Origin of the sequence: Nonomuraea harbinensis (assembly GCF_019396385.1) — a bacterium.
GTDB lineage: Bacteria > Actinomycetota > Actinomycetes > Streptosporangiales > Streptosporangiaceae > Nonomuraea > Nonomuraea ferruginea.
In genome coordinates, this window is sequence record NZ_JAHKRN010000016.1 from 55,398 (window position 1) to 111,863 (window position 56,466).

The window sequence follows — 56,466 nt, forward strand, 5'->3', positions numbered from 1 at the left end:
CAGCGTCAGCACGCCGTCGGCGTCGTAGCCCAGCTCGATCTTGGTGTCGGCGACGATGATGCCGCGCTCGCGGGCGATCTCCGCCCCCCGCGCGTAGACCGCGAGCGTGATGCGGCGCAGCTCCGCCGCGGTCTCCTCGCCCACCTCCGCGACCACCCGCTCGTACGGGATCGGCTCGTCGTGCTGACCCGCGGGCGCCTTCGTGGACGGCGTGAAGATCGGCTCGGGCAGCCGCGACCCGTCCACGAGGCCCGGCGGCAGCGGGATGCCCGACACCGCGCCGGTGGCGCGGTATTCGCTGAGCCCGCCACCCGTCAGGTAGCCCCTGGCCACGCACTCGATCTGCACCATCTTCAGCGGCTTCACCAGCACGCTGCGCGTGTCGGGCCCCGCGGACACCACATGGTTGGGCACCACGTCACGCAACTGGTCGAACCACCACAGCGACAGCTGGGTGAGGATGGCGCCCTTGCCGGGGATCTCGGACTCCAGCACGTGGTCGAAGGCCGAGATCCGGTCGGAGGCGACCATCAGCAACGTCCCCTCGCCGGTCTCGTAGAGGTCGCGGACCTTGCCGGAGTGGAGGTGTCTCATCCGGCGATGTCCGTCCGGTAGTGGGCGCCGCGCATGCGGATCCGCTCGACCAGCTCGTAGGCGTTGCGGCGGGCGGTCTCCTGGTCGGGGCCCGTGCCGACGACGTTGAGCACCCGGCCGCCCGCCGAGACCAGCTCGCCGTCCTTCAGCGCCGTGCCGGCGTGGATCACGTACGCGTCGTCCGTCGGCTCCAGCCCGGTGATCGCGTCGCCCTTGACCGGGGCGGCCGGATAGCCCTCGGCCGCGAGCACCACGGTCACCGCCGCGCCCGGCCTGAACACCGGGTCGAGCCCCAGTTCGCCGGTCGCGCACGCCATCAGCAGCCCGCCCAGCGGCGTCTCCAGCCGGTCGAGCAGGACCTGCGTCTCCGGGTCGCCGAACCGGGCGTTGAACTCCACCACCTTCGGGCCCTTGGCGGTCAGCGCCAGCCCCACGTAGAGCACCCCCTGGTAGGGCAGCCCGCGCCGGCCCAGCTCCGCGATCGTCGGGTGCACGACCTCGCGCATCACCTGCTCGGTCAGCCCTTCGGGAAGCCACGGCAGCGGCGTGTAGGCGCCCATGCCGCCCGTGTTGGGGCCCGCGTCGCCGTCGTAGGCGCGCTTGAAGTCCTGGGCCGGCTGGAACGGCACCGCCGTGCTCCCGTCGCAGAGCGCGAAGAGCGACACCTCGGGCCCGTCGAGGAACTCCTCGATCACCACCCGCCCGCACGCCCGCCCGTGGCGCAGCGCCTCCTCCAGGTCGCCGGTGACCACGACGCCCTTGCCGGCGGCCAGGCCGTCGTCCTTGACCACGTACGGGGCGCCGAACTCGGCGCACGCCGCCGCGGCCTCGTCGGGGCTGTCGCACACCCGCGCCTCGGCCGTCGGCACCCCGGCGGCCAGCATGACCTCCTTGGCGAAGGCCTTGGAGCCCTCGATCATCGCCGCCTGCCTGGACGGGCCGAAGCAGGCGATGCCGGCCTCCCGCACGGCGTCGGCGACCCCGGCGACCAGCGGCGCCTCCGGGCCCACGACCACCAGATCCACGCCCAGCCGCTTCGCCAGCCCGGCGACCGCCTCCGGGTCGACGGGATCGACGGCGTGCAGCTCGGCGACCTGCCCGATGCCCGGGTTGCCGGGCGCGCAGTGCACCTCGGTGACCTGCGGATCCAGCCTGAGCGAACGGCAGAGGGCGTGCTCCCGCCCTCCGGAACCAATAACGAGTACGCGCACCCGCCCATTCTCGCAGCCCCGGCGCCCCGCGCCCCCCTCAGCCCCTCGGGGGCTGGATTGGAAGGCTGCGGCGGGGGCAGAAGCAAGCTGCCGGGACATGCCAGAAGGGTCCCGGCTTCTTCGGCAGCTTCTACCGGATCCGGCGGCCGTCAGGCTAGTACAGTCAGGTGCGTTCCCCGCCCCGTGGTAAATTAGGGCGGCTTTATGGCTTCTCGTGTGATTGGAGGTGGTCCGGGATGAATCCTGGTGATCCCAGCAGTACGTGCTCGTTCACGTACATCTCGAATACCCCCGACCACTCCAATCCGGCAGCCTGATCGTGCCTCCACGCATTCCCGCTTTTAAGAGGTGATGTCGCATCACGCGCGTGGAGCGTGCCAGGTCGGGCGGAAAGGGACTGCCATGCGCTCGTCCACGCTTTTCCGTCGCATCAACCGTCACCCCGTTCAGCGGCACCAGCCGCGTCAGCGCCTCCAGACCGTGACCGAGGCGTGCGTGCCACCTGTCGACTCCATCGTGGAGTACGCCGCGTACATCGAGGGCGAGAAGACCCGGGCCGCGGGCATCGTCGAGTCATTGGAGCTGGTCCGCCGGCACAACAGGATCACCGAGGGCGCCAAGGCGTTCGTCTGGGTGGGCCTGCACGAGCCGGCGGCGCCGGAGGTCGAGTGGCTGGCCGAGGTCTTCGGGCTGCACCCGCTCGCCGTCGAGGACGCCGTCAAGGCGCACCAGCGCCCCAAGGTCGAGCGCTACGGCGACTCGATGTTCATGGTGCTGAAGACGATCGCGTACCTCGACGGCGCCGAGCCCGCCGGTGAGATCATCGCCACCGGCGAGATCATGATCTTCCTGGGCCCCGACTTCGTGGTCACCGTGCGCCACGGCGAGCACTGCCCGCTGACGGAGGTGCGCGAGCGCATCGAGGACGGTCCCGACCTGCTGGCCCGCGGCCCCGCCGGGGTGCTGCACGCGATCGCCGACCACGTCGTCGACCGCTACCTCCAGGTCGCCGACCTCATGCAGCTGGAGCTGGAGGACGTCGAGGCCACGGTGTTCGCCGACGTCAGCTCCCGCGACATCAACCGGATCTACCAGCTCAAGCGCGAGATGCTCGACCTGAAGCGGGCGGTCACCCCGCTGCAGGCGCCGCTGGCCGCGCTGCCGCAGCGCCGGGTGATCCCCTCCGACATGCGCGAATACTTCCGCGACGTCGGCGACCACCTGGCGCGGGTGTGCGAGCAGGTGGAGTCGTCCAACGAGCTGTGCAGCTCGATCCTGCAGGCCGCGCTGGCCCGCTCGAACGCGCTGGCCAACGAGGACATGCGCAAGATCTCGTCCTGGGTGGCCATCCTTGCGGTGCCGACGATGATCGCCGGGATCTACGGCATGAACTTCGACTTCATGCCCGAGACCCGCCAGGTGTGGGGCTATCCCGCGGTGCTGGCCGTGATGGTCACGGTGTGCGTGCTGCTGCACCGCGGCTTCCGCCGCAACGGCTGGCTCTAGTCAGACGCCGACCGGCTTGAGCGGCCCGACCGGCTCGGGCAGCTCAAGCCCGCGCTCCCGCCACAGCTCGCGCATCCGGTCGGGATAGTCGGTGACGATCCCGGAGACGCCGAGGTCGAGCATGCGGGCGCCGAGCGCGGTGTCGTTGACGGTCCAGACGGCGACGTCCAGCCCCGCCGCGGCGGCCTGGGCCATGAGCCGCTCGTCGACCATCACGTGCTCGGGCGAGAGCGTGGTGGCGCCGGCGGCGCGGGCGGCGGCGGGGACGTCGTCACCGAGCGGGCCGTTCCAGCCGAGGGTGTCGAGCTCGACCAGCGCGAAGCGCCGGACGTCGGGCGCCAGCTCGGCCACCCGGGAGATGATCCGCCAGTCGAAGCTCAGGATCGCGGCGTTGTGCAGCCTGCCGTGCCGGTCGAGCTCGTCGAGCACCAGCTCGGCGAACTCCTCGGGGGCGGCCGACAGCGCGGGCCGCGTCGGGTCGGACTTCAGCTCGATGTGCAGCCGTACGCCCGCCGCCTGGTAGGCGTTGACCAGCCCGAGCACGGCCCCGAGCGTGGGCATGCGGGTCTCGGGCATCGCCACCTGGGTCAGCGCGAACGGGTCCTGCGGATGACGCGGGAAGCGCACCCCCACGTCGAGCGTGCGGAGCTGCGCGAGGGTGAGCGAGTTGATCGGTTTCCCGACGTACGGGAAAGCCGGGTCGTCCGGCGTGACCGGTCGCGTGTCGGCGCTCGTGACGGCGGAGACCGTCAGGTCGTGCGTGAGCACGAGCCGGCGATCGGCGGTGAGCGCGACGTCGAGCTCCAGAGCGTGCACCCCGAGCTCCATCGTCCGGCTCATTCCGGGCAGCGTGTTCTCGGGCCAGAGGCCCCTCGCCCCCCGATGACCATGTATCTCAACGCGCACACCGGGACCCTATCTGGCGCGGGCCGTGTTCAGGCAGTGCCACGCCCGACCGGAGCTACGGCCGGCCGAATTCCCAGGTGTGGACGGCCTGGTCCTCGTCATCGGCCGGTCTGTCGTCCTCGCCGGTGGCCGTCCACAGCCCCTGGCAGCCCCGCTCGCGGGCCAGCCGGGCGAGCGCGGTGACCAGTGACCGGCCGATACCGCGGCCGCGGAAGCGGTCGTCCACGGAGAGCTCGTACAGGAACATCTCGGTGCCCTTGCCGGGGTGCGGCATCTCCACCCCGGTCACCATCCCGGCGGGGAACCCGTCCACGTAGGCGACGAGGAGATGGCAGTCCTCGTCCGCGAACCTCTGGGGAGCCGCGTCGAAGAGGTGACCGGCCTCCTCGACGGCCTCGGACCGGGTGACGCGACGGATGTCCATGGGAGGAGGTTAAGCAGGCGTTACCCCACTGTGCACCCAGTTTTTTGGCAAAAAATACAACAATATTGCAATAAGCTGAGCAACTATGACCAAGGCTCTCGAATCCACCCGGCTCGACACCGTACGGGCCTGGGTGGACGGGTGGACGGTCTCGCGCGGCACCCCGCCGCCCGTGACCGAGCCCTGGGGGCTGCGGGTGGACACCGGCCTGCCCGGCCACGTCGCCCGCCACGTCGTCCCCGACCCGACGCCCGCCCTCATCCAGCGGCTGACGTCCGCGATCACGGTGCCGGGCACCTGGCTGAAACTCTGCGCCCCGGCCGAGCTGATCGCCCCCTGGCTGCCCCCGGGCTGGGCCATCGACCCGCCCGAGTATCTGATGACCGGCACGCTCGCCCGCGAGCACGCGGCGGCGCCGCCCGGCTACACGCTGGCCGTGACCACCCGGGCCGGCGTCACCGTCGCCCGCCTGCTGACCGACGCGGGCGAGATAGCGGCCCGCGGCCAGTTCGCCACGGCCGGCTGGGCCGCCGTGGTGGACCGGGTCGAGACCGCCGAGAACCACCGCCGCCGCGGCCTGGGCGTCGTCGTCATGAAGACGCTCGCCGCCACCGCCGTCTCCCGGGGCGCCACCACAGGTGTCCTGGTGGCCACCCCGGAGGGCAGGAAGCTCTACGAGAGCCTCGGCTGGCGGCTCCGCTCGCCCATGACGGCGGCGGTCTTCACCGGCTGACCGCTGGTCAGACCAGGGAACGGATCACCAGGGTCTGGTCGCGGCCCGGGCCCACGCCGATCGCGGAGATGGGCGCGCCGCTCATCTCCTCCAGCGCGCGCACGTACGCCTGGGCGTTCGGCGGCAGGTCCTCGAACGTCTTGGCGCCGGTGATGTCCTCCTGCCAGCCCGGCAGCTCCTCGTAGATCGGCTTGGCGTGGTGGAACTCCGTCTGCGTCATCGGGATCTCGTCGTGCCGCGTCCCGTCGACGTCGTACGCCACGCACACCGGGATCCGCTCCAGGCCGGAGAGCACGTCCAGCTTGGTGAGGAAGAAGTCGGTGACGCCGTTGATCCGGGTGGCGTAGCGGGCGATCACCGCGTCGAACCAGCCGCAGCGCCGGTTCCTGCCGGTCGTGACGCCGTACTCGCCGCCCGTCCGGCGCAGCCACTCGCCCATCTCGTCCTCCAGCTCCGTCGGGAACGGACCGGAGCCGACACGGGTCGTGTAGGCCTTGAGGATGCCGATCACCTTCGTGAGCCGGTTGGGCGGGATGCCCGCGCCTGCGCAGGCGCCGCCCGAGGTGGGCGAGGAGGAGGTGACGAACGGGTAGGTGCCGTGGTCGATGTCGAGGAGCGTGCCCTGACCGCCCTCCAGCAGCACGAACTTGTCCTCGTCCAGCGCCTTGCTCAGCACCAGCGAGGTGTCGGCGATGTGCGGCTTGAGCCGCTCGGCGTAGCCGAGATACTCCTCGACGACCGCCTCGGCCTCGATGCCGCGCCGGTTGTAGACCTTGGTGAGCACCTGGTTCTTCTCGCCCAGCGCCACCTCGATCTTCTTGGCCAGGATGCCGGGGTCGAGCAGGTCCTGCACCCGCACCCCGACCCGGTAGATCTTGTCGCCGTAGGCCGGGCCGATGCCGCGGCCGGTCGTACCGATCTTGGCCTTGCCCAGGTAACGCTCGGTCACCTTGTCGAGCGCCTTGTGGTGAGGCATGATCAGGTGCGCGTTGGCCGAGATGAGCAGCCGCTCGGCGGAGATGCCCCGCTTGGCCAGGCCGTCGATCTCGCCCAGCAGCACCCCTGGGTCGATCACGACACCGTTGCCGATCACCGGCACCACGTGTGGCGACAGAATGCCCGTGGGCAGCAGGTGCAGCGCGTATTTCTGGTCGCCGATGACCACGGTGTGGCCCGCGTTGTTGCCACCCTGATAACGGACGACGTAGTCGACGTCGCCACCGAGCAGGTCGGTGGCCTTGCCCTTGCCCTCATCGCCCCATTGGGCACCCACGAGAACGGCAGCCGGCATGGTGAAGTCTCCCGAACACAAAACGAAACCCCTGGCGCAAGCGCGACAGGGGCTCTTGCGTGGAGAGACTACCCGAGTGGGGCTTATCGTCCCAAGAGCTACCCCTTGGTCAGCGCGTCATAGCCGCTCTCGCTGCTGTCCTTGAGGAACTGCAGGCACCGTTCGGCCTCGTCCTTCTCGCCGATCGCCTGGGCGGCCCGGCTCAGCGCGTACAGGCAGCGCAGGAAGCCGCGGTTGGGCTCGTGCTCCCACGGGATCGGCCCATGCCCCTTCCACCCGCTGCGGCGCAGATGATCGAGCCCGCGGTGGTAGCCGGTGCGGGCGAAGGCGTAGGAGGTGACGGCGTGGCCCTGGGCGAAGTACTCCTCCGCGAGCGCCGCCCAGGCCGCCGGGTAGGCGGGGAAACGGGCGGCCACGTCGGAGGCCTTGACGCCGGAATCGAGGGCCTCCCTGGCCTCGGGCGTGTCCGGCAACTGCGTCGGGGGCGGCCCGGCGAGAAGGTTATCCATAGGACAAGTCATACCCGCCGGGCCGTCTTCGTGGCTAGGAGAGCTTCGTCCCACTGCTCTTGAGGTGCTCGCACGCCTCGGTGACGCGGGCGGCCATGCCCGTCTCGGCCGACTTGCCCCACGAACGCGGGTCGTACGTCTTCTTCTGGCCGACGTCGCCGTCGACCTTCAGCACGCCGTCGTAGTTGCGGAACATGTGGTCGGCCACCGGCCGGGTGAAGGCGTACTGGGTGTCGGTGTCGACGTTCATCTTGACGACCCCGTACGAGATCGCCTCGTGGATCTCCTCCAGCGCCGAGCCGGAGCCGCCGTGGAAGACCAGGTCGAACGGCTTCTCCTTGCCGAACTTGCCGCCCACCGCCTCCTGGATCTCCTTCAGCACGCTCGGCCGCAGCTTGACGTGGCCCGGCTTGTAGACCCCGTGGACGTTGCCGAACGTGGCGGCGAGCATGTAGCGGCCCTGCTCGCCCAGGCCGACGGCCTCCGCTGTGGCCAGCGCGTCACCGGTCGTGGTGTAGAGCTTCTCGTTCATCTCGCCGACGACGCCGTCCTCCTCGCCGCCGACGACGCCGATCTCCATCTCCATGATGATCCGGGCGCGGGCGCACTTGTCGAGGAGTTCCTTGGCGATCTCCAGGTTCTCCTCCAGCGGCACGGCCGAGCCGTCCCACATGTGGGACTGGAACAGCGGGTCGAGGCCCTTCGACACCCGCTCCAGCGAGATGTCGACGAGCGGGCGCATGAAACCGTCGAGCTTGTTCTTGGGGCAGTGGTCGGTGTGCAGCGCCACCGTGACGGGATACTTCGCGGCCACCACCCGGGCGTACTCGGCGAGCGCCGTCGCGCCGGTCACCATGTCCTTGACCGTCGGACCGGACAGGTATTCGGCGCCACCCGTGGACACCTGGATGATGCCGTCGCTCTCCGCTTCGGCGAAGCCGCGAAGAGCGGCGTTCAGCGTCTGGGAAGAGGTCACGTTGATCGCCGGATAGGCGAACCCGCCTGCCTTCGCTCGATCGAGCATCTCCGCATAGACCTCAGGAGTCGCGATGGGCATGAGTCATCTCCCTAGAAGTAACGGCTTCGCGCTGTTTAGTATCCCGGTCTCGTACCCAAGGTGGTAGGGGCGACCCTCGGTGGGGCCGGCCGTCCACATCCGACAACACATCGGGAAAGCCGTCTTACCATTGGATAGTCTCGGCGCGTGGGACGCCACAGGTCAGATCCGATGGGCCTCGCCCGACTGGCGCTCGCCGTCCTGGCGGCAGCGGCCCTCGTGGTGCTGCTGGTCATCGGCGGGCGGGCGTTGTTCGACTCGCTCGACACAGAGGACGCCGCGCCCGAGCGGACGTCCGCCACGCCCACGGTCACCGCTCCGGTGCCGACCGTGCGCATCGAGTGCGTGGCCGCCACCTGCCCGCTCGTCACCGTACGGGTCCCCGGCGGCGACGTGCTGCAGCACCGAGAGATGACCGAGGGCGAGGAGGTCAGCTACTTCGAGCCCGAGCTGGACGTGGTGATCTCCGACGCCGGCACCGTCCGCGTCACCGAGAACGGCACCCTCCGGCCGCGGGGCGAGCAGGGGGAGCGGGAGGCGTTCACAGTCGGAGGTCCGCCAGAGTGAAGGCGGAACGGTAGTCGAGGCCCTCCTCGGCCATCCTGGCCGCGGCGCCCCGGTCGACGATCGTGGCCACCGCGACCACCTCGGCGCCCTCCTCGCGCAGCGCCTCCACCGCCGTCAGCGGGGACGAGCCGGTCGTCGAGGTGTCCTCGACCACGAGGACCCGGCGGCCCTTCACCTCGGGGCCCTCGATCCGGCGCTGCATCCCGTGGGCCTTCTGCGCCTTGCGCACCACGAACGCGTCCAGCGAACGCCCGCGCGCCGCCGCGACGTGCAGCATGGCCGTCGCCACCGGGTCGGCGCCCAGCGTGAGCCCGCCCACCGCGTCGTAGTCGAGGTCGGCCGTCAGGTCGAGGAGCACGCCGCCGACCAGCGGGGCCGCCGCGGCGTCGAGCGTGATGCGGCGCAGGTCGAGGTAGAAGTCGGCCTCCTGCCCTGAGGAGAGCACCACCCGGCCGTGCACGACGGCCTTCTTCTCGATCTCGGCCAGCAGTCTGTCACGGTCGCTCATGGGTTCAGCTTAGAGCCGGTCCTCGACGGCAAAGAGACGCGCTCGGTTTAGCCATGGGCGTGAGTGCGGAATGACTGCACGGGCAACGGTTCGTAACCGCGAGGTCACCATGAGTGTGGAAACACCGCAGAGCGACGCATACCTGCTGCATGCCGTCAGAGGGGGTGATGCCACCGCGTACGGGCAGCTCTACGAGCGTCACGTGGCCGCCGCACGCGCCCTGGCCGGGCAGCTCGTGTACGGCGAGGCGGAGGTCGAGGACGTCGTCGCCGAGTCGTTCACCAGGGTGCTCGACCACGTGGGCCGTGGCGGCGGGCCGGCGTCGGCCTTCCGCACCTACCTGCTGATCGTGGTCCGGCGCACCGTCCACGACCGCACCCGCGTGACGGGCGAGATCGAGCTGTCCGACACCGCCATGCCCGCCGACCCGGCGTCGGCCCGCCTGGAGGGGTCGCTGATCGCCCAGGCCTACCTGTCGCTGGCGGAGCGGTGGCGGGCGGTGCTGTGGCACACCGAGGTGGAGAACGCCCGGTCCGCCGACGTGGCGCCGCTGCTCGGGCTGTCGGCCAACGGGGTCTCCGCGCTGGCCTACCGGGCTCGTGAGGGGCTGCGGCAGGCGTACCTGCAGCTCTACCTGACGGGGTCGCCGCCGCCCGAGTGCAAGGCGGTGATCGGCAAGCTGGGCGCGTACGTGCGCGGCGGGCTGACCCGGCGCGACTCGCGGTCGGTCGACGAGCACGTGCGCGACTGCCCCAACTGCCACACCGTCCTGCGGGAGCTCACCGACGTCAACCGAGGGCTGCGCACGGTCATCGGGCCCCTGGTGCTGGGCGACGTGGCCGCCGGCTATCTGGAGGCTCTGTCCCGGCCCGCCCCCGCTCCCCGGCGGACGCTGGGCCGGATGCGGCGGACGCACGTCGCGGTGGCGGGCGGGGCGGCCACGGTGATGGCGGTGGCGGCGGCCTTCGCCGTGGTGTCGGGCCAGGACGTGGGAGCCCGCCCCGACGCCCAGCCCCGCTCCGCCGCCGACCAGTACGACCACGTCGGCCCGTACGGCGAGAACCTCTCCCATACGGGTGCGGGCGGTACGGGCGGTTCGGGTTCGGACGGTTCCGGCGGCGACAGGTCAGGCGTGGACGGCCCAGGCTCGGATGGCTCGGGTGGAGACGGATCCGGCCCAGGCGGCTCCGACGCGGACGGCCCTGGTGCGCAAGCGCAGTCCTCCAGCGGTACGGGTCCACAAGGCTCGGAGTCCGCCGGCCCGTCGGACGCGGCCCCTCAGGACACGGGCACGCAGGGCTCGGGGACCCCAGCCGCCGCCTCGCCGTCGGACTCCAAGGCCGCGGGCTTGCACGGCGAGGCAGGCACCGCTGACCGGCCGTCAGCGATGGGCCCGCACGGCCCGTCCCGCGCAGGCGTCCCCTCGGGCCGGCCACCCGCCCTCGTCCCACCCCACGACCACGACGGGAACCACACCGGCTCCCCCGACCATGCCAGCGGGGACCGCACCGGTGCCTCCCCCGGCGAGGCGAGCCGCGACCGTACGGGCCCGCCTGACCGAGAGCACGCGGGTTCCTCGTCCAGCGGGGCCAGCGCGGACCGCGACGGCTCCTCACCCGGCCGACCTGCCCGGGAGCGTGCCGGTTCCTCGTCCGGCAAGCCTGACCGGGATCGCGGTGATTCCTCGTCCGACCGGAGAAGGGAGCGCGGTGGTTTCTCACCCGGTGGGCCTGATCGAGGGCGTGCCGGTTCCTCGTCCGGTGACCCGGGAGAGGACCGCGGTGGTTCCTCGTCACGCATGCCTGACCGGGATCGCGGTGGTTCCTCGTCCCGTGACCCGAGAAGGGATCGTGCCGGCTCCTCGTCACGCACGCCTGATCGGGAGCGTGCCGGCTCCTCGCCTGGTGAGGCCAGAAGGGATCGCGGTGGTTCCTCGTCCGGTCGGGATCGCGATGGCTCCTCGTCCGAGGTGCCGAGGAGGGACCGCGCCCGGTCCTCCTCGGACGAGGCTGGCGGGGAACGCGCCCGCCGTCCGGAGCGTGAGCGGGTGGGGGCGTCCAGTGAGCGCAGGACGGCCCGCCTGCGCGCCTCCGTAGCGGCGATGGGCTCCCTGGTACGGGGCGAGGACGGCATCGTGGCCATGCGCGTCCGGAACATCGGCAATGCGCCGACCCGGGACATCTACGCCGCCATCGAATTGCCCCCGGGCGTCACCCTCGTCCCCCAGACGAGCCCGATCGCGGAAACCCCATGGACCGTCCCGGGAAAGCCCGGCACGGCCCAGTGGGTGGCGGCGGAAAGGCATGCCGCCTCCCGGCTCTCTCAGAGCGCGACAGACACGGACACCGAAGGATGGGACACCTCCGAGGTATCGCCCCGTGATGACGGCACGTTCACCCCAGGAACCGCCATCCCCGTGCATACGCGCGGGGTAGCCGCCGGCCTGGGCGCAGTGGGCTGGGGTGTTCTCCTCCCCGCCGCACTGCACGAACTTCCGCCGGAGACGGCCGGTTCTCCGGCGGGTGGATCCGTGAGGGCGCAGGAGGGCACGGCCGAGGGCGGTGGGGGCGTCGACGTAAGCGCAGGTAGAGGCGGGACTGTTCGCCCACCCGCCGTAATGCGCGGGCGTTCAGCAAGTTCTCTGGCGGATGGATATGCGAGCCAGGCGCAGGAAAGCTCTGCCGTGAATCGTGAGGTCACCAACCTAGGCGGAGGTGTTCTTCTACCTGCTGCCATGCGCTGGCACGAAGGTGAGGCAGCGAGCGGATTCGCGCGTGCGCAGGAGGGCGCCGCGGATCGTGAGGGCACCGACGTGGGCGGAGGCGTCCTACCGCCCGCTGCCCTGCGTGAGCCTTCGCAGAAGGGGGCCGGTTCGCTGGGACGGCTGCGGGGGAGCGCCACCGGGGCTGGGGACCAGGCGGCGGTTCAGTGGGTGGTGGACGAGGCGGAGGCCGAGGACCGGGCGACGGTCCAGTGGGTGGACAAAGCGGAGACCCACGGCCGGGCGGCGGTTCAGTGGGTGGGGGATGTCAGGGAAGGGCGGGCCGGTGGGTGGGCGTGCCGGGCCGTCAGAGGTGGGGCGCGGTGTGCCAGGGCGCCGTTGGCGGCGGGGAAGGCCGCGTCGGTGTTCCTGCGGGTGCGGGTGGCGCGGGACGCTCCGGAGGGGGAGGGGCCCAGGCTGAGGGTGGAGGCGGGCGCGCTCAGGTTGAGCGCGCGGGCGCCGGTGGGGGTTCGGGAAGGGGGAGCGCCGGCCAGGTTCGCCGCCGACGGGAAGGTGACGGTCAGGGCGGTGGGGAACGGGTTGCTGACGTGCCCGGACAAGCGTCAGGGGTGCGCGGAGCGGCCCAAGGGTGAGCACCGCGATGGCGACCTGGAGCCGCTCGACCTCGACAGGTCCCGGAAAACGAAAGCTTCCAGCGCCGCCCGGCTCGACCTGCCCCAGGGTGGCCGGATCCTCTGGGCGGGGCTCTATTGGTCGGCCACCGCCGAGGGCGCCGGGCCGATCAAGCTGAAGCCGCCCGGCAGGGGCCGCTACGTGACCGTGCGGCCCAGCCGGGTCGCCTGGCAGAAACTGACCCACGGCCCCGCCTACCAGGCGTACGCCGACGTCACAGGGCTGGCGGCGAGCGCAGCCAAGAACGGCGAGTGGTGGGCGGCGGACCCGCCGATGGGCACGCGGGGTCACGCCGGCTGGAGCCTCGTGGTCGTCACCACCGACCCGGCCGCCCCGTACGGCAACGCGGTCGTCCTCGACGACACCCGGATCGTCGGCGGCGACAGCCCGGCGCTGCGGCTGCCGCTCGGCGGACTGGAGCCCGCCGGCGCCCCCGCCCGGGTGGAACTGGTCGCCTGGGCAGGCGACGCCGGCCTGCGCGGCGACCGGCTATCGCCGGGCAACGGCCGGGTCAGGCCGGAGCGCGGTGACCGCGATGAGGGCGACGGCCGGGTCACGCCGGAGGCCCGCGACCGTGACGCGGGCAACGCCTCGGTCGGCACGACGTTCGGTGTCGATATCGATACGGTGAGCCACGTCCTGGGGCGCCGTCCCAACTTGACGATCATGGGGAAGGAGGGCGTGGTGCTGTTCGGGGTCGTTGCGGTGAGCGTTCGTGCGCGACCGTGACGGTGACCAGGACAAACTGGTACGGTTCGCCTAACGGGTCTGGCTTAACGCCGGTCGAGGGGCGAATCGTCGGGATTCACCCTCGCGCGATCACCCGCTTTCATTACCCTGGGACAGGGCCGCCGAGTCCGGCTCTGACGGTGCAGAGCCAGCACGTCGGACCACCACGAAAGGGGCGGTGTCAGTGGATCGCTGCGCGCTGTTCGTCGACGCCGGCTATCTGCTGGCGGACGGCGCGATGGCCGTGCATGGCACCCGCCATCGCGAGTCGGTGTCGTGGGACTATCCCGGGCTGTTGCAGCTCATGTCCAGCCTGTCCCGCGAGCGCACCGGCCTGCCGCTGCTGCGCTGTTACTGGTACGAGGCCACGATCGAGGGGCGCCGCACCTCCGAGCACGACGTGCTGGCCGACATCCCCGGTCTCAAGCTCCGCCTGTCCCGCATCAGGCCCGGCCGCCGTGAGGGCGTCGACGCGCAGGTCCACCGCGACCTGATGACGCTGGCGCGCAACAACGCCATCTGCGACGCGGTCGTGGTGAGCGGCGACGAGGACCTCACCCAGGTCGTCTGCGACGCGCAGGACCTCGGCGTCCGGCTGACCGTGGTCCACATCGCCGCCGACGGGAGCTGGGCCGCCTCGCGCTCCCTGCGCCAGGAGTGCGACGACCTCATCGAGCTGGGCGCCGGTCATCTGCGGCCGTACGTGACGCTGGTGACCGGGTCGTCGGAGGCCGTCAACGGTCACCAGCCGATGAGCAACGGCCACGGCTCACACTCGCTGCCCGCCGCGCCCGCGCCGTCGTCGCTGCCCCCGGCCTCCTCGACCGGCTCGCTGCCGCCGGCCCCGGCCAGCACCGGCAGCCACGCCGCCCCGCACTCCTCCGCGAGCCAGCCCCAGCCGACGAGTCCCCCGCCCAGCCGGGCCCAGTCGCAGCCTCCGTCGCTGCCCTCGTACACCTTCCCCGCCGACCCGCCCGTGCCGCAGCAGCCGGCCGCGCCGGCGACCGGGCAACTGCCGCAGCAGTCGCCGACCACCGGGCAGTTCTCCTCGCCGTCGAGCGCGGGCACCTATCAGCAGCTCGGCCCCTACACCGGGCCGCAGCCGGCGCCGGTGACCCAGCAGCCGGCCTCGTCCTCCTCGGGAGCCACGACGCTGGCCGACGCGGTCAAGGCGGCCCACCGCGAGGGCCACGACTTCGGCGAGTCCGTGGCCCGCGACGCGCCCGCCCTCTGGCTGGAGGCGGTGCTGGCGCGCAAGCCCCGGATGCCGTCCGACCTGGAGGCCAGGCTGCTGCAGGGGTCGTCGCTGCCGATCGACTTCCTGCTGCACGACGAGGTCCGTCACGCCCTGCGCAGGGGGTTCTGGGACGCGCTGGAGCGCGCCCGCAGCTGACCGGTCAGGTCAGGGCGTCGAAGCCGGCGCGCAGCCGGGTGACGCGGTCCGTGAGGTCGGTGAGGGGGGCCCGCAGCGCGGAGGCGCCGGACTGCTGGGCGAGCTCACGCACGCGGGACAGCTCCTCCTCGACCGCCAGCAGGCGGCGGGACAGCTCCGGCAGGACCGACGCCTGGTCGCCGGCTCCCGGCGGCAGCTCGTGGCCGAGCCGCTCGCGCAGCAGCGCCGCCTGCTCGGCCAGGCGCTTGTTCATGTTGTAGAGCTCGGCGAACACCGACACCTTGGCCCGCAGCACCCACGGGTCGAAGGGCTTGGTGAGGTAGTCGACGGCGCCCGCCGCATAGCCGCGGAAGGCGTAGTCGGGGGCGCTGTCGACGACCGTCAGGAAGATGATCGGGATGTTTCTGGTGCGCTCGCGGCGCTTGATGTGGGCGGCCGTCTCGAAGCCGTCCATGCCGGGCATCCGCACGTCCAGCAGGATCAGCGCGAACTCGGTGTTGAGCAGCGCCTTCAGCGCCTCCTCACCCGACCTGGCGCGCACCGGCACCAGGTCGAGCGAGCTGAGGATCGCCTCCAGCGCGATGAGGTTCTCCTCCCGGTCGTCGACCAGCAGGATCTTGGCCCGGTCTGGCATCGTCACGCCCCTTCGGCCGGAGAGTCGGCGGCCCGGCCCCGGCTGAGCCACCCGCGCAGCCGCTCCAGCAGGCGGTCGACGTCGACGGGCTTGGGCACGTAGTCGGAGGCGCCGGAGGCGATGCTCTTCTCCCGGTCGCCGCGCATGACCTTGGCCGTCAGCGCGATGATCGGCAGGTCGGCGAACTGGGGCATGCGCCGGATGGCGGAGGTCGTCGCCCAGCCGTCCATCTCCGGCATCATGATGTCCATCAGCACGAGCGCGACGTCCTCGTTCCGTTCGAGCTGTTCGATCCCCTCGCGGCCGTTCTCAGCGTAGACGACCGTGGAGCCGTGTCGCTCCAGCACGCTGGTCAGCGCGAAGACGTTGCGGATGTCGTCGTCGACGATGAGGATCTTGGCGCCGCTGAGCGGGTCGTCGCCCTGCCACTGGCTGGTCTCGACGGGCGCCTCGACCAGCTCGGGCAGCGGCAGGTCGAGCGGCAGGCCGGGCGCCTCGGGGATCGTGGGCGGCTCCTCGACGGAGGCGGTCACGACCTGCTGCCCGCTGCTGCGCGGCCCCTCGGCGGCGCTGACGGCCAGCGGGCCGATGTAGGTGGCCGGCAGGTAGAGGGTGAACGTGCTGCCCTTGCCGAGCTCGCTGTCGACGTGGATCTCGCCGCCGAGCAGGCGCGCGATCGAGCGGCAGATCGACAGGCCCAGACCGGTGCCGCCGTACTTGCGGCTGGTGGTGCCGTCGGCCTGACGGAACGCCTCGAAGATGACGTCGCGCTTGTCGGGCGCTATGCCGATGCCGGTGTCGATCACCTGGAAGGCGAGCAGGTCGTGCGCGATGTGCAGCGAGTCGTCGTCGAAGTCGACGTCCGGTGAGGCCGGGACGACCCGCAGCTTCACCTCGCCCTTGGGGGTGAACTTGACCGCGTTGGACAGCAGGTTGCGCAGCACCTGCTGGAGCCGCTGCTCGTCGGCGCGCAGCTCCTGCGGCAGGTCGGGGTCGACCTCGACGCTGAACTCCAGCCCCTTGTCGGCCGCCAGCGGCCCGAACGCCGCCTCCAGCAGGTCGATCGTCTTGGGCAGCGACACCTGGGTCGGGTGGATGTCCATCCGGCCCGCCTCGACCTTGGACAGGTCGAGCATGTCGTTGATGAGCTGGAGCAGCGCCGACCCGGCCCCGTGGATGGTGCGGGCGAACTCGACCTGCTGCGGGGTCAGGTTGCCCTCGGCGTTCTCGGTCAGCAGCTTGGCCAGCACGAGCAGGCTGTTGAGCGGGGTGCGCAGCTCGTGGGACATGTTCGCGAGGAACTCGTTCTTGTAGCGCGAGGAGACGGCGAGCTGCTCGGCGCGCTCCTCCAGGGTGCGGCGGGCCTGCTCGATCTGGAAGTTCTGGATCTCGATGGCGCGGTTCTGCTTCGCCAGCAGCGCCGCCTTGTCCTCGAGCTCGGCGTTGGACCGGCGCAGCTCCTCCTGCTGGCGCTGCAGCTCGTCGGAGCGTTCCTGCAGCTCGCGGGTGAGGCGCTGGGACTCGGTCAGCAGGTCCTCGGTGCGGGAGTTGGCGATGATCGTGTTCATGGTGACGCCGATGTTCTCCACCAGCTGCGTCAGGAAGTCGAGGTGGACCTCTCCGAACGGGCTGAAGGAGGCCAGCTCCAGCACGCCGAGCACGCGGTTCTCGAACAGGATCGGCAGCACCACGATCTGCGCGGGCGTCGACTGGCTGAGGCCGCTGTCGATGGTGATGAACTTCGGCGGCACGTCGTCGAGGACGATGTGGCGGCCCTCGGCGGCGGCCTGGCCGACGATGCCCTCGCCGAAGGCGAACTTCGCCCGCGGCCCGCGGTCGGGCCGGACGCCGTAGCCGCCGATCAGCAGCAGCTCGCGCTCGTTCTCCGGATCGACCGAGTAGAAGGCGCCGTACCGTGCGGACACGAGCGGCGTCAGCTCGCTCATCGTCAGCTTGGCCACCTCGAACAGGTCGCGGTGGCCCTGCATGAGCCGGGAGATGCGGGCCAGGTTGGACTTGAGCCAGTCCTGCTCCTGGTTGGCCTGGGTGGTCTCGCGGAGGTTGGCCACCATCGAGTTGATGTTGTCCTTCAGCTCCGCCAGCTCGCCCTGCGCCTCGACGGCGATCGAGCGGGTCAGGTCGCCGCGGGCCACGCCGCTGGTGACGGTGGCGATGGCGCGCACCTGGGTGGTCAGGTTGCCGGCCAGCTCGTTGACGCTCTCGGTGAGCCGCTTCCAGGTGCCCTCGACGCCCTCGACCCGGGCCTGGCCGCCGAGCTGGCCCTCCGAGCCGACCTCGCGGGCCACGCGGGTGACCTCGGAGGCGAACGAGGACAGCTGGTCGACCATCCGGTTGATGGTGGTCTTCAGGGCGAGGATCTCGCCCTGGGCGTCGACGTCGATCTTGCGGGTGAGGTCGCCGTTGGCGACCGCGGTGGTCACCTCGGCGATGTTGCGGACCTGGTACGTCAGGTTGTTGGCCATGAAGTTGACGTTGTCGGTCAGGTCCTTCCAGACGCCCGACACGCCCTGGACGCGGGCCTGGCCGCCGAGCTGCCCCTGCGTGCCGACCTCTCGGGCGACGCGGGTGACCTCGTCGGCGAACGACGAGAGCTGGTCGACCATCGTGTTGAGGGTGTCCTTGAGCTGCAGGATCTCGCCCTGGGCGTCGACGGTGATCTTCTTCGACAGGTTGCCCTGGGCCACCGCCGAGGAGACCGCGGCGATCTGGCGCACCTGAGAGGTCAGGTTGTTGGCCATGGAGTTGACGTTGTCGGTGAGGTCCTTCCAGACCCCGGACACGCCGCGTACCTGGGCCTGACCGCCGAGCTGGCCCTCCGTGCCGACCTCTCGGGCGACGCGGGTCACCTCGGAGGCGAACGAGGAGAGCTGGTCGACCATGGTGTTCATGGTCGACTTGAGCTCCAGGATCTCGCCCTGGGCGTCCACGTCGATCTTGCGGGTGAGGTCGCCGTTGGCGACCGCGGTGGTCACCTGGGCGATGTTGCGGACCTGGTACGTCAGGTTCCTGGCCATGGAGTTGACGTTGTCGGTCAGGTCCTTCCAGACGCCCGACACGCCCTGCACCTCCGCCCGGCCGCCCAGCTTGCCCTCGGTGCCGACCTCACGGGCGACACGGGTCACCTCGTCGGCGAACGACGAGAGCTGGTCGACCATGGTATTGAGGGTGTCCTTGAGCTGCAGGATCTCGCCCTGCGCGTCAACGGTGATCTTCTTCGACAGGTTGCCCTGGGCCACCGCCGTCGCCACGGTGGCGATGCTGCGCACCTGCGAGGTCAGGTTGTTGGCCATGAAGTTGACGTTGTCGGTGAGGTCCTTCCAGACCCCGGACACGCCGCGCACCTGGGCCTGGCCGCCGAGCTGGCCCTCGGTGCCGACCTCGCGGGCGACGCGGGTGACCTCCTCGGCGAACGCCGAGAGCTGGTCGACCATGGTGTTGACGGTGTTCTTCAGCTCGAACATCTCGCCCACCGCGTCGACCGTCACCTTGCGGCTCAGGTCGCCCTTGGCCACCGCCGTGGTCACCACGGCGATGTCGCGCACCTGCGCGGCCACGCGGGACGACATGGTGTTGACCGCCTCGGTGAGGTCGCGCCAGCTGCCGGACATGCCGCGCAGGTTGGCGCTGCCGCCCAGCCGGCCCTCCGTGCCGGCCTCCCTGGCCACCCGGGTCACCTCGGAGTTGAACAGGGCGAGCTGGTCGACCATGCCGTTGATCGCCTTGCCCAGCCGGCGCACCTCGCCGCGGGCCGAGCGGTCGAGGTCGATCCGCCGCGACAGGTCACCCTTCGCGACCGCGTCGATGACGTCGGCCGCGCCGCTCACGGGGCTCACCAGCGCGTCGATCAGCATGTTGACCGACTCCACGCTCTCCGCCCAGGCCCCCACCCCGGGGCCGGGCGTCAGCCGCTCGCCGAACCGGCCTTCCTTGACCACTTCCTTGCGCACCCGGGTCAGCTCGTTGGCGAGGTGCTCGCGGCGGTCGGCCACCTCGTTGAGCAGCAACCGCACCTCACTGAGGATGCCCGGAGGGGCATACGGGACCCGGCGCCGGAAGTCGCCGTCACGCCATGAGAACAGGGTCTCCAGGATCGGGACGAGATCCGCCTCGGTATATGTCCTCTCCTCAGGACTTGGCGCGGCCTTGGCCGTGGTCATGGGGCCTCCTTCACTCGCGGGGGACTCCGGCGAGTGATTCAAGTCTGTCACGATGAGTAGCTCGTAGTCCTGTCCTTGGATTTACCCCAAGTCAACGGGAAGTGTGGTAGGCACGAGGGGATGACTGCTTCTCCCCATGCGGTGCTAGCTGCGACGTTCGCGGCGGGCGAGTCGGCTGTGACCGACGCGATGAGGTTCACGCGCGAGGTGATGACCGCGTGGGCCACCGGCGGCATGCTCCATGTCGCCGAGCAGATCGCCGGCGATCTCGCGGGGCAGGTCGTGGACGAGCCTTTCGAGATGCTCTGGCGACACCTGGGCGGCTCCGTCCAGGTGGAGGTGAAGCAGCGGAACACCTCACATGGTGATCAGAAAGCTCCCTCCGTCCATGTCGACGAGTGGGGGATCACCTTCTCGGGTGATTCCCGTGTCCATTGGGCCAGACTCACGCTACCTGGCGCGCACCACAGCTCGGGAGCCGTCGAGTGGCAGCGGCAGAGCGGGCGCGGGCCCCACTGGCTCGGATTCCTCGCCGACGCCAGCGACCTGCTCGCCGGCACCCTCGACCCCGACATGGTCCCCGCCATCATCGCCCAGGTCGTGGTGCCGCGGCTGAGCAGCTGGTGCGCCGTCTACACCGCCGACGCCGCCTCCTCGCCGCTCCGCCTCGTCTACCTGTGGCACGCCGACGAGGCCAGGATCGACGGGCTGCGCGAGCAGCTCAGCGATCTGGACGTCGGCGCCGTCGGCACCCGGATGAGCTCCACCTTCCACCTGGGCGACAACGAGGTGCTCGCGGTCCCGCTCAGCGCCCGGGGCCGCGGTCTCGGCGTGATGTGCCTGGGCCGGCCCGACCGGTTCCCCGACGAGGCCATCCAGCTCGCCGAGGACATCGGCCGGCGCGCCGCGCTGGCCGCCGACAACGCCCGCGTCTACGCCCAGCAGGCCGCCGCCAACCGCGCCCTGCAGCGCAGCCTCCTGCCGCCCAACGAGCCCGAGGTGCCCGGCCTCGACTACGGCGTGGTGTACGAGCCCGCCGGCGAGGTCAACGAGGTGGGCGGCGACTTCTACGACGTGTTCAAGGCCGGCGACGACTCGTGGCGCTTCGCCATCGGCGACGTCTGCGGCACCGGCCCGGAAGCGGCCGCGGTCACCGGCCTGGCCCGCCACACGCTCCGCCTGCTGGCCCGCGAGGGCTACGGGGTCGCGGCCGTGCTCGGCAGGCTCAACCAGGCCATCCTCGAAGAGGGCGAGCGGGCCCGCTTCCTGACCCTGCTGCACGGCGACATCACCCCGGCCGACGACGGCCTGGAGGTCCGGCTGGTCTCGGCGGGCCACCCCGAGGCGCTGCGGCTCAAGCCCAGCGGCGTCGTGGAGTCGATCACCACCCCGCAGTCGCTCCTGGGCGTCTTCCCCGAGGTGGTCTTCGAGGTCGACGTCGTCCACCTCGACCCCGGCGACGTGCTGCTGGCGGTCACCGACGGCGTCACCGAGCGACGCTCGGGCGGCCGGCTGCTCGACGACGAGGGCGGGCTGGCCAAGATGCTGGCCGAGTGCGCGGGGCTGTCGGCCAAGGCGGTGGCGGAGCGCATCCGCCGGGGCGCGGCCGACTTCGCCACCGAGCCCAGCGCCGACGACCTGGCGATTCTGGTGCTGCGCGCCCGTTAACGCCGGCCCAGGTGCTTGCGGGCGAAGTCGAGCTGCAGCGCCGTCTGCGCGATCCGCTCCGCGACCACCAGGTTGCTCCGTACGGCGTCGTAGGTGTAGACCTCGTGCTCGTGGCCGTGCCGTTCGAGCTGGGCCACGTACTTCTGGATCTGGCGCGGCGGGCAGCGGGTGTCGTGCTCGCCGGCCAGGATCAGCACGGGGCTCTTCACCTGGTCGACGTAGGTGATGGGAGAGCTGGCCGCGTAGCGTTCCGGCTGCTCCTCGGGCGAGCCGCCGAGCAGCGCGCGGTGGTAGGCGCGCAGGCTCTCGGCCTCGTCCTCGTACGACGTCCGGTGGCAGGCGATGGGCACGGCGGCGATGCCGGCGGCCCACAGGCCGGGCTGCGTGCCGAGGCCGAGCAGCGTGAGGTAGCCGCCCCAGGCGGTGCCCGCCAGCACGAGCCGGTCGGGGTCGGCGATGCCGGCCTCGACCACGGCGGTGCGCACCGCGTTCACGTCGGCCAGCTCGATCTGGCCGACGTCGCCGTGCAGCGCGTCGCGCCAGGCCGAGCCGTAGCCGGTCGAGCCGCGGTAGTTGACCCGGACGACCGCGAAACCGGCGTCCACCCAGGCTGCCACCTCGGGGGAGAAGGCGTCCCTGTCGTGGCTCGTCGGGCCGCTGTGCAGCAGGAAGACCGCGGGGAACGGGGCGGCGCCGTTCTCCGGGCGGGAGACCAGGGCGTGGATGCGCCCGCCCGGCCCCTCGGCGTCCAGGTCCTCCAGGGGGACGCTCGGCGGCGCGGCCGGGCCGCCGGGGTTGAGCACGACCTGGCCGCTGGTCGAGCGGATGACCGGCGGGCGCGAGGCGCTGGACCAGGAGTACTCCACATGGCCGCCGGGGCGCGGGCGCGCCTCCTCGATGACGCCCTGCGGTGTCTCGATGAGCGTCAGCCCGCCGCCCGCCAGGTCGTAGCGGAGGAGGTGGCTGCGAGCCCGGTGACCGCGCTGGATGAGCAGGCCGCGGCCGTCGTGGTACCACTCGGCCGTCATCTCGCCGTCGTCCTTCAGCCAGATCTCCCGGCGCGCGCCCGTCACCGGGTTCCAGACCAGCGGCTCCTGGCGGCGGCGGCGTTCGTGCAGGGCGAGCAGGCGGGAGTCGCCCGGCGCCGGGGCGAAGCTGAGCCCGACGACGCCCATGCCGGGGCCGTCGTACAGCTCGCCGACCACCTGGCCGGACTGGCGCACGACGCGCAGCGCGGGGTGGCGGAAGTCGCCGTACTCGCCGTGGTTGATCGCGATCAGCTCGCCGTCCATGGACATGCCGGCCGCCCAGGCGGCCTCGCCGTGCTCGTACAGCATCTTGACGTGCTCGCCGTCGCGCACCAGGTGGATGCGGAACGTGCCCTCGCTGGCCAGGCTGATCGCGGCCAGGCCGGTGGACGAGAGCGCGATGCCGGCCGGCTGGCCGGGCGGCGCTCCCAGAGCGACGGGCTGGTCGGGGCCGCCGAAGAAGGGCTGGCGCCGCCAGATGCCGAACTCGTCGCCGTCGGTGTCGTCGAACCAGTAGATCCACTGGCCGGCGGGGTCGATCGCGGCGTGGGCCGTGCCCAGAGGCCGGTCGGTGACCTGGCGGGTGGCGCCGCTCGCGCGGTCCCAGGCGTAGACCTCCCACGTGCCGGTGGCGTTCGAGCGGTAGATCGAGCGGTTCGGGGCCAGGGGGGCGTAGGACGGCAGCGACATGCGCGACGCGCGGAACCTGGCCTGCCAGCGTTCCTCGGCCTTCATCCGCCGCGCTCCCCTCCCATGGGCGCCCCTCGCCGTCCTCATCGGCAACGGGTTGCCGTCCAGTATTGCGCTTGCGCCGCGGAAATACTCCGGAAATGTGGGGGAATTTGGTACTAAACGCCCCATCAGTAACACCAGTCTCAGATGCCCGTCAAGAGGGTGACCTTGCGCCAGGTGTCACTTCGAAGGTAGATAGGTGGAACTCTGCCTTCGTAACCACTTTTTCTAGCCTTTTCGCGTTATTGCGGGAGAAAACTCGCGTTATCCCCTCCGCCAGCTCCTCCTCGCCCAGGTGCCACGCACTCGGCCCCATCCCCACCACGGCCCGGACCTCGTCAGGCCCGAGCGCCATGTCGAACGCCACCACCCGCCGCTCCACCTCGGCGAACCCCTCCAGGCTCCGCGCCACCCGCTGCTCCTTGCCGGCGTCGACGGACAGCAGCCCCAGCTCCTCCACCAGCGGGCTGAGGTGGCCGGGCGCGGGCGTCACCACGACGACGCGCCCACCGGGCCGCAGGATCCGCCGGAACTCGGGCCCGTTCCTGGGCGCGAACACGTTCATCACCACGTCGGCGACCCCGTCTCCGATGGGCAGGCGCCGCCACACGTCGGCCACGAACGCCCCCACCCTGGGGTGCGCCCTGGCGGCCCGCCGCACGGCGTGCTTGGACACGTCGAACGCCATCACGACGCCGCGTCCCGCCGCGTCGAGGACGGCCGCCGAGTAGTGGCCGGTGCCCGCGCCGGCGTCGACGATGACCGGCTCGGCCCCATGGCCAGAACCACCGTACGCCTTCGCGCGCCCGCCGTCAGGCGAGTGTGAGAACGATTCGGCATGGGCGCTCCAGACCGCCTCCGCCAGCGCGCTCTCCAGCGGCGCGAAGTGACCGGCGGACAGGAAGGCGTCGCGGGCGGCGACCATCTCCGCGCTGTCGGCCGTGCCGGGAGGGCGGGACCCGACGAGCAGGCTCACGTAACCCTGCCTGGCCACGTCGAAGGAGTGGCCCCGGGGGCAGCGCAGTGCGCCGGGGTCGAGCCGCATTGACTGCCCGCAGACGGGGCAGGCGAGGTGTTCGGCGATGTCGGCCAGCATGCGGCCCATTGTCGCGCCTGGGCGCCGAGGGGCCGTCAGACGGTGGCGGCGGCCCGGACCAGGAAGTCGGCGTTGGACGCGGTCTCGCGGAGCTTGCCGACGAGCATCTCCATGCCCTGGTGACGCTCCAGGCCCGTCAGCGAGCGGCGCAGCCGCCAGACCACCTGCCGCTCCCGCGCGGGGAGCAGGATCTCCTCCCGGCGGGTGCCGGAGGCGTCCAGGTCGACGGCCGGGAACACGCGGCGCTCGGCCAGGTCGCGCACCAGGTGCAGCTCCATGTTGCCGGTGCCCTTGAACTCCTCGTACAGGCTGTTGTCCAGCCGCGAGCCGGTGTCGACGAGCGCGCTGGCGAGGATGGTGAGCGAGCCGCCGCCCGCCACGTTGCGCGCGGCGCCGAAGAACCGCTTGGGCGCGTAGACGGCGGCGGCGTCGAGGCCGCCGCTGAGCGTCTTGCCGTTGCCCGGCGCGGTGTTGTTGTAGGCGCGGGCCAGGCGGGTGAGCGAGTCGAGCAGCAGCACCACGTCGCGGCCCTGCTCGACCAGGCGCTTGGCGCGCTCGACGGCGAGCTCGGCGATCGCGGTGTGGTCGCGGTCGGGATGGTCGAAGGTGGAGGCGAAGATTTCGCCCTGGATGCCGGCGCGCATCTCGGTGACCTCTTCGGGCCGCTCGCCGACCAGGAGGACCATGAGGTGCGCCTCGGGATGGTTCCGTGTGACGGCGGCGGCCAGGGCCTGGAGGACCATGGTCTTGCCGGCCTTGGGCGGGGCCACGATGAGCCCGCGCTGGCCCTTGCCGATGGGCGCGAACAGGTCGATGACCCGGGTGCTGAGCGACTCGGTCTCCAGGTGGAGCCGTTCGTCGGGATGCACCGGCGTCAGGTCGGCGAACCGCGGCCGGTCGCGCCAGTGGCTCTCGCCGTTGACGATCTCGACCTCGACGAGCCTGCCGCCGTCGGCCTTGGCGGTCACGTGGTCGCCGGGACGGAGCCCGAGCTGTTTGACCCGGTCGGCGGTCAGCCGCAGGTCACCGGAGCTGGGTAGATGGCGGGTGCGGAGGAATGCGGATTTGTCCCGCACGTCCAGCAAGCCGCTGATGACGTGAACAGACATGATGAACCCCTTTGAGGGCATGCCGGTAAGAGAAGCACCGGCGCGCGTAGGTGAGGAACCCCGAGGCCCGCGGAAGGGGCAGATCGGGAGGGAGGAGAGCGGCGGAGCTTGAGCTCGAACGCCACCGGCAACGTACCACACGTCGCTGCCCATGAAACGTCTAGCCCTCTCGGGCTATTCCCGGGGCATTCTCGTGTCTTCGCGCGTGAAACGCGCCGTGGACCGTAACAATGTTCTTCTCGCCGTCCTGTCCGATCCGGACATGGAATCCGCAAGCGCCCTGCAGGACCTTTGCAATGACGGCGAGGTTACCTATACGCAGACGATCCTTGGGGGATGACATGAACAGCACCCGTTGCCCGCGATGCCACAACGAGCTCGACGAGGGCCCGATCATGTACCGGTGCGCCAGCTGCCGGCGTGCGGTCTTCGCCGCCGACCTGGAGAACGAGTTCGTTCCGCGCCAGCCCGTAGCCGCCTAATCTGGGGCGTATGCCCCACCAACCGCTGCACGTGGCCGGCGTCGAGGTGACACCCCTCTGCGACGCCGTCGGCCCCATGGGCGAGGCGATCAGACGCCCGCTCGCCGAGACGTTCCCGGGAGCAGACCTCCCGGAAGAGCCGTGGATCCTCCACTTCCACTGCTACCTGCTCCGCGACCGCGCGGGCCGCCTGACCCTGGTCGACACCGGCATAGGCGGCACCGACTCACCGGCGTCCAGTTGGGCGCCGGTCCCCGGCTCGCTGGCCGGGGAACTGGCCGCCGCGGGCGTCGCGCCCGCCGACGTCGGCACCGTGATCCTCACGCACCTGCACAGCGACCACGCCAGCGGGGCCGTCGCCGACGGCCGGCCCGTGTTCGAGAACGCCCGCTACGTGCTCCAGGACGCCGAGCTGGAGGCCGCCGGCGGCGCCATGCTCCACCAGGTGATCGACGTGATCAAGGGCCAGCTCCAGGTGGTCGACGGCGACGCCGAGGTCGCGCCCGGCGTGCGTGTCCACCTGACTCCCGGCCACACGACCGGCCACCAGATCGTGCGGCTCGGCGACCTGGCGATGACCGGCGACCTCGTGCTGCACCCCGCGCAGCTCGCCGACCCGGCCGTGCGCTACGTCTACGACGACGACCAGGAGCGCGCGGCCGCCACCCGGGCCGAGGTGCTGGCCGGGCTGCGGGCCGAGCGGGCGCTGCTGGCCACCGCCCACTTCGAGGAGCCGTTCGTACGGCTCTGAAGGTGATCTACCGGCCGGCGAGCACCGGCTGATCGGCCAGCAGGCTCGCCGGCAGCATCACCCGCGCGGTCAGCCCTCCGTAGGGCGAGGGCGCGAGCGTCACCTTGATGCCGTGGCGCGACGCCAGCCGGCCGACCACGAACAGGCCCAGCCGGTCGCTCTGCGCCAGGTCGAACTCCGGCTTCTCCGCCAGCCGCGTGTTGAGCTGGTCGAGCTCCTCGCGGGGCAGGCCGAGCCCGCGATCCTCCACCTCGACCGTCAGGCCGTGGGGGGTCGAGGTGGTGCGCAGGTCGACGCGGGTGCGCGGCGGCGAGAACAGCGTCGCGTTCTCGACCAGCTCGGCCATCAGGTGGGCCACGTCGGTCACGGCCGTGCCGAGCAGCGAGACCGGCGGCGGCTGCAGCACCTCGACCCGCTGGTATTCCTCGACCTCCGCCACGGCCGCCCGCAGCACGTCGACGATCGGCACCGGGTTGCGCCAGCCCCGGCCCGGCTGCTGGTCGGAGAGGATGATCAGGCTCTCGGCGTGGCGGCGCATGCGGGTGGTCAGGTGGTCGAGCTTGAACAGGTCCTCCAGCATCACCGGGTCCTCGGTGCCCCGCTCCATGCCGTCGAGCTGCATGAGCTGGCGGTGCAGCAGCGACTGGTTGCGGCGGGCGAGGTTGACGAAGACCTGGTTGACGCCGTGGCGCAGGTTGGCCTGGCTGAGCGCCGCGTTGACGGCGGTCGACTGCACGTCGTTGAACGCGTGCACGATGTCGTGCACCTCGGACGTCTCCGCCTTGACCTCCAGCGGCTCCACCGAGGTGCCGGCCGGCGGCTTGGCGCTGGTGCGCAGCTGCTCGACCAGCTCGGGCAGGCGGACCTGCGCCAGGTGGGTGGCGGCGTCGCGCAGCCCGGCGAGCTCGCGTACGAGCCGCTTGCGGAAGCGGAGCGACAGCAGGATCGAGGCGAGCACCGCCAGCAGGCCCACCCCGCCCGCGACCGCGATCTTCATCAGGATGCCGGTGGCCGCGGGCGCCAGCCGCTGCGCGTACGCGGCGCTGGTGGTGCGCTGGTTGGCCTCGACGGCCTTCCACAGGTTGTTGGCGTCGACCGGCCAGGTGGCCGCCTCCGCGGGCAGGCCGTTGACGACGGCCTGGCCCCGCATCGCGTCCTCCGCCTCCAGGAACTCCTGGTAGAGGGGAGAGCTGATCAGCTCCTGGTAGGGGGTGCGCAGCTCGCCGTCGAGCTGCGTCAGGGCCTGCGAGTAGAGCAGCCGCCTGGTCGCCGCCCACTCGGCGAACGCCTCACGCTCCGCGCTGGTCACCCGGCCCCGGCTGAGCACCACGGCGATCATCGCGCGCTCCCTGGAGAGCATCTCCTTGCCCTCGGCCAGCATGGCCAGCGCCCGTACGTTGCGGTAGAGGGCCAGGTCGGGCACCAGGACCAGGGCGTCGTACATGCGGAAGGAGGCGTCGACGATCTGGTTGTAGCCGTTGATCAGGTCGAGCTGGGACGGGTTGGGCGCGTCGACGTCGCGGCGGATCTGGGTGAGCCGGTCGAGCTGCCTGAACAGCGCGTTGAGCTGGGCACTCATCGCGGGGGTGAGGTCGTCCTGCCGCCCGGCCAGCTCGCGCAGCTCCTTGGCCGCTCCGTCGGTCAGCGTGCGCTGGAGGAACAGGGTCTCCGGATTGCGCTTGGCCGAGATGAACTGGATCGAGGACAGCCGCTCGTTCTGCAGGTGAGTGGTCAGCTCGCTGGAGGGCTCGGCCAGGTTGGTGGTCAGCTTGTCGGTCTCCAGCATCTGGATGCCGTCGCCCGCCGTCAGACCCGCCGCGAACGCCCAGAGCCCGACCAGGGAGGTCAGCGGGACGAGCAGGAGGATGAGCAGCTTGATCGCGATGGGACGGCCACGTGTGGGGGGCATGCGACCTCCGGAGGCATGTGCGGGCGCCTCGCAGATTACACCCAGCGCGATCCGGGGTCATGCGCCGGCGCGGGGGCTCGACGCCCCCGCGCCCGGAGCGGTCATCGCCTGGTTTGCTCGGGACGGCCGGCCACGAGGCGGTCGTCGTCGGCGCGCTCGGCCGTGGCCGCGCGCTCCTCGGCGGCGGTGCGCCGGTCCGCCGCGCGCTCCTCGGCGGTGGTGCGCCGGTCCGCCGCGCGCTCGTCCGCGGCGGTGCGCTGGTTCGCCGCGTGCTCCTTCTCCAGCTTCTCCTGCAGCCGGCGCTTCTCGCTCTCCAGCTCGGCCACCCGGTGGGAGGCGTCGGCCCGCGCGCCGCGGAGCGCGCGGCGGTGCCTGGCGGACCTGCGCGAGCCGAGCGCGATCAGCCACAGCCCGAGCAGCAGCACGGCGGCCGCGGCCGCGCCGGCGAGGAACATCTCGACGTGGTTCGGCTGGAAGGTGTAGCCGAACAGGTTGTAGCTCGTGCCTGCCTCGGCGAGGACCAGGATGGCCGCGCCGGCGCCGAGGATCACCAGTAACAGACCCATGAAGATCATCTGCACTCACCCCTTGTCGTCAAAGCGACGTCCAACTGCCCAAGGAGCGTGGGGATATGCGCGAGGATCAAGGGATGAGACCCGATCCCGGCGAGGTTCTGCACTTCTCGGAGGATCCGACGATCGAGCGGTTCGTCCCCCACGTGGCGCCGACGTCCAGGAAGAGCGAGCCGTACGTGTGGGCGGTGGGGGCCGACCGGTGCCCTGACTACTGGTTTCCGCGCGCCTGCCCGCGGGCGCTGGCCTGGACGGGGCCCGGGACCACCGCGGAGGACGCCGTACGGATCATCGGCGCGGGCTGCGGTGACCGGGTGCACGCCATCGAGTACGGCTGGCTGAGGCCCATGCTGGAGACCAGGCTCTATGCCTACCGGCTGCCCGCGGACGGCTTCGCGCCCATCGGCGACCCGCCGCACGCCGTGGTGTCCACGGTGCCCGTGACGCCGCTCGGCCCGCCCGAGCCGGTGGGCGACCTGGTCGAGCTGCACGAGCGGGCGGGCATCCAGGTCCGGCTGCTCGACAGCCTCTGGCCGTTCTGGGAGGAGGTGATCGGCAGCAGCCTGGAGTTCAGCGGAATCCGTATGCGGAACGCGCGCCGATGAGCGCGGTCAGCTCCTCGACCGTCATCGAGCCCGGCCGCCGCCGCTCGCGGGCGAACCGGTTGGCCTCGCGCTGCAGCACCTCGTTGACCGGGGTCGGCAGGCCCAGCTCGCGCCCCAGCAGGACGATCTCGCCGTTGAGGTGATCGGCCTCGATGGAGCCCGAGCTCTTGGCCAGGCTCTGCCAGGACGAGCCGCCGCCGCGCGCCTCGCCGCCGATCGGGCGCATGTCGACGCGGTCGCCGCGCAGCTCGCGCTCCTCCCGCGGCGTCGAGTACGGGATCCCGGCCGCCTCCAGCACCGCGACGCCCTCGGCCCTGGCCTGGTCCAGCAGGGGCCGGGCGGCGGGGTCGGGCCCGCACAGCGCCTCGACGGCGTTGGTCAGGTTGGTCAGCAGCTTGCCGTGCTTCCACCGCATGACCTCGGTGGAGGTCACCCCGACCAGGTGGCTGCGGTCGAGGTCGGTGGCGATCTGCTTGGCCAGCTCGTCGGAGCCGTACGGGTAGCGGCCGACGTGCAGCAGCCCCGAGCGCGGCCACCCGTAGGCGGCCACGACGCCGGGCTCGGTGTGGAGGGCCGGCAGCCACACGCACATGCCGTAGACCCTCTCGAACCGGCGCAGCGCGGTCCGTTCGTTGGCCACGCCGTTCTGCGCGCACACCACCGGCAGGTGGCGGGGCCACGGGTCGAGCGCGGCCACCGTGTCCTGCGACTTGGTGGCCACGATCAGCACGTCGCCGTCGCGCGCCGGCACCGGGCCGTCGGTCGCGGGGATGTCGATGACCTGGTCGGAGCCGGGGGTGATCAGGCGCAGGCCGCGTTCGCGCAGCGTCTCGTAGTGGGCTCCGCGTGCGACCAGCAGCACGTCGTGGCCGCCCTGGTGGAGCCGGGCCCCGATGGTGCCGCCCACCGCTCCCGCGCCGATCACGATATATCGCATATTAGGAGGTGTCACCTTTCATTTGGCGAGCGCCACCTCGGCCGGGGAGGCCGTGGAGGCGCGAAATCGCTCCCGGAAGATGGTCTTCAGCACCCGCCAGCCGTCGCGCAGCGCGTGCAGGTTGCTCTCGCCGTGGATGCGGCAGCGCTCGTGGCTGGGCACCTCCCTGGTGACCAGGCCGGCCCTCGCGGCGCGGATGTTCATCAGGGTCTCGATCTCGAAGCCGTCGCAGTCGAGGGCGAGCGCGTCGAGGTGGCGTGCCCAGAACGCGTTGTAGCCGTAACACAGGTCGGTGTAGCGCGTCCCGTACATCAGGTTGGTCAGGACGGTGAGCGCCCGGTTGCCGAGTGAGCGCAACGGGCTGAGGTCGTCGGAGCCGCCGCCCGGCGCGTACCGTGAGCCCTTGGCGAAGTCGGCGCCGGCGGCGAGCGCGTTGACGAACGAGCGGATCTCGCGGCCGTCGGTCGATCCGTCGGCGTCCATCATGACGATGATGTCGCCCTTCGCCGCGGCCGCTCCCTCGATCAGGGCGTTGCCCTTGCCGCGCCGGGTCTGCGCGACCACGCGCAGGTCAGGGCGGAGGCGGCGGGCGACCGCCACCGTGTCGTCGGTCGAGTCGCCGTCGACCAGGATCACCTCGTCGATCCAGGCCGGTAGGGTGGCGAAGACGTGGGGGAGGTTGTCTGCCTCGTTCAGCGCCGGGACGATGACGCTGACGGTGGCGGGGAAGGGCTGCTCGTTCATGCAGGCAAAGATCCCTTCACGCGCATGCAAGACACTTGACGACGCCTTGCATCAGTCGCGGATCTCTGTGTCGGTGACCACTCCGTGACCTGCGAACATATACGGAAAAAGGTGTTCTTACCGGCGAACGTCCATCCGGTCATGACGGCTTGACAACGAGCCGTCCCATGCGCTAGATCGTGGCTTCGTTCGTACGGGCCAGAATCTCGTCGACCGTCTCGGCGGGGGTCTGCGCGGAGGTGTCGAGCCAGAGACCGATGCGCGGCGTGTCGCGGCGCAGCCCCGCGTCCAGCTCGGCCACGGTCCACGCGCCGTAGGCGGTCTTGGCGCGGTCCGCCTCCCGACGCGCCACGGTGGCGGCGTCCGGCGAGAGCACCACCACCATCAGCGGGCGGGTGGTCACCAGCCGGGTGAACAGCTCCAGGTCGGGGCCGAGCACCACGTCCTGCACCACGGCGGTGAACCCCTCACTGGCGTAGAGGTCGGCCGCGGCGGCCGCGACGCGGTAGCGCAGGTGGAGCTGGCGCACCGCCTCCTCGCCGGCGCCGGGGGTCATCGGCACGCCGCCGGTGACCACCATGCGGCGGAACACGTCTCCCCGCACGTGCGCGGCCCTGGGCAGCCGCTCGGCGAGCGCCTGCGCCACGGTCGACTTGCCCGCCGCCTGGATGCCGGTGATCAGGTAGACGGCGCTCACCCGCCGGCCAGCTTGCGGACCCGCTCGGCGCCCACCGCCAGCAGCAGCGTCGGCAGCCGCGGCCCGGTGTCGCGGCCCACCAGCAGCCGGTAGAGCAGCGCGAAGAAGGCCCGCTGCGCCGCCTTCACCTCGGGCGTCGGCTTGGCGTCGGCCGCCAGCCCGGCCCGCAGCTTCGGCACCCCGTACACCAGCGTGGTCAGCCCCTCCAGCGACCAGTGCTCGTCGAGGCCCTCCGTCAGCATGCGCAGCGACTCGCGCTCGTCCTCGCCGAGCGAGCCCAGCAGCTCCTCGTCGGGCGACTCGCGCACCCGCGTGCGCTGGTCGGCGGGCACGTGCGTGTCGATCCACGCCTGCGCCCGGTCCAGCCTCGGCCGGACCTCGTCGAGCGCGGCGACGCCGTCGAGGTCGCCGAGTATGCGCCCGATCTGGCCGGTGTCGCCGGTCGTGACGTCGGCGATGGAGGCGAGAGTCCGGTACGGCACGGGCCGGGGGGTGGCGGCCAGCGGGCCGCGCGAGGTGCGCACGGCCCTGGCGTGCGCGGCCAGCTCGGCCGGCTGCGCCGCGTCCTGCGCGACCTTGCGGCCGAGCGCGTCCCACTCGTCGTAGAGCCGCTGGATCTCCTGGTCGAAGGCGACCTTGAAGGACTGGGACGGCTTGCGGCGGGCGTAGAGCCAGCGCAGCACCGGCGCCTCCATGATGCGCAGCGCGTCGGCCGGGGTCGGCACGTCGCCCTTCGAACTGCTCATCTTGGCCATGCCGGTGATGCCGACGAACGCGTACATCGGCCCGATCGGCCGCTCGCCGCCGAACACCGGGCCGACGATCTCCCCGCCGACCACCCAGGCCGAGCCGGGCGAGTGGTGGTCGACGCCCGACGGCTCGAACACCACCCCTTCGTACGCCCAGCGCATCGGCCAGTCGACCTTCCACACCAGCTTGCCGCGGTCGTGCTCGGCCAGCCGCACCGTCTCCCCGAACCCGCACGCGCAGGAGTAGGCGAGCTCCGTGGTGTCGTCGTCGTAGGCGGTGACCATGGTCAGGTCGCGCTCGCACATCTCGCAGTACGGGCGATAGGGGTAATAGGCGCCCGGCCGCTCCTCGCCCTGCTTGGTGCGGTAGCGCGCCAGCACCGCGTCGATGCTCTCGCGCTCGCGCATGGCGGTCAGGATCTGCTCCCGGTACGCGCCCGAGGTGTACTGCTCGGTCTGGCTGATGCCCCGGTAGTCGACGCCCAGCTCCGCCAGCGCCTCGATCATGGGCGCCTTGAAGTGGTCGGCCCACGAGGCGTGGTCGCTGCCCGGAGGCGCGGGCACCGAGCTGAGCGGCTTGCCCACGTGCTCGGCCCACGACGGGTCGACGCCCGCCGGCACCCTGCGGAACCTGTCGTAGTCGTCCCACGACAGCAGGTGCACGCACGCGTGCCCGCGCTTGCGGATCTCGTCGGCGACCAGGTGAGGGGTCATCACCTCGCGCAGGTTGCCCAGATGGATCGGCCCCGACGGGCTGAGGCCCGAGGCGCACACGATGGGCTCGCCCGGCGCGCGGCGCTCCGCCTCGGAGATCACCTCATCCGCGAACCTGGACACCCAGTCGGTCTCCGTGCTGTCAGCCACGCTCATCGCGCCATTCTTGCGGTTCCCCGGGGCCGAGGCCAACGCGCTACTCCCCGGTCGTGCCGTCGATCCGCTCGCGCAGCAGGTCGGCGTGGCCGTTGTGGCGCGCGTACTCCTGGATGAGGTGGATCAGCGTGCGCCGGTGCGACACGTCCTGGCCGTGGCGCTGCCGCTTGGCGAGCGCGTCCAGCGGCAGGGCGGCCGAGATCTCCCGGGCCCGCGCGATCTCCGCCCGCCAGGTGGCGAACGCCTCCTCGGCCGAGGCGGTGTCCACCTCGTCGAAGTCGGCGTCCTGGCGGGTGTCCTTGCCCCACAGCCGCGGCACGTCCTCGCCGTCGATGATCTGGCGGAACCAGGCCCGCTCGACGTGCGCCATGTGCCTGACCAGGCCGAGCAGGGACAGGCCCGACGGCGGCACGGCGCGCTCGCGCAGCCGCTCCTCGCTCAGCCCGGCGCACTTGGCGGCGAGCGTCTCGCGCTGCCAGTCGAGCCAGCTGTTGAGCACGGCGCGCTCGTCACCGGTGAAGATGGGTGGTGTCCGTTCCATCCGGGCAAGCTAGCGCACCTCGCACGCGTAGCCGGAGGGCAGCCCGGTGTCGGCGCCTGACCGGGTGGCCTGGAAGCCGAACGTGGTGCTCTGGCCGGGGCCGAGGGCGCCGTTGTAGGGGGCGTTCTCGAAGACCGCGCCGGACCTGGCGGCGTTCCACGAGCCGGTGATCTGGTGCCCGGCCGGCAGGGTGACCGTGACCCGCCAGCCGGTGATGGGGGACGTCCCGGTGTTGGTCACCGTGACGGGCTGGACGACGTAACCGGTGGGCCACTGCGTCTGGGTGGTGGCCACCGCCGCGCACCCGCCCGTGGTGCCGCCCGTGGTGGTGGTGACGGTGACCGTGCCGGAGGCGGGGGAGAGGTTGCCCGCCGCGTCGCGGGCGCGGACCTGGAAGCGGTACGTGCTCTGCGGCGTCAGCCCGGTGGCCGTGAAGGTCGTGGTCGCGGAGGTGCCCACCTGGGCGAACGAGCCGCCCGACGAGCCCGGCGCGCGCAGCACGTCGTAACCGGTGACGCCGGTGTCGTCGGTGGAGGCGGCCCACGTCAGGGTGGTCGCGGTGGCCGTCGTGCCCGTCGCGGTCAGGTTGCCCGGGGCGGTCGGCGGGGTGGTGTCGCCCCCGGTCGAGGCCGGTGGGACGCGGACGATCCGGTCGTCCTGGGCGACCGGGTTGCCGCGGCCGTCGCGGTTGCTGGTCGCCACCCAGAGCCAGCCGTCGGGGCCCACCGCGACCGCGCGCAGCCGCCCGTACTCCGAAGTGAACTCGGCCTGCGGGGTGCCCGCCGTGCCGTCCGGGTTCAGCGGCACCGCCCACAGCCGCTGGCCGCGCAGCGCCGCCGCGAAGAGCGTGCCGTTGGCGTACGCGAGACCGCTCGGCGACGCCTCGGCCGTGGTCCAGGTGACGATCGGGCTGCGGAAGGAACCGCTGCCGCAGGCGCCCTCGCAGGTGGGCCAGCCGTAGTTGCCGCCCGCGACGATCCGGTTGACCTCGTCCCAGGTGTTCTGGCCGAACTCGGTCGCGTACATCCTGCCCTGCGCGTCCCAGGCCAGCCCTTGGACGTTGCGGTGACCGTAACTCCAGACCCGGGAGCCCTGGAAGGGGTTGTCGGCGGGGATCGCGCCGGTGGGCGTGATGCGCAGGATCTTCCCCGCGAGGCTGTTGAGGTTCTGCGCGTTCGAGGTGGTGCCGGCGTCGCCGGTCGCCACGTACAGCATGCCGTCGGGACCGAACGCGATGCGGCCGCCGTCGTGGATCGCGGCGCTGGGCACCCCGGAGAGGATCACGGTCTGCGTCTGCGGCGCGGTCAGCTCGAACCTGACCAGGCGGTTGTCGCCGGCGGTGCTGGTGAAGTACGCGTACACCCAGCCGTCCCTGACCGCGATGCCGAGCAGCCCGCTCTCACCCGAGGCGCTCACCCCGGCGACCGTGGCGACCTGCGTGGGCGCCTGGCCGGGGCGTACCCGCATGATGCGCCCGGTGTTGCGCTCGGAGACCAGCCCGCTGCCGTCGGGCAGGAAGGCCAGCCCCCACGGCACCTGCAGCCCCGTGACGGACACCTCCGCCCGATCGAAGTCGAACCCGCCGACCACCTGGGCGCGCGCCCCGGGGGCGGTGAGGACCAGGGCGACCAGCGCCATGACGAGCGCGGGGACGAGACGGGCGCGCATGACGGGCTCCTTGGCGGGATCGTCGTATGCGGACGCCAGCACCGTAGGCACCGGTGGGGCGAGACCTCAACGACCGCGGCCGGTCAGAGCCCGCGACCTGCGACGACGCCCGTCGGGAGGTGAAACTTTCAGGCCAGGGCGGTGGTCTCCTCCTGGCTGAATGCGATCACGATGTAGCGGCCGTTGGCGTAGCTGACCACGGGCCGGCCGAGCCGCTCGCCCACCCTGCGGGCCACGCCCTGGAAGAGGTCGATCATCTCGGGAGTGTCGGCGCTCACCCTGAACCGGCCGCTCGTGAGGAGGTGCTCGGTGACCAGGGAGGCGAAGCCGGCCTCGGCGCGGGCCCGTTCCTCCGCGTCGAGGGGGTTGCGACGGACCGGGGAGTGCTGGGGCATCGCTGATCTCCTTGTGATCGCCGTACCGGCATGCTAGCGGCGGCTCCAGGTTCCCTGGGAGTAGTAGCCGTTCGGATAGCCGTACGGGGGGTGCGGAGATAGGTTGTCGGGACTCCCTCCCCAGGTAAGGACGTATGTGATGCCGGCCCAGACGCCGCCGCCGATCTCCCCGCGGACGAGCGGGGCTGGCACGGGGGATTTTTGCCGTTATCTACCGTTTAAGTTACGTTTGTCGCACTACGGCGACCGTAACTATCGTTCCGGACGCCCGAATCGGGGGAGAGGGAAGCACGCGGACGGAAAGGCAGCAGGTCGCTCATGAGCGTCGTGAAAACCGGCATCAGGCGAAGGGTTCGGCTTCTGGGTGAGGCGCTGCGTCCCCCCAAGCCGGCCAAGGCGATGGAGGCGAACAGGCCCAGGAGCGCCGACTCCCCCCGCCCGCCGAAACGCGTGCAGGTCGTCGACTACAGCGTCCCGATCATGCCTCGCCAGGTGGAGTCGCCCGTCTTCGTGATCGCCTCGGTCCGCTCCGGCTCCACGCTCCTGCGCAGCCTGCTCAACAGCCACTCCCGCGTCCGCGCCCCGCACGAGCTGCACCTGCGCACGCTCAGGGTGCAGCCGGCCCCCGGCTTCTCCGAGGAGTCCATGCTGGAGCTCGGCCTGGACCAGGTGGAGCTGGAGCACGTGCTGTGGGACCGCATCCTCCACCTGGAGCTGCAGCGCAGCGGCAAGGACGTCATCGTCGACAAGACCCCGGGCAACGTCTTCACCTGGGAGCGGCTGAAGTACGCCTGGCCGAAGGCGAAGTTCCTCTTCCTGCTGCGCCACCCGGAGGGCGTGGTCTCCTCCCTGGAGAACCGCAAGGGCAACACCAGCTCGCGGGAAGCTCTGGAGGCGAACGCCCTGAAGTACTTCAAGCCCCTGGAGAAGGCCCGCACCACCCTCGACGGCCTGACGCTCCGGTACGAGGAGCTGACCGCCGAGCCTGAGCGGGTCACCCGCGAGGTCTGCGACTACCTGGGCGTGCCGTGGGAGCCGGAGATGCTCGACTACGGCAAGCACGACCACGGCAGGTACCTGCCGAACCTGGGCGACCGCAGCGACAACATCAAGTCCGGCCGGATCCAGCCGGCCCGCACCTTCGGCACCGCCACGCTCTCGCCCCGGCTCGCCAAGTACGCCGGCGCGTGGGGCTACGCCTGACGTCACCAGCACGACGGAAGCCGTGCGTCTCCAGGGAGGAGACGCACGGCTTCACTGCTGCGGGCGCAGCGCCATCCAGAGGACCACGCAGTCTTCCTCGGCCGGATTGCGCCAGGAGTGGGGCTGCTGGGTGCGGAAGTGGAGCGAGTCGCCGGCGCCCAGCATGTAAGCGGTGTCGGCGACCGTGAACGCCAGCTTGCCCGACATCACGTAGAGCAGCTCCTCGCCGGGGTGTCCCATCGGCTTGCTGCCGCTGCTCGCGCCGGGGAGGACCGTCGCGACGGCCGCCGCCATCAGGAAGTCGCCGTACGGGCCGGTGATCCCGGCCAGATCGAGCCCCGCGTGGGAGGTGTAGATCGGGCGCCTGTTGGCGGCCCGGGTGTGGACCGTCGGCAGGTGGTCGTCGTCGTCCTCGACGAAGTAGGACACGGGGAGCTCGAACGCTCCGGCGATCTTGAGCAGGGTCGTGATGGTGGGGACCATGTCCGACTGCTCGATCTTGTGGATCGTCGCCGCCGACACATCGGCGCGCTCGGCAAGTGACTGAAGCGAGTAGCCGTTCTGCTTGCGGAGTGACTTGATCTTCGGGCCGATACCGGAGACGACTTCGGCCACTCGTGCGATCACGCAGACCCTCCGCCAAACTCACGCGTTTCTCGGGTTCTCAACCAGTCCTTGTACACACCTTGACGGTACCTCAGAGCTACGTCAAGTATGGTGAATAGAAATTTGAGCATGCTCAATGCGGTGAGTTCCGATGGGAGACGAGCGGGAGATGACCAGGCGAATCGTTGTTGTAGGCGGTGGAGCCGCTGGGATGGGTGCCGCGGGTGCCGCCAAGGGCACGGACCCGAGCGCGGAGGTCATCGTCTTCACCGGATACGAGGACGCCGCGTACAGCCCCTGCGGGATTCCCTACGTCCACGGCCGCGAGATCGCGAGCTTCGAGTCGCTGTTCATGGCGACCAAGCAGCAGTACGTCGACCAGGGCATCGACATCCGCTACGAGACGACCGTCGCGAGCATCGACGTCAAGGCCAAGACGGTGACCACGACCGACGGGACCGTCGAACGCTACGACTCGCTCGTGCTCGCCACCGGCTTCGACTACGCCGACCCTGATGTGCCCAACAGCGACCTGGGCGGCATCTACTACGTCAAGAACATCCGCCAGGCGATGGAGTGGGACAAGGTCCTCGACACGGTGAAGACCGCGGTCGTCGACGAGGCGACGCCGCTGGGGGCCGAGATGGTCACCGCGCTCGCCCACCGCGGCATCGAGACCCACCTGGTCGACCCCGCCCCCTGGGCCATGTCATCCGCGACCGACCCGGACATCATGGAGCCGGTCCAGGAGTCCTGGATCGAGATGGGGGCCAAGCTCCACTTCAACACCAAGGTCACCGGCTTCGTCGGCGACGGCGGCAAGCTGCGCGAGGTCACCACGTCGCAGGGCGGCATCCAGGCGGACCTGGTGGTCGTCGCCACGAAAAAGGTCCCCAACGTCGAGCTCGCCACCGCCGCGGGTCTCAAGACCGGCATGAGCGGCGGCCTCATCGTCGACGGCCGGATGCGCACCTCGGTGAGCGGGGTGTACGCGGCCGGCGACTGCACCGAGATCCCGCACGGCGTCTCCAACGTGCCGATCCAGGGGCTCTCCGGCAGTCACGCCTACGCGCAGGGCAAGGTCGCAGGGGTGAACGCGGCAGGCGGCACCCGCGAGTACCAGGCCGTCTACGTGCCCTGGGGCATGGTGGCCGGCAAGTGGATGATCGGCGGGGTCTCCTTCAGCGAGACGCTGGCGACCGCCCTCGGCGTCCCCTTCGTCGTGGGCAACGCGCAGGGCATCTCCCGGGCGCGCTACTACCCCGACGTGAAGCCGGTCAAGGTCAAGCTCCTGGCCGAGCCCGAGCATCTGCGGCTCATCGGAGCCCAGCTCGTCGGCGGCGAGGGCATCAAGGAACGCGCCGACTTCCTGGCCATGGCCGTGCGCACCGGGATCACGATCAACGACCTGGCGACGATGGAGAACGTCTACAGCCCGCCGATCGGCGCGCTCAACGAGCCCATCTCGCTCGCGGCGCAGAACGCCCTGTCGAAGCTGGGGAAGTGAGATGGGGCTGACTCGCTGGGTACGCCAGACGTCCGAGCACTACCTGATGATCGACGCGCAGGACAAGGTGGCCGCCCGTCTCGGCGCCACCCGTCCTCTGCCGCCCCGCGGCGTCGAGATCTTCTGGCGCCGGATCTACGTCCCGGTCTTCCACCGGCTGCCCCTGAAGCTGCGCAACGCGGTCATCGCGCGCATGCCGGGGAGCCACCAGAAGCAGTGGAAGCAGCAACCGCCGCGAAAGGGACCCGCGGTCTGACAGCCGACAAACCATAGAGCGAGTAATTCACGAAGGAGTGACATGTCCACCAAGACGGTAACCGTCGCGACTCCCGCCGAAGGCGACGTTCTCTGGGACACAAGCGAGAAGGTCTTCGAAGACATCCGGGCCGAAGAGGGTCAGAAGGCCACGGTCTTCATCCACTCGGTCCCCTTCGAAGGGTCCGTCTCCCTCGTCAACCTGATGACGTCCACGCGCCTGCAGCGCAAGGGGTTCAAGCTGACCGTCGTCCTCTACGGCCCCGCCGTGCTGCTCGGCGCCGCCGGTCGCGGCTACCCCGCGGTCGGCAAGGAGGGGTTCCCGGGGAACCTGGCGGTCAACAGGCAGCTCCAGACTCTCCTGGACGAGGGCGCCACGATCTACGCCTGCCGCTTCGCCATGGGCGCTCTGTACGGCATGCGGGAGGACGACCTGATCCCGGGGATCAAGGCGTTCAACCCGCTCGACGTCCTGGACTCCGCCCTGACGGCATGGCGGGAGGGCCACTTCCAGCTCAACACTTGGACCATGTGATGACGAAAGCACCATCGCGGCACTCTGACGCCCACCGGCACATCGGAGTTCTGCCCGCCTTCCCGTTCTACGGCGGACCGCCCGTCAACCCGGACGTGAAGGCCCGCGCCACCGTCGACGAACTGCTCGCCGACCTGGACGCGGAGGGCACCGAGCGGGCGCTGGTGATCCCGAACTACGGGGTCCCCGATCCCAAGCACTCGTTCGAGCTCAACGAGCTCGTCGTCGAGGCGGCGGCGAGGGACGACCGGCTCCGCGCCGCGGTGTGGGCGTCTCCGCGACCGCAGGACGCCGAGCTCACCGAGAAGGCGCTGACGCTCGTCGGCGAGACCGGGGTGAAGGCTCTCAAGATCAGCTTCCTGCTCGGCGGGTCCGTCGAGGACGCCGAATGCCAGGTCCAGCTGGACAAGATCTTCGCCGCCGCCAAGGCCAACAACCTCGTCGTCCACGTGCACACCTCGCCGGGTGCGCAGTCGGACATCGACAAGGTCGGCCAGCTGGTGGACCGGTACGCCGACGAGACGCCGGTCCACCTGGTCCACTTCGGTGGCGGGGTGAGCGGCCACATCAAGCTCATCGGCACGAGGTTCTTCGACTGGATCGAGGCCGGCAAGAAGGTCTACACCGACCTCACCTGGTCCGTCGGGTTCGCTCCGTACTGGCTCGCGCAGGAGATCGAGCGGCGCGGGATCGGCGGCGACCGCGTGCTGTTCGCCTCCGACCTGCCGTGGGGCGACTTCGCGGGTGAGTACCACCGCATGATCGAAGCCGTCGGCGACGGTGAGCTGGCGGACCTCGTCTTCAACGAGAACTTCGACCGCCTGTACAGCTGACTCACAGAGGGCCGCGGGTCCCGGGGCGCCGCCCCGGGGCCCGCGGTCTCTCATCTATGCGCTGCACCAAGGGAGCAGATTTGGCAAGATCCGGAGAATCGCAAGAAGTCATCGCGAAGTGGGAGGGCGACTGGCGGGCGACCGTCACGGCCGGGGCGTTCTCGTTCCCGGTGGACGAGCCCCCGGAGGCCGGCGGCACCGACACCGGCCCGATGCCGACCGACTACTTCCTCGGGTCGCTCGCGTCCTGTTACGCGCTGGCGCTGGCGTGGTCGGCGCGCAAACGCGGCATCGAACTGCCCGACCTCCAGGTGTCGGCGGTCGGCGAGTACGACGGCCCGCGCTTCAAGGAGATCAGGCTGACCGTGAACACCAGCCTGCCGATCGAGGAGCTGGAACCGCTGCTCGCCCCGGCCTCCCGGGTCTGCTACGTCTCCAACACGCTCGCCCACGTCCCCAAGATCGACGTACGGCAGGCCGACATCTGCGCCTGAGGCGAGGCGCGCCCCCGCGCGGAGCACGCCTCGCCTCCGGGTCAGCTCCCCAGCTTCGCGTCCAGCGCCATCATCGTGTCGACGAACGCCTGGACCGGCGCCGTGGCCACACCGGCGCCGACCTGGCCGCTGCCGTCGGCGTTGTGCAGGATCCCCGTCGTCACCTGCGGGGTGATGCCGAGCTCGACGACCTTGCGCACGTCGACGCCCACCGGTGAGCCCTTCATCCCCCACACCGGGATCATGAAGCGGCTGGAGTTGCCCACGCACACCTGGTCGAGCTGCGTGGTCAGCTCGGCGGCGGCGGCCATGGTCCCCCCGACGATCTGGGCCACCGCCGGCGAACCGGCCGCGGCCGCGCCGCCGAGGCCCACGAGCTCCAGCACCGAGCTGTCCCCGATGTCCGGGGCGGCGTCCGCCTCACTCCGCCCCGGGTGGTAGAGCGCGCGCTCCACCATCGGCGCGGGCGCGAGGTGCCAGTCGGAGGACGGCCCGGCCAGCCAGGCGGCGAAGTCGGTCCCGTTGCGTGCCATGCCGGTCACGACCGAGCTGTTCTCGACCTCGGCGGCCCAGGCGGTCAGCGCCCGGGCGGCGGCCATGGCCAGCGTGAGGAACAGCAGGTGGTTGCCCGAGAGGAACGTCGCCGCCTCCGTCCGGCGGGGGTGGTCGCCCGACACCAGCGCGGGCAGCAGGTTGCGCAGCAGCAGGTTGGTCGCGGCCTGCGTGCGGACGTGCACGTCGTCGCCCATGGCGACCGCCTGCGCCGCCAGCGACATCACGTCGACCGGCCCGGCCTCGGCCAGGGCGGCGGCCAGCACCGGGCCGACCACCTCGCGCAGCAGCACCAGACGGTCGATCGCGCCGGGGGTGTCGCGGCCGAACCACGCCACGTCGCCGGGCCCCTGGCCGATCGGCGCGTAGGTGGTGACGCCGGCGTCGGCGAGCTCGACGGCCCACACGGGCGTGCCCGGCCCCATCGCCGTCGCCATCGGCACGACCACGCCGTGCGCGTTGGCCGGCTCCAGCCGTACGGAACAGTCAAGGAGCAGGGCGTCGGCCTCCTCGGGGTCGCGCGCCCACCCCTCGGCGCAGACCGCGGCGCGCATCGAGCGGCGCAACGGGTCGACCGTGTCCTCGATCGCGATGCGCGGCCCGCAGTGCAGGAGCACCCGGCCCTCGGCCAGGATCGGGATCACCTCGCCGGCGGTCCGCACGCCGACCAGCTGCGGCGCGCCCCGGTCCAGCCGCCGGAAGACCTCCTTGTTGGCGGCGTCGATCGTCGCCGCGTGCCGGCCGTAGAGGCGGCGAAGAGCCGCGACCACCTCGGCGTCACCGCCACCGGGAATCCGCCAGTCGACCTGGACCACCGGGCGCTTCTGCTCGGCGATCGCCTCGGCGAACAGCGGCAGGCCGATGTTGACGACGTTCACCTCCCCGGGAAGGCGCACCGGGGTGGCGGTATCAGTGGCGTTCATCGGTTTCTCCCTTGATGTCGTTCCCCTCGGCGGGGTCCCCCTTGATGAAGTTCTCCGCGAGCGCGACCAGCGCGGCCTCGGAGTGCTCGAACGAGGCGCGCGCGGTCCGCGCGCGGCCCAGCAACGCGGTCGCCTCCGCGAGGCAGTCGGCGGCCATCGCCTCGACCACGGGCGGGGCCGCTCCGCCGGCCAGCGTCCGCGTCTCCACGATGTGCCGGGGGTCGAGGATCTCGGTGAGGTCCCGGCCCTCCAGCCCGAGGGAGATCCCGGCGTACTGCTGGGCGGCGGACTCCAGCCGGGCCGCGTCGAGGTCGATGCCGCGCAGCCCTTCCCTGCTCGCCTCCCGCACGGCGATCCCGACCACCTGGTAGGCGGTCCGGTAGTCCACCCGGCAGGTCTGCATGACGAACTCCGCCAGGTCGGTCGCCTGGCTGAAGCCCGACTCCAGGGCCTCCCACATCCGGTCGGCGTTCACCGTCATGCTGCGGATGACCCCGCTGGTCAGCCTCGTCGTACGCAGCGCCAGGTCCAGCGCGCGGGGGATCTCGCCGTACGCGTAGATCAGGTTGTCGCTGCGGGCCGACGGGCTCTTGCTGACGGCGAGGAACCCGGTGAGCCGGCCGATCAGGGTGCCGGAGGCGCCGCGGATGATCGAGAGGGCGTACGGGTTGCGCTTCTGCGGCATGAGCACGCTGGAACGGCTGAACCCGTCGGCGATGGTGATGTAGTCGAATTCGTTGCTGGCCCAGATCTCCAGGTCCTCGGCCAGCTTGCTCTGCGTGGTCAGCAGGCTGGACGCGTGCGACAGCGCCGCGATGAGCCCGTCGATCTGCCACATGGCGTCGCGCGTGTGCTGGATGAACCCCTCGAAGCCGAGCAGTTCGGCGACCCTGCCCCGGTCGGCCAGCAGCCGGCTCCCGTTGACGCAGCCCGCCCCGCCCGGGCTGGTGTTGACCCAGGCCAGGGCGTCCATGAGCCGCTCGGCGTCACGCAGGACCGGGTAGGCGAAGCTGACCAGGTAGTGGCCGAACGTGGAGGGCTGCGCGTGCTGCAGGTAGGTCTGGTCGGGCAGCCACGTCGTGCTGTTGCCCGCCGCGACCTTCGCGATGGCCTGCGCCAGCTCCGCCGCCGCCTCGATCAGGTCCTCCAGGACGCTCCGCACGTGCAGCCGCAGGGCGATGCGCACCGCCTCGCGCCGCGGCCGGCCGGCGTGCAGCCACCCGGCGTCGTCACCGATCTGGGCGGTGAAGTACCGCTCCCGCGAGTTGTACGGCTCGCCGAACGCCGGGTCGTAGGGGAAGTCCTCGGCCGGGGTGCGCACGGCCCGGAGCAGCACCCGCATGAGCTGCTCGGCGGCGCTGTAGGGGACCACCCCGCGTTCGTGCAGATCGACGAGGTGCGCGAGGTCGGCGAGGTTGAGGCCCGCGTGCAGCAGCGGCGAGTCGGCGTTCTCCAGCGCGAACCCGCTGTCGATCAGCTCCTGGGCCGGGCCTTCCACCGGTGGGCCCAGGCGGTCGAGCCCGCCCCGGTGGTGCGCCGAGGGTGCGGACGGCAGTCCGTCGTCGATCATCGTGCCTCCCATCCGGCGACGGCGTCGAGCAGGCCGCCGGTGTGCCAGAGAACTGTGGTCAGGTCGGGGTCGTGGCGTCGTTCGCCGAGGATGCGGGGGAGGGCGCCCAGCGCCTTCGCGGTGTAGACCGGGTCGAGGACGACCCCTGAGGCGCGCAGCGCCAGCCGCGCGGCGCGCTCGCCCTCCTCCGAGGGGCGGGCGTGCCCGGGGCCGCGGGCGTCCTCGACGACGACATCGGACGCGTCCGGGATCTCGGTCCCCATCAGCCGGGCGCATCCTTCGCCCAGCTCGAGTATCCGCCGGGCGGTCTCATCCGGCGGCCGACTGACCGAGGCGCCACGAATCAGCATCCTGCGCCCCGACGCCACGGCCCCGGACACCAGCCCGGCCTGCGTCCCTCCAGACCCCGCCGCCACGACAACCACAACGGGCCCCACAAGCCGGCCCTCAACGTGAGCCCCGGCTTGTGCCCCGGACCGGCCCTCAGAGTGAGGCCCGTGCTGGGCCGCGGTTTGGTCCCCGGGCTGGGGCGCGGCTTGGGGTACGAGTTGGGTGGCGAGTTCGAGGGCTGCCAGGTGGAAGCCGGTCGCGCCGAGTGGAGTCGCGCCGCCGCGTGGTACGGCGAAGGCGGTCTGGCCGAGTTCGCCGGCCGCCCTCTCGATCGCGACGTCGACGAAGGCGCGGTCCGGGTCGTGGGTCCATCGGATCTCCGCGCCCCAGTGGCGGGCCGCGAGCAGGTTGGGGTGCGAGGTCTGGGGAGGCGATCCGGCGTAGATCAGTACGCAGCGCAGGCCCGCCCAGGCGGCGGCCGCCGCGGCGGCCTGGCAGAAGTTCGAACCGGGCGTCCCGCCGGTCACCAGCACACGCGCACCGGACTCACGGGCGGCCGCGATCAGCATCTCCAGCTGACGCGCCTTGTTCCCGGCCACCGCGAAGCCGGTGAGGTCGTCGCGCTTGAGCAGCATCCGCCCGCGCACGCCCAGCGCCTCGGCCAGCCGTGGCGCCTCCACCAGGGGAGTGGGCAGCACGGCCAGCTCGGCCCGGGGCGGCGCCACCCCCTGGTTCTCCCGGTGATCCGGTGTCACGGCCATGAGGGCGACTCCTCCGACCTGGCGCGGCGGGCGCGGGCGACCACGAGGTCGACCATGGCGGCGGCCGCGCCGGCGTCGGACGGGTTCTGGGTGCCGCCCAGGTGGGTGCGCAGGTTGGCCGCCATCCGGTCCGAGCGCACCTCGAGTCCCTCGACGAGCTGGACCCCGAGCCTCAGCGCCGTGCCCGACAGCAGGCACACCTCGGGCAGCGCCACCCATTCGGCCTTCCAGGCCCGCCCGTCACGTTCGTGCTGGCTGACGACCGACTCCAGCAGCACCCCGGCGTTGGCCCTGACCAGCCGGGCCAGCGTGTTCAGGTGCTCGCTGCCCTCGGGGTTGCGCTTGTGGTGCATCGTGATGCTGCCGACCACCCCTTCGGGACGCGGCTCGCCCAGCTCGCCGATCTCGGGGCGCTGCAGCTCGTACACCTCCTCGCCGATCCGCGCCAGCGTGCCGGTGACCAGGGCGAGCAGGCCGCCGAACTCGGCGATCCGGTCGCGGGCGCTCAGCCAGGAGATGACGGGGTCGGCCAGCCCGAGGTCGGCGCAGAAGCGGGCCCGTACGGCGAGTCCGCGGTCGCCGTACGCGACCAGGGTCCCGATGCCGCCGCCGAGCTGCCCGACGAGCCACCGGGGGGCGCCCTCGCGCAGCCTGTCGAGGTGCCGCCGGATCTCGTCCGCCCAGGACGCCGCCTTCCAGCCGAAGGTGGCCGGCGCCCCCGGCTGGCCGTGCGTCCGGCCCGCGATCGGGGTGTCGCGGTGCGCCACGGCCAGGTCGAGCAGGCGGTCCTCGATCCGGCGCAGGTCGCGCCAGACGATGCCGCCGACCGCGCGCGTCGCCAGCGAGGTCCAGGTGTCGGTGACGTCCTGGACGGTCGCGCCGACGTAGACGTGCTCGCGGGCCGGCTCGGGCAGGACCCGGCGCAGCTCGTGGATCAGGCCCAGGGTCGAGTGGCCGGTCTCGCGGGTGCCGCGCGCGACCCGGTCCAGGTCGAGCCGGTCGACGCGCAGCTCGGCGGTGATGGTCTCGGCGGCCCCTGCGGGTATGAGCCCTTCCGCCGCCTGCGCCCTGGCCAGCGCGGCCAGCACGTCGAGCCACCCCTGCAGGCGGCCCCGCTCGTCGAAGATCTGTCGCAGCTCGTCGGTGCCCCACAGGTGCGAGTAGACCGTCGAGTCCGAGATGCGCGCGCTCACGTCGCGTTCTCCCGCCCTTCCTCGGTGGTACGAAGCTCCTCGGCCAGGTCGGAGGCGGCGGCCAGCCCTGCCGAGACCAGGGTGAACGACGCTCCCCAGGGCACCACCACCGTGTCGCCGCGGGTCTCGATGTGCTCCTCCAGCAGGCAGCACTTGGTGAGCCGGGCCTCGCCGGGAGGGAGCGGCCTGACGGCCGCCAGCGCGGCCGGGCAGATGTCGACCTGCGTCACGCCCGCCGCCCGGTCCGGATAGAAGTGGTCGTGGATGGCGCGCGAGCGGGCGCAGCCCAGCAGCAGCCAGTCCGCCTCGGGCGGCACCTCGTCGAGATAGGAGACCTCCGCCCCGGGGACCGTGATGCCGCCCCCTCGGCACGGCAGCAGGTAGTGGCCGGCCGGCTCGCGGGCGGCCATCTCCTCCAGGTCGACGACCTCTGACACGCACTCGGTCGCCGGCAGCTCCTCGGCGGTGTCGAGGACGCGCCGTACCTGGTCGACCAGCTTGGCCGGCCAGGGCGGGGCGACGTCGAGCACGTGCACCCGTCGCGGGACGGCGTCCAGCATGAAGTTGACGTGCCCGTAACGGCCGCGGACGACCACGCAGCGCGGGGCGCCGGCGATCCCGGACGCCGCGCGCAGCAGCTGGCTGGGCACGGCGGTGTCGATGTCGGCCCGGTCCACGAGGATCGTCTCCTGGGGCGACGCCAGCACGCGCACGTCGGTGACGTCGACGAACAGCTCCTCCTCGCCTGCCTTGGTGACCTCGACCAGGGCCAGTCCGTCGTCGTTGCGGGCCACTATGAACCGGGTCCTGCGATACACCTGGCGGCTCAGGAAGAACTCCCGCAGGGAACGCTCGTCGAGACCCACCGGGACGTCGGTGAACGCCACGGTTCGGTACTGATGCGGGATCATGATGATTCCTCCAGTGGGAAAGTTCCCATCGTGTCTGAGCGCAGCCCCAGCCGGAGCGTCTCGACCGCCAGGGCGTCGGCCGGAGCGATGTTGCCGAGGTTCACGTTCGCGCCGTAACGCCGGATGAGCCAGGCCTGCTGCGCGCGAAGGGGCGCCTCGAACAGGGCGTTCTCCAGGCCCACCGCCGAGACGACCGCGTCGACGATCTCCGTGCGCACCTCGCCGGCCGGGTCGTACAGCCCGACGGTGCCGCTCTCGCGCCCCTCGGTCACCACCCAGCGCGCGCCCGCCTCCAGGTCGGCCCGCGCGTCGGCGCCCCACTGCCTGGCCGAAGGAGGCGTGTCGGGGTTCTTGACCCCGATCTCCGAGAGCACGACGAACCGGGACGCCGCCGCGCTGATCATCGCGTTCTTGTCGTCGCGCGGGATGGCCACCGAGCCGCACGACACCTCTATGCACGGGAACCCCACCGACTCGGCCCAGTCCATGAACCGGTCGAGCACGCCCTGCTGCCACGACACCTCAAGCAGGGTCCCCCCGGTGCAGGCCAGCACCTGGTGCGCGGCCAGCAGGTCGAGCTTGGCGTCCAGCGCCGGATCGATGTAGGCGGTGCCCCAGCCGAACTTCCACACATCGATGCTCGCGGCGGCGGAGGACAGCCGGAGCTCGGCCTCGGCCACCGACATGCCGTTGTCGAGGACGTGTGAGATGCCGCGCCGGCGGGGCTTGGTCGTGCGCTCCGGAAGGGTGAGAAAGCCGGCGACCTGCGATGTCTGGCCGCGCGACGCTTCACGGTAGCGAACGGGGTGTCCTGTCACGGGAAAGGCTTCCTCACTAGAATGACGTCTTCAGCGCCTGCTCTGTCTGCCGGCGCCACCCACCGCATGGAAGAGAACTCATCGTGCCGATCAACGACCTCGACCACCTGGCACAACGGCTGCGCGGCCTTCCGGGCGTGACGGCCAAGAGCGCCATCGGGGCGGTCACCGACGTGTTCGGCGGCGGTGACTGGTGGTCCGGTCCCGGCGACGACGGAGCTGTCGTGCACGATCGCGGGCGCAACCTGATCGTCGGCGGGGAGGCGATGCTGCCCTCCTTCGTCGCGAAGGACCCCTACGGCGCCGGGGTGGCGGCCGTCCTGGCGAACGTGAACGACCTCGCCGCCATGGGCGCCCGTCCTCTCGCGATCGTCGACACGATCGTCGGCCCGCGCGAGGTCACCAGGAAGATCCTGGAGGGCCTCAAGTGGGCCGGCGAGACCTACCAGGTGCCCGTGGTGGGCGGGCACCTCACCGAGAGCGACGGCCCGCCGAGCCTGTCGGCGTTCGGTCTCGGCACCGCGGAGAAGGTGCTGTCGGCCACGCACGCCGCCCCCGGCCAGGCGTTGGTGCTCGCCTGCTGCCTCGACGGGCGCATGCGCGACGACTTCCTGTTCTTCCCGTCGTTCGACGAGCGGGGCGACCGCCTGGCGGGCGACGTCCGGGCGCTGGCCGAGGTGGCGGAGTCGGGCGCGGCGGTGGCCGCCAAGGACGTCAGCATGGCCGGCGTGATCGGCTCGCTGGCCATGCTGCTGGAGGCCAGCAGGCTGGGCGTCCAGGTGGACATGGACGAGCTCCCCGTGCCCGAGGGCGTGCCGGTCGCCGACTGGCTGTCCTGCTTCCCCTGCTTCGCCTTCCTGCTCACGACGCCTGACGACCGGGTCGAGGAGTGCGCCAAAACCTTCACCGCGCGAGGGCTGACCGCGCGCCGGCTCGGCACCCTCGACGACACCGGCGAGGTGCGCCTGCGCGACGCCTCCGGCTCGGTGGTGGTCTTCGACCTGAACGAGGAGTCCGTCACCCGGCTGGGCCGCTGACACATGCCCGGCCTTCCTGACGTACGAAGTGATCACGTCAGGTCGATGCTCATCTGCTGGTGGGGCACGCCGACGTAGGCGACCGGGCCGCCCACCTTCGACCAGCCGAGCCGCCGGAAGAAGCTCACGTTGCCGAGCTGGACGTACGCGATCATGCGCGCGCCGCCGGCGGCCGCGGCGGTCTCCACCGCGTACCTGACCAGCGGGCCCCCCAGCCACAGGTGCCGATACTCCGGGAGCACCGCGAGCCGGTCCCCCTTCCACAGCCTCTCGCCGTCGGGCGCGGGGTAGCGGTACAGCCGGACCGTGCCGGCCGGCACGCCGTCGGCGAACGCGAGCACGTGGTGGACGCTGGGATCGCGGTCGAACTCGTCCTGGTCGGTCTGCTCGAACAGCGACTGCTCCGCCACGAAGACCGACCGCCGGATCCGGAGGTGCTCCTCCAGTTCCTCCGCCGCCGTCACCGTACGGCAGACGTGATGCGGCGCGGCCTGGTCAGAAAACGAGCGGGAGAGAGACGCGCCCATCGGGCACCACACCCTTCGTCGAACCAGCACCGGCACGTTCCAGGGCGGCCTGCCCCGAACACGCCTGGCAGCGTGCGCATCCCGCCATGACCCCGGTGGCGGTGAGCCCGCGTCGCAGCATGTGCGGGACGACCTGCCGGTAGATCCCCTCGACGTAGTCCGCTGACGGGGGCCGTTCGTCCTCCATGAGGCTGCCCGGGACCGGGCGCAGCGGGACGATGAACGGGTAGACGCCCATGTCCACCGCCCGGCGGCACATGTCCACCGTGAGGTCGGGGTCCTCGCCCATGCCGAGGATCACGTACGTCGAGACCTGTCCTTCGCCGAAGACCCGGACCGCGCGTTCCCAGGCGGAGAAGTACGCCTCGATGCCCCAGCGCGCCTTGCCCGGCGCGACCCGCGCGAGCACCTCGGGGTCGAAGGTCTCCACGTGGATGCCGACGGAGTCCACGCCCATGTCGCGGACCCGGTTGATCACGTCGAGGTCGGACGGCGGCTCGAACTGGACCTGCACCGGCAGCCCGGACGCCTCCTTCACGGCCTGGGCGCACCTGCCGACGTAGAGGGCGCCGCGGTCCGGGGTGGCGGTGCTGCCGGTGGTGAGCGTGGCGTCGACGGCGCCGTCCAGGTCGCGGGCCGCCACCGACACCTCCGCGAGCATCTCGGGCGTCTTCTTGGCGATCGTGCGACCGGCCGCGAGGGAGACCCCGATCCCGCAGAACGTGCACTGGTCGGAGTTGCCCCAGTAGGCGCAGGTCTGCAGCACCGTGCTGGCCATGGAGTCCAGGTGCATGAGCGCGATCTGCCAGTAGGGGACGCCGTCGGCCGTCTTCAAGTCGTAGTACTTCGGCCGGGGAGCCAACGCCGCGTCCGCCAACCGGACCGAGCCCTCGTAGATGCCGAAACCGTCGTCCTCCTGCCGCAGGGCGTACGGGGAGTCACGCACGTAGTCGGCCGTGGTGGGAACCGTGGCCGGGCTTCCGTCGATCCACAGCATCCCCGCGTCGGCGGGACCGGCGCCGCCCTTCCGCGCCTCCATGGAGATCTCGGTCCGCAACCCCCGGCTCTGCAACCGGGCGATCAACTCGGCGAGTTCCTCCTGGTCGAGGGTCCGGTGGGTGTCGGGTGCCTCGGTCATGATGTGGCTCCTTGTCCGGGCCGACTCTTAACGGTGCTCGGCTAGACCGCCATGAAGGATGACGCATTTACTATAGGAAACTACTCTTTGACTACTATAGAAAGAATGTAGGGAGTGGCAACTAGGCGTCAGCGAATGACCGGGTATGCCCACAATCGCCCGGTCTGTGGCGTGTCTCATCAGGAGTCCTTGAGCCGGGTCACCCACACCTCCCGTTCCTCCGCGGAGGCGGCCTCGTGAAGGACGTGTCCCCCGTCGCCGGGCTCGCCTGACGCGAGCCGGCCGGTCTCCAGGTCGATGCGCCCCCGCTCGACGGTGTGCACGCAGGCGGTGAACGTCTCGTCCGGTCGCGTCGTCACGAGCAGCGCCCGCCCGGTGGCGGGGTCGACCTCCAGCCGCCGGTACGGGACGAACGGGTCTCCGGGACGGTAGCCGGACTCCTCCAGCACCAGCCATCCGGCCCCCGGGGCGGCCTGCGCGAGGGCGGCCAGGCGGTCGTCCAGCGTGACCTCTTCGAGCGCCTCCCGGTAACGCATCGCGAACGCGGCGCCCGCGACGGCCTCGACGTCCAGGCCGTCGGACGTCAGCAGCTCGCTGGACTCGACCACCCGGCGCACCAGCTCTCGGTGCTCGGCCCAGGCTACGACCAGCGGTTCGAGGCCCCGCCCCGACTCGCGGAGCCGCTGCGCGACCGCGCCGACCAGGCGCGTGGTCCTGAGGTAGATGTCCGGCTGGTGGGCGCTTCCGGCGAAGGCCCGCTCCGCGGCCGCGGTCCAGAGGCGGAGAAGCTCGCTCGCGGCCTGCCGGGCGTCGGGTGCGGGTCCTGGGTCACGCACACCCTCAGTCTCGGACATTTGATATTTCCTCCTGGACAGTTCACTATACTAAACGTTACATCTAGTATCGGATATTGAGGTAGGGGCGACCAAGCAGTGAGCAACGTAGCTGTGGTGGCTGTCGGCGGTAACGCCCTGACCCGCGCGGATCAGCCGGGTACAGCCGAGCAGATCGAGAGCAACGCCGCCCAGATGGCGTCGGGGATCTCGAACCTATGCGAGGCGGGTTGGTCGGTGGTCGTCGTCCACGGCAACGGCCCGCAGGTCGGCCATCTGGCGATCCAACAGGAGGGGAGCGTCGATCTGGTGCCACCGCAGCCGCTGTACTCGCTGAACGCGATGTCACAAGGGCAGCTCGGCAGCGTCCTCGTGCGCGCGATCGACACCATCCGGGGGCCCGGCACGGCCGTCGGCCTCATCTCGCACATGGTCGTCGACCCGCACGACCCCGCCTTCCGCACGCCCACCAAGCCCATCGGCCCCTTCTTCACCGAGACGGAGGCCGCGGCCATGGCCGAGCGGCGCGGCTGGGAGATGAGACAGGACGCCGGGCGGGGCTTCCGGCGGATGGTCCCCTCGCCCCATCCCACCGAGATGCTGGAGCTGTCCGCGGTCACGCCCCTGCTCGCGGCCGGCAAGGTGGTCCTCGCCGCCGGCGGCGGCGGAGTGGCCGTGGCCCGTGACGACCAGGGCCGCTATCACGGCGTGGACGCCGTGATCGACAAGGACTCGGCGGCCGCGCGCCTCGCCGGATCACTCAAGGCCACGATGATGATCCTGGTGACGGGGGTCGACGCGGTCATGGTCGACTACGGCACCCCGCGGGCCCGCGCCGTCCACGAGCTGTCTCTCGCGCAGGCCGAGCGGTATCTCGCCGAGGGCCAGTTCCCGGCCGGGAGCATGGGGCCCAAGATCCGGGCGGCCACCGACTTCGTACGGGAGAGCGGCGGGACCACCGTCATCACCTCGGCGGAGCGCATGCTCGACGCCCTGGACCCGCAGAACCGTGTCGGCACGCACATCGTTCCCGAGCAGGCAATGAGCATCGCATGAGCACCCACGACAACCTCGCCCGCGTCCGCGTCGTCCGTGACACCTACCTCGACTCCCTGCGGCTGCTCGTCGCCACCTCGGTCATGGCCGAACAGGACGGCGTCACCTGGGCGGGCGCCGTCATGGCGACGCCTTCAGGCCGGGAGAACCTCGAGGCCGAGGGCTTCGGCGCGGAGTCCGTCGGCCAGGCCGGGGCGAACGACCTCGTACTCGCCGTGCGCGCCCGTGACGAGGCCGCGGCGGAGGCCGCGCTCGCCGCCGGCGAGCGCGCCGCGTTCGAGGACGCCCGCGCCGAGTCCGGCGAGGCCGCCGCCGCCGCGCCCCGCACCGTCAGCGGAGCCGTCGCGCAGCTGCCGGACGCGTCCGTGGCGATCGTCTCCGTGCCCGGTGGTTACGCGGCGCTGGAGGCCCACCACGCGCTCTCCCAGGGGCTGCACGTCCTGCTGTTCAGCGACAACGTCTCGCTGGACGAGGAAGCGGAGCTCAAGAAGCGGGGGAACGAGCTCGGCCTGCTGGTCATGGGGCCGGGGGCGGGCACCGCGGTGATCTCCGGCACCGGCCTCGGGTTCGCCAACGCGGTACGCCGCGGGCCGGTCGGCGTCGTCGCCGCCGCGGGCACCGGGGCGCAGGAGGTGTCGGCCCTGCTCGACCGCTGGGGCGTCGGCGTCTCGCACGTGATCGGCGTCGGCGGCCGTGACCTGTCCGAGGCCATCGGCGGCCGGATGGCCAAGGCGGCCGTGCGCGCTCTCGACGAGGACCCCGAGACCGAGGTGATCCTGCTGGTGTCCAAGCCGCCGAGCGAGGCGGTCGCCCACAGCGTGCTGGAAGAGTGCGGGTCCACCCCGGCGGTGGCCGCGTTCCTCGGCCTCTCGGAGATGGAGCCGCCGTCCGGGGTGCGGATGGCGCGGACGCTGGAGGAGGGCGCGCTCACCGCCGCCCGGCTCGCAGGCAAGACGCCCCCGGCCGCCTCCGAAGGCCTGCGCGCCCAGGTGGAGGAGCGGCTCGGCTCCCTGGGCGACGAGCGGCGCACCGTCCGCGGCTACTACTCCGGCGGAACGCTCTGCTACGAGGCCCAGGTGATCATCAACGAGCTGCTGGGCGAGGTGTACTCCAACGAGCCGCTCCTGCCCGGCAACACGGTCCCCGCCCCGCCCGGCGCGAACGTGCTGCTCGACCTGGGCGCGGAGGAGTACACCGTCGGCAGGCCGCATCCGATGATCGACCCCGGCAACCGCATCCGGATCCTCCGCCAGGAGGCCCGCGATCCCGAGGTCGCGGTGGTGCTGCTCGACGTGGTGCTCGGCTACGGCTCGCACGAGGACCCGGCGGGGCAGCTCGCACCGGTGCTCGGCGAGATCATGGCCGACGGCGGCCCGCAGGTCGTCGCGTACGTCCTCGGCTCCGACACCGATCCTCAGGGCTACGCCAGGCAGCGCGCGACGCTGGAGGGGATCGGCTGCCTGGTGACCGAGACCGCGGCGCGCGCCGCGTACACGGCGGCGGCCATCGCGAGCCGCCGCCCTGAACTAACGGAGTCCCACCGGTGACAGAACACCTCCGCCTTCCTCCCGTCGCCCTGATCACCTACAGCACCCGGCCGAGGGGCGGCGTCGCGCACACGCTGGCGCTGGGCGAGGCGATGCACGCGCTCGGCCAGGACGTCCTGATCATCGGCCTCGGTGACCCGGGCAAGGGGTTCTTCCGGCCGGTCGCCGCCCCGACGCACGTCGTCACCGCGCCCGTCACCACCGGCGGGCTGGAGGAGAAGGTCGCGGCGAACATCGACGCCCTGGAGGCGGCCCTGGCCGACCTCGCCCCCGCCTACCCCATCCTGCACACCCAGGACTGCATCGCGGCCCGTGCGGCGGCCCGCGTGCGCGACGCCGGGATCCCCAGCAGAGTCGTCCGCACCGTCCACCACGTGGACGACTTCGACAGCGAGATCCTGATGGACTGCCAGCGCCAGGCGATCCTGGAGCCGGACCAGATCCTGGTGGTCACCAAGATCTGGCAGGACATCCTGCGGGAGGACTACGGAGTCCTGGCCGACGTGGTGCCCAACGGCGTGGATCCGGCCCGCTACAGCCGGCACTCCCCGGAGGTCGTGGCACGGCTGCGGGCCCGGGTCGGCGCGACCGACCGGCCGCTGCTGCTGTCCGTCGGCGGCATCGAGCCGCGCAAGGGCAGCGACACGCTGGTGGCCGCGCTGTCCAGGCTGGTCGGCGAACGTACGCCGCCGCCCGTGCTGGCCGTGCTCGGCGGCCACTCCTTCCAGGACCACCGCGCCTACAGGGAGAAGGTGCTGGCGAGCCTGGACGCCCTCGGCCTGACCCTGGGCAAGGACGTCGTCGAACTCGGCACCGTGCCCGAGGACGAGATGGCGGCGTGGTACGCGGCGGCGGACGTGCTGGCGTTCCCTTCCGTGAAGGAGGGGTTCGGCCTGGCCGCCCTGGAGGCGATGGCGGCCGGTCTTCCCGTGGTCACCAGCGACATCCCGGTGTTCAGGGAGTGGCTGGTCCCCGGCCGCGACGCCCTGCTGACCCCCGTCGGCGACGCGGGAGCGCTGGCCGACGCGCTCTCGGCCGTGCTCGACGACGAGGCCATCCGCGCCCGGCTCCGCACCGCGGGCCTGAGCCTGGCCGACCGCTACACGTGGACCGCCAGCGCCCGCCGGCACCTGGAGCTGTACGCCGGCAGCCCGGAGGCGCTCACCGCACACTGACACGGCTCACCGCGCCGAAGGGCACGGACGGAGTGTGCATTCGGCCACTGACCTGCCACGCCGCCTGCCGCACCCTGAGGTTGCCCGCGTTTCGCCATGGCACGCCGGTCGACCAGAGGGAGTAACGGCATGCGATCTCACAAGCTCGTCCTCGCGCTTGCCCGTCGTCGGCCAGGGCGACGTGCTCGGCTCGGTCACCGCCTGGGGCTTCACCTGTGCCACGCTCTCCACGGGCGAGGTCCAGGAGATCCCGCAGCACATCTTCAGCAGCGATCCCCGGCGACGAGTGCCTCAACCTGAATGTCTGGACACCGGGCGTGGACGACGGCGCCCGCCCGGTGATGGTCTGGATCCACGGCGGTTCCCTGCGCAACGGCTCGTCGAGCATGCCGCTGTACGACGGCCACGCCTTCGCCCGCGACGGGGTGGTGCTGGTCTCGATCAACTACCGGCTCGGCGTGGAGGGCTTCGGCGT

The 56,466-nt window shown here is 71.5% G+C and carries 52 protein-coding genes (2 of these 52 running past the window's edge); 20 read left to right on the forward strand and 32 right to left on the reverse strand.

All coding sequences use genetic code 11. The annotated features are described in order from the left end of the window. Positions 1-594, reverse strand: partial view of a phosphoribosylaminoimidazolesuccinocarboxamide synthase gene (locus KME79_RS18480; protein ID WP_219545486.1) — the 5' portion only. It extends 243 nt beyond the left edge of the window; the window shows 594 of its 837 coding nt (coding positions 1-594); it begins with the start codon at positions 592-594; its stop codon lies beyond the left edge, outside the window. Beyond that, the gene (purD, locus tag KME79_RS18485; RefSeq protein ID WP_148036224.1) at positions 591-1,805 is read right to left on the reverse strand and encodes a phosphoribosylamine--glycine ligase; all 1,215 of its coding nucleotides are present in this window, start codon (positions 1,803-1,805) and stop codon (positions 591-593) included. Before purD ends, KME79_RS18480 begins: the two co-directional genes overlap by 4 nt. 495 nt (positions 1,806-2,300) lie before the next feature. Between purD and corA the strand changes: the two genes are divergently transcribed. Continuing rightward, positions 2,301-3,311, forward strand: a complete 1,011-nt coding sequence (corA, locus tag KME79_RS18490) for a magnesium/cobalt transporter CorA (protein WP_308248968.1) — start codon at positions 2,301-2,303, stop codon at positions 3,309-3,311. Here corA and KME79_RS18495 read toward each other — a convergent pair whose 3' ends face one another. Both KME79_RS18495 and KME79_RS18500 read right to left on the reverse strand, forming a co-directional pair. After that, complete coding sequence (locus tag KME79_RS18495; RefSeq protein ID WP_148036226.1) at positions 3,312-4,217, reverse strand: glycerophosphodiester phosphodiesterase family protein; 906 nt, start codon at positions 4,215-4,217, stop codon at positions 3,312-3,314. A 55-nt stretch (positions 4,218-4,272) separates the two neighbouring features. Further along, positions 4,273-4,641 carry a GNAT family N-acetyltransferase gene (locus KME79_RS18500; protein ID WP_219545488.1) on the reverse strand — a complete coding sequence of 123 codons (369 nt, stop codon included), beginning with the start codon at positions 4,639-4,641 and terminating at the stop codon, positions 4,273-4,275. 85 nt (positions 4,642-4,726) lie between these two features. Here KME79_RS18500 and KME79_RS18505 point away from each other — a divergent pair, with 85 nt between their 5' ends. Continuing rightward, the gene (locus KME79_RS18505) at positions 4,727-5,374 is read left to right on the forward strand and encodes a GNAT family N-acetyltransferase (RefSeq protein ID WP_246640048.1); all 648 of its coding nucleotides are present in this window, start codon (positions 4,727-4,729) and stop codon (positions 5,372-5,374) included. Positions 5,375-5,381: 7 nt separating this feature from the next. Here the strand turns inward: KME79_RS18505 and KME79_RS18510 are convergent, their stop codons facing one another. From KME79_RS18510 to fbaA, 3 genes are all read right to left on the reverse strand, one after another. After that, positions 5,382-6,665, reverse strand: coding sequence for an adenylosuccinate synthase (locus KME79_RS18510; protein ID WP_219545489.1), 1,284 nt, complete (start codon positions 6,663-6,665; stop codon positions 5,382-5,384). 98 nt (positions 6,666-6,763) lie between these two features. Then, the gene (locus KME79_RS18515) at positions 6,764-7,174 is read right to left on the reverse strand and encodes a DUF3151 domain-containing protein (protein ID WP_148036229.1); all 411 of its coding nucleotides are present in this window, start codon (positions 7,172-7,174) and stop codon (positions 6,764-6,766) included. A gap of 34 nt (positions 7,175-7,208) precedes the next feature. After that, a complete protein-coding gene (fbaA, locus tag KME79_RS18520; protein ID WP_148036230.1) occupies positions 7,209-8,231 on the reverse strand; it encodes a class II fructose-bisphosphate aldolase in 1,023 nt (340 codons plus the stop codon). Positions 8,232-8,402: 171 nt separating this feature from the next. On the opposite strand from fbaA, the gene KME79_RS18525 reads away from it, so the two are divergent. Beyond that, a complete protein-coding gene (locus KME79_RS18525; RefSeq protein ID WP_148036231.1) occupies positions 8,403-8,798 on the forward strand; it encodes a hypothetical protein in 396 nt (131 codons plus the stop codon). On the opposite strand, the gene pyrE is transcribed toward KME79_RS18525, so the two are convergent. Beyond that, on the reverse strand, positions 8,773-9,306 hold the full coding sequence (gene pyrE, locus KME79_RS18530) for an orotate phosphoribosyltransferase (protein ID WP_219545490.1): 534 nt from the start codon (positions 9,304-9,306) through the stop codon (positions 8,773-8,775). The genes KME79_RS18525 and pyrE overlap by 26 nt on opposite strands. A 109-nt stretch (positions 9,307-9,415) precedes the next feature. Between pyrE and KME79_RS18535 the strand changes: the two genes are divergently transcribed. Both KME79_RS18535 and KME79_RS18540 read left to right on the forward strand, forming a co-directional pair. Further along, positions 9,416-13,429, forward strand: coding sequence for a zf-HC2 domain-containing protein (locus KME79_RS18535; RefSeq protein ID WP_219545491.1), 4,014 nt, complete (start codon positions 9,416-9,418; stop codon positions 13,427-13,429). Between the two features lie 184 nt (positions 13,430-13,613). Next, on the forward strand, positions 13,614-14,822 hold the full coding sequence (locus tag KME79_RS18540) for an NYN domain-containing protein (RefSeq protein WP_219545567.1): 1,209 nt from the start codon (positions 13,614-13,616) through the stop codon (positions 14,820-14,822). Between the two features lie 4 nt (positions 14,823-14,826). Here KME79_RS18540 and KME79_RS18545 read toward each other — a convergent pair whose 3' ends face one another. Further along, complete coding sequence (locus KME79_RS18545; RefSeq protein WP_219545568.1) at positions 14,827-15,456, reverse strand: response regulator; 630 nt, start codon at positions 15,454-15,456, stop codon at positions 14,827-14,829. A 2-nt stretch (positions 15,457-15,458) separates the two neighbouring features. Beyond that, the gene (locus KME79_RS18550) at positions 15,459-19,634 is read right to left on the reverse strand and encodes a HAMP domain-containing protein (RefSeq protein WP_148036233.1); all 4,176 of its coding nucleotides are present in this window, start codon (positions 19,632-19,634) and stop codon (positions 15,459-15,461) included. Between the two features lie 177 nt (positions 19,635-19,811). Here KME79_RS18550 and KME79_RS18555 point away from each other — a divergent pair, with 177 nt between their 5' ends. Then, positions 19,812-21,302, forward strand: a complete 1,491-nt coding sequence (locus KME79_RS18555; protein ID WP_271279592.1) for a PP2C family protein-serine/threonine phosphatase — start codon at positions 19,812-19,814, stop codon at positions 21,300-21,302. Here the strand turns inward: KME79_RS18555 and KME79_RS18560 are convergent. From KME79_RS18560 to rho, 3 genes are all read right to left on the reverse strand, one after another. Continuing rightward, entirely contained in the window at positions 21,299-23,065 is a 1,767-nt protein-coding gene (locus KME79_RS18560) for a prolyl oligopeptidase family serine peptidase (protein WP_219545492.1), read from the reverse strand. The genes KME79_RS18555 and KME79_RS18560 overlap by 4 nt on opposite strands. 151 nt (positions 23,066-23,216) lie before the next feature. Next, positions 23,217-24,158: a putative RNA methyltransferase gene (locus tag KME79_RS18565; protein ID WP_148036235.1), complete on the reverse strand. Its 942-nt coding sequence runs from the start codon at positions 24,156-24,158 to the stop codon at positions 23,217-23,219. Positions 24,159-24,193: 35 nt separating this feature from the next. After that, complete coding sequence (gene rho, locus KME79_RS18570) at positions 24,194-25,267, reverse strand: transcription termination factor Rho (protein WP_246640049.1); 1,074 nt, start codon at positions 25,265-25,267, stop codon at positions 24,194-24,196. Between the two features lie 341 nt (positions 25,268-25,608). On the opposite strand from rho, the gene KME79_RS18575 reads away from it, so the two are divergent. Both KME79_RS18575 and KME79_RS18580 read left to right on the forward strand, forming a co-directional pair. Then, the gene (locus KME79_RS18575) at positions 25,609-25,749 is read left to right on the forward strand and encodes a hypothetical protein (protein ID WP_219545494.1); all 141 of its coding nucleotides are present in this window, start codon (positions 25,609-25,611) and stop codon (positions 25,747-25,749) included. A gap of 10 nt (positions 25,750-25,759) precedes the next feature. After that, on the forward strand, positions 25,760-26,500 hold the full coding sequence (locus KME79_RS18580) for an MBL fold metallo-hydrolase (RefSeq protein WP_246640050.1): 741 nt from the start codon (positions 25,760-25,762) through the stop codon (positions 26,498-26,500). Between the two features lie 7 nt (positions 26,501-26,507). On the opposite strand, the gene KME79_RS18585 is transcribed toward KME79_RS18580, so the two are convergent. Further along, a complete protein-coding gene (locus KME79_RS18585) occupies positions 26,508-28,409 on the reverse strand; it encodes a sensor histidine kinase (protein ID WP_219545495.1) in 1,902 nt (633 codons plus the stop codon). 101 nt (positions 28,410-28,510) lie between these two features. Continuing rightward, on the reverse strand, positions 28,511-28,975 hold the full coding sequence (locus KME79_RS18590; protein ID WP_219545496.1) for a hypothetical protein: 465 nt from the start codon (positions 28,973-28,975) through the stop codon (positions 28,511-28,513). 83 nt (positions 28,976-29,058) lie between these two features. On the opposite strand from KME79_RS18590, the gene KME79_RS18595 reads away from it, so the two are divergent. Then, complete coding sequence (locus KME79_RS18595; protein ID WP_219545497.1) at positions 29,059-29,586, forward strand: DUF6886 family protein; 528 nt, start codon at positions 29,059-29,061, stop codon at positions 29,584-29,586. Here the strand turns inward: KME79_RS18595 and KME79_RS18600 are convergent. The 7 genes from KME79_RS18600 to KME79_RS18630 all read right to left on the reverse strand — a co-directional run bounded on the left by KME79_RS18600 (position 29,552) and on the right by KME79_RS18630 (position 36,187). Beyond that, positions 29,552-30,523: a ketopantoate reductase family protein gene (locus tag KME79_RS18600; protein ID WP_219545498.1), complete on the reverse strand. Its 972-nt coding sequence runs from the start codon at positions 30,521-30,523 to the stop codon at positions 29,552-29,554. The two genes, KME79_RS18595 and KME79_RS18600, sit on opposite strands and share 35 nt — an antisense overlap. 18 nt (positions 30,524-30,541) lie before the next feature. Further along, a complete protein-coding gene (locus KME79_RS18605) occupies positions 30,542-31,267 on the reverse strand; it encodes a glycosyltransferase family 2 protein (protein WP_148036241.1) in 726 nt (241 codons plus the stop codon). A 172-nt stretch (positions 31,268-31,439) separates the two neighbouring features. Continuing rightward, on the reverse strand, positions 31,440-31,964 hold the full coding sequence (locus KME79_RS18610; RefSeq protein WP_219545499.1) for an AAA family ATPase: 525 nt from the start codon (positions 31,962-31,964) through the stop codon (positions 31,440-31,442). Continuing rightward, complete coding sequence (lysS, locus tag KME79_RS18615; RefSeq protein WP_219545500.1) at positions 31,961-33,583, reverse strand: lysine--tRNA ligase; 1,623 nt, start codon at positions 33,581-33,583, stop codon at positions 31,961-31,963. The genes KME79_RS18610 and lysS overlap by 4 nt, the downstream gene beginning before the upstream one ends. Positions 33,584-33,623: 40 nt before the next feature. Then, entirely contained in the window at positions 33,624-34,124 is a 501-nt protein-coding gene (locus KME79_RS18620) for a DinB family protein (protein ID WP_219545501.1), read from the reverse strand. Positions 34,125-34,133: 9 nt separating this feature from the next. Beyond that, positions 34,134-35,792, reverse strand: a complete 1,659-nt coding sequence (locus tag KME79_RS44915; protein WP_246640051.1) for a PQQ-dependent sugar dehydrogenase — start codon at positions 35,790-35,792, stop codon at positions 34,134-34,136. 128 nt (positions 35,793-35,920) lie between these two features. Beyond that, positions 35,921-36,187 carry a hypothetical protein gene (locus KME79_RS18630; protein WP_219545502.1) on the reverse strand — a complete coding sequence of 89 codons (267 nt, stop codon included), beginning with the start codon at positions 36,185-36,187 and terminating at the stop codon, positions 35,921-35,923. Positions 36,188-36,505: 318 nt separating this feature from the next. On the opposite strand from KME79_RS18630, the gene KME79_RS18635 reads away from it, so the two are divergent. Then, complete coding sequence (locus KME79_RS18635; RefSeq protein WP_219545503.1) at positions 36,506-37,390, forward strand: sulfotransferase family protein; 885 nt, start codon at positions 36,506-36,508, stop codon at positions 37,388-37,390. A 51-nt stretch (positions 37,391-37,441) separates the two neighbouring features. Here KME79_RS18635 and KME79_RS46995 read toward each other — a convergent pair whose 3' ends face one another. Then, entirely contained in the window at positions 37,442-38,017 is a 576-nt protein-coding gene (locus KME79_RS46995; protein ID WP_148036247.1) for a helix-turn-helix domain-containing protein, read from the reverse strand. Between the two features lie 148 nt (positions 38,018-38,165). On the opposite strand from KME79_RS46995, the gene KME79_RS18645 reads away from it, so the two are divergent. The 5 genes from KME79_RS18645 to KME79_RS18665 all read left to right on the forward strand — a co-directional run bounded on the left by KME79_RS18645 (position 38,166) and on the right by KME79_RS18665 (position 41,620). Further along, positions 38,166-39,503 (forward strand): FAD-dependent oxidoreductase, encoded by a 1,338-nt coding sequence (locus KME79_RS18645; protein WP_148034936.1) that lies wholly within the window; start codon positions 38,166-38,168, stop codon positions 39,501-39,503. Between the two features lies 1 nt (position 39,504). Then, positions 39,505-39,759, forward strand: coding sequence for a hypothetical protein (locus KME79_RS18650; protein WP_148034933.1), 255 nt, complete (start codon positions 39,505-39,507; stop codon positions 39,757-39,759). Positions 39,760-39,801: 42 nt separating this feature from the next. After that, positions 39,802-40,293 (forward strand): MSMEG_0572/Sll0783 family nitrogen starvation response protein, encoded by a 492-nt coding sequence (locus KME79_RS18655; RefSeq protein ID WP_148034932.1) that lies wholly within the window; start codon positions 39,802-39,804, stop codon positions 40,291-40,293. Next, positions 40,293-41,126, forward strand: coding sequence for an amidohydrolase family protein (locus tag KME79_RS18660; protein WP_148034931.1), 834 nt, complete (start codon positions 40,293-40,295; stop codon positions 41,124-41,126). The genes KME79_RS18655 and KME79_RS18660 overlap by 1 nt, the downstream gene beginning before the upstream one ends. A gap of 80 nt (positions 41,127-41,206) precedes the next feature. Next, positions 41,207-41,620, forward strand: a complete 414-nt coding sequence (locus KME79_RS18665) for an OsmC family protein (protein ID WP_187281463.1) — start codon at positions 41,207-41,209, stop codon at positions 41,618-41,620. Between the two features lie 41 nt (positions 41,621-41,661). On the opposite strand, the gene KME79_RS18670 is transcribed toward KME79_RS18665, so the two are convergent. From KME79_RS18670 to KME79_RS18695, 6 genes are read right to left on the reverse strand one after another with little or no spacing between them, the layout of a single operon-like run. Then, positions 41,662-43,095 (reverse strand): oxamate carbamoyltransferase subunit AllG family protein, encoded by a 1,434-nt coding sequence (locus tag KME79_RS18670; protein WP_219545505.1) that lies wholly within the window; start codon positions 43,093-43,095, stop codon positions 41,662-41,664. Further along, on the reverse strand, positions 43,082-44,665 hold the full coding sequence (locus tag KME79_RS18675) for an argininosuccinate lyase (RefSeq protein ID WP_219545506.1): 1,584 nt from the start codon (positions 44,663-44,665) through the stop codon (positions 43,082-43,084). The genes KME79_RS18670 and KME79_RS18675 overlap by 14 nt, the downstream gene beginning before the upstream one ends. Further along, positions 44,662-45,756, reverse strand: coding sequence for a 1-aminocyclopropane-1-carboxylate deaminase/D-cysteine desulfhydrase (locus tag KME79_RS18680; protein WP_219545507.1), 1,095 nt, complete (start codon positions 45,754-45,756; stop codon positions 44,662-44,664). The genes KME79_RS18675 and KME79_RS18680 overlap by 4 nt, the downstream gene beginning before the upstream one ends. After that, a complete protein-coding gene (locus tag KME79_RS18685) occupies positions 45,747-46,949 on the reverse strand; it encodes a class-II fumarase/aspartase family protein (protein WP_219545508.1) in 1,203 nt (400 codons plus the stop codon). Before KME79_RS18685 ends, KME79_RS18680 begins: the two co-directional genes overlap by 10 nt. Further along, the gene (locus tag KME79_RS18690) at positions 46,946-47,860 is read right to left on the reverse strand and encodes an XcbA family protein (protein WP_219545509.1); all 915 of its coding nucleotides are present in this window, start codon (positions 47,858-47,860) and stop codon (positions 46,946-46,948) included. The genes KME79_RS18685 and KME79_RS18690 overlap by 4 nt, the downstream gene beginning before the upstream one ends. Then, positions 47,857-48,678 carry a phosphosulfolactate synthase gene (locus KME79_RS18695; RefSeq protein WP_219545510.1) on the reverse strand — a complete coding sequence of 274 codons (822 nt, stop codon included), beginning with the start codon at positions 48,676-48,678 and terminating at the stop codon, positions 47,857-47,859. Before KME79_RS18695 ends, KME79_RS18690 begins: the two co-directional genes overlap by 4 nt. Before the next feature lie 83 nt (positions 48,679-48,761). Between KME79_RS18695 and KME79_RS18700 the strand changes: the two genes are divergently transcribed. Next, positions 48,762-49,715: an AIR synthase related protein gene (locus KME79_RS18700; RefSeq protein WP_219545511.1), complete on the forward strand. Its 954-nt coding sequence runs from the start codon at positions 48,762-48,764 to the stop codon at positions 49,713-49,715. 32 nt (positions 49,716-49,747) lie between these two features. Here KME79_RS18700 and KME79_RS18705 read toward each other — a convergent pair whose 3' ends face one another. The 3 genes from KME79_RS18705 to KME79_RS18715 all read right to left on the reverse strand — a co-directional run bounded on the left by KME79_RS18705 (position 49,748) and on the right by KME79_RS18715 (position 52,216). Next, positions 49,748-50,242, reverse strand: a complete 495-nt coding sequence (locus tag KME79_RS18705; protein WP_148034942.1) for an MSMEG_0567/Sll0786 family nitrogen starvation N-acetyltransferase — start codon at positions 50,240-50,242, stop codon at positions 49,748-49,750. After that, positions 50,211-51,380, reverse strand: coding sequence for an MSMEG_0568 family radical SAM protein (locus tag KME79_RS18710; RefSeq protein WP_219545512.1), 1,170 nt, complete (start codon positions 51,378-51,380; stop codon positions 50,211-50,213). Before KME79_RS18710 ends, KME79_RS18705 begins: the two co-directional genes overlap by 32 nt. Positions 51,381-51,559: 179 nt before the next feature. Next, the gene (locus KME79_RS18715) at positions 51,560-52,216 is read right to left on the reverse strand and encodes a hypothetical protein (RefSeq protein WP_219545513.1); all 657 of its coding nucleotides are present in this window, start codon (positions 52,214-52,216) and stop codon (positions 51,560-51,562) included. 114 nt (positions 52,217-52,330) lie between these two features. Here KME79_RS18715 and KME79_RS18720 point away from each other — a divergent pair, with 114 nt between their 5' ends. From KME79_RS18720 to KME79_RS44930, 4 genes are all read left to right on the forward strand, one after another. After that, the gene (locus tag KME79_RS18720) at positions 52,331-53,269 is read left to right on the forward strand and encodes an amino acid kinase family protein (RefSeq protein ID WP_219545514.1); all 939 of its coding nucleotides are present in this window, start codon (positions 52,331-52,333) and stop codon (positions 53,267-53,269) included. Next, positions 53,266-54,816 (forward strand): AllF/FdrA family protein, encoded by a 1,551-nt coding sequence (locus KME79_RS18725; RefSeq protein WP_219545515.1) that lies wholly within the window; start codon positions 53,266-53,268, stop codon positions 54,814-54,816. Before KME79_RS18720 ends, KME79_RS18725 begins: the two co-directional genes overlap by 4 nt. Further along, the gene (locus tag KME79_RS18730) at positions 54,813-55,991 is read left to right on the forward strand and encodes an MSMEG_0565 family glycosyltransferase (protein ID WP_219545516.1); all 1,179 of its coding nucleotides are present in this window, start codon (positions 54,813-54,815) and stop codon (positions 55,989-55,991) included. The genes KME79_RS18725 and KME79_RS18730 overlap by 4 nt, the downstream gene beginning before the upstream one ends. Positions 55,992-56,206: 215 nt before the next feature. After that, positions 56,207-56,466, forward strand: the 5' portion of a protein-coding gene (locus tag KME79_RS44930; protein ID WP_308248969.1) for a carboxylesterase family protein. 250 nt of this gene lie beyond the right edge of the window; 260 of the gene's 510 nt are visible here — the first part of the coding sequence; the start codon lies at positions 56,207-56,209; the stop codon falls past the right edge of the window.

Excerpts from the sequence above, each read along its gene's own strand:
- KME79_RS18500 (WP_219545488.1), bottom strand. The coding sequence starts at position 4,641 with ATGGACATCCGTCGCGTCACCCGGTCCGAGGCCGTCGAGGAGGCCGGT.
- KME79_RS18505 (WP_246640048.1), top strand. The coding sequence starts at position 4,727 with ATGACCAAGGCTCTCGAATCCACCCGGCTCGACACCGTACGGGCCTGG.
- KME79_RS18510 (WP_219545489.1), bottom strand. The coding sequence starts at position 6,665 with ATGCCGGCTGCCGTTCTCGTGGGTGCCCAATGGGGCGATGAGGGCAAG.
- KME79_RS18515 (WP_148036229.1), bottom strand. The coding sequence starts at position 7,174 with ATGGATAACCTTCTCGCCGGGCCGCCCCCGACGCAGTTGCCGGACACG.
- fbaA (WP_148036230.1), bottom strand. The coding sequence starts at position 8,231 with ATGCCCATCGCGACTCCTGAGGTCTATGCGGAGATGCTCGATCGAGCG.
- KME79_RS18525 (WP_148036231.1), top strand. The coding sequence starts at position 8,403 with ATGGGCCTCGCCCGACTGGCGCTCGCCGTCCTGGCGGCAGCGGCCCTC.
- pyrE (WP_219545490.1), bottom strand. The coding sequence starts at position 9,306 with ATGAGCGACCGTGACAGACTGCTGGCCGAGATCGAGAAGAAGGCCGTC.
- KME79_RS18535 (WP_219545491.1), top strand. The coding sequence starts at position 9,416 with ATGAGTGTGGAAACACCGCAGAGCGACGCATACCTGCTGCATGCCGTC.
- KME79_RS18545 (WP_219545568.1), bottom strand. The coding sequence starts at position 15,456 with ATGCCAGACCGGGCCAAGATCCTGCTGGTCGACGACCGGGAGGAGAAC.
- KME79_RS18550 (WP_148036233.1), bottom strand. The coding sequence starts at position 19,634 with ATGACCACGGCCAAGGCCGCGCCAAGTCCTGAGGAGAGGACATATACC.
- KME79_RS18560 (WP_219545492.1), bottom strand. The coding sequence starts at position 23,065 with ATGAAGGCCGAGGAACGCTGGCAGGCCAGGTTCCGCGCGTCGCGCATG.
- KME79_RS18565 (WP_148036235.1), bottom strand. The coding sequence starts at position 24,158 with ATGCTGGCCGACATCGCCGAACACCTCGCCTGCCCCGTCTGCGGGCAG.
- rho (WP_246640049.1), bottom strand. The coding sequence starts at position 25,267 with ATGTCTGTTCACGTCATCAGCGGCTTGCTGGACGTGCGGGACAAATCC.
- KME79_RS18575 (WP_219545494.1), top strand. The coding sequence starts at position 25,609 with ATGAACAGCACCCGTTGCCCGCGATGCCACAACGAGCTCGACGAGGGC.
- KME79_RS18580 (WP_246640050.1), top strand. The coding sequence starts at position 25,760 with ATGCCCCACCAACCGCTGCACGTGGCCGGCGTCGAGGTGACACCCCTC.
- KME79_RS18585 (WP_219545495.1), bottom strand. The coding sequence starts at position 28,409 with ATGCCCCCCACACGTGGCCGTCCCATCGCGATCAAGCTGCTCATCCTC.
- KME79_RS18590 (WP_219545496.1), bottom strand. The coding sequence starts at position 28,975 with ATGGGTCTGTTACTGGTGATCCTCGGCGCCGGCGCGGCCATCCTGGTC.
- KME79_RS18595 (WP_219545497.1), top strand. The coding sequence starts at position 29,059 with ATGAGACCCGATCCCGGCGAGGTTCTGCACTTCTCGGAGGATCCGACG.
- KME79_RS18600 (WP_219545498.1), bottom strand. The coding sequence starts at position 30,523 with ATGCGATATATCGTGATCGGCGCGGGAGCGGTGGGCGGCACCATCGGG.
- KME79_RS18605 (WP_148036241.1), bottom strand. The coding sequence starts at position 31,267 with ATGAACGAGCAGCCCTTCCCCGCCACCGTCAGCGTCATCGTCCCGGCG.
- lysS (WP_219545500.1), bottom strand. The coding sequence starts at position 33,583 with ATGAGCGTGGCTGACAGCACGGAGACCGACTGGGTGTCCAGGTTCGCG.
- KME79_RS18620 (WP_219545501.1), bottom strand. The coding sequence starts at position 34,124 with ATGGAACGGACACCACCCATCTTCACCGGTGACGAGCGCGCCGTGCTC.
- KME79_RS44915 (WP_246640051.1), bottom strand. The coding sequence starts at position 35,792 with ATGCGCGCCCGTCTCGTCCCCGCGCTCGTCATGGCGCTGGTCGCCCTG.
- KME79_RS18630 (WP_219545502.1), bottom strand. The coding sequence starts at position 36,187 with ATGCCCCAGCACTCCCCGGTCCGTCGCAACCCCCTCGACGCGGAGGAA.
- KME79_RS18635 (WP_219545503.1), top strand. The coding sequence starts at position 36,506 with ATGAGCGTCGTGAAAACCGGCATCAGGCGAAGGGTTCGGCTTCTGGGT.
- KME79_RS18645 (WP_148034936.1), top strand. The coding sequence starts at position 38,166 with ATGACCAGGCGAATCGTTGTTGTAGGCGGTGGAGCCGCTGGGATGGGT.
- KME79_RS18650 (WP_148034933.1), top strand. The coding sequence starts at position 39,505 with ATGGGGCTGACTCGCTGGGTACGCCAGACGTCCGAGCACTACCTGATG.
- KME79_RS18655 (WP_148034932.1), top strand. The coding sequence starts at position 39,802 with ATGTCCACCAAGACGGTAACCGTCGCGACTCCCGCCGAAGGCGACGTT.
- KME79_RS18660 (WP_148034931.1), top strand. The coding sequence starts at position 40,293 with ATGACGAAAGCACCATCGCGGCACTCTGACGCCCACCGGCACATCGGA.
- KME79_RS18670 (WP_219545505.1), bottom strand. The coding sequence starts at position 43,095 with ATGAACGCCACTGATACCGCCACCCCGGTGCGCCTTCCCGGGGAGGTG.
- KME79_RS18675 (WP_219545506.1), bottom strand. The coding sequence starts at position 44,665 with ATGATCGACGACGGACTGCCGTCCGCACCCTCGGCGCACCACCGGGGC.
- KME79_RS18680 (WP_219545507.1), bottom strand. The coding sequence starts at position 45,756 with ATGGCCGTGACACCGGATCACCGGGAGAACCAGGGGGTGGCGCCGCCC.
- KME79_RS18690 (WP_219545509.1), bottom strand. The coding sequence starts at position 47,860 with ATGATCCCGCATCAGTACCGAACCGTGGCGTTCACCGACGTCCCGGTG.
- KME79_RS18705 (WP_148034942.1), bottom strand. The coding sequence starts at position 50,242 with ATGGGCGCGTCTCTCTCCCGCTCGTTTTCTGACCAGGCCGCGCCGCAT.
- KME79_RS18710 (WP_219545512.1), bottom strand. The coding sequence starts at position 51,380 with ATGACCGAGGCACCCGACACCCACCGGACCCTCGACCAGGAGGAACTC.
- KME79_RS18725 (WP_219545515.1), top strand. The coding sequence starts at position 53,266 with ATGAGCACCCACGACAACCTCGCCCGCGTCCGCGTCGTCCGTGACACC.